The organism is Flavobacterium panici, from assembly GCF_903819335.1.
GTDB lineage: Bacteria > Bacteroidota > Bacteroidia > Flavobacteriales > Flavobacteriaceae > Flavobacterium > Flavobacterium panici.
This window is the reverse complement of the sequence record NZ_CAIJDE010000036.1, coordinates 115,343-169,644: the sequence shown is the minus strand read 5'-3', so window position 1 is coordinate 169,644 and position 54,302 is coordinate 115,343. Positions and strand designations below refer to the sequence as shown.

The 54,302-nt window shown below is 33.8% G+C and carries 49 protein-coding genes and 1 tRNA gene (1 of these 50 cut by a window edge); 23 read left to right on the top strand and 27 right to left on the bottom strand.

The annotated features are described in order from the left end of the window. Positions 1 to 474: 474 nt before the first annotated feature. Positions 475 to 1,134 carry an alpha/beta hydrolase family protein gene (locus FLAPXU55_RS09265; RefSeq protein WP_180857426.1) on the bottom strand — a complete coding sequence of 220 codons (660 nt, stop codon included), beginning with the start codon at positions 1,132 to 1,134 and terminating at the stop codon, positions 475 to 477. A 285-nt stretch (positions 1,135 to 1,419) separates the two neighbouring features. Between FLAPXU55_RS09265 and FLAPXU55_RS09260 the strand changes: the two genes are divergently transcribed. Then, positions 1,420 to 1,731 carry a GNAT family N-acetyltransferase gene (locus tag FLAPXU55_RS09260; protein WP_234984747.1) on the top strand — a complete coding sequence of 104 codons (312 nt, stop codon included), beginning with the start codon at positions 1,420 to 1,422 and terminating at the stop codon, positions 1,729 to 1,731. On the opposite strand, the gene FLAPXU55_RS09255 is transcribed toward FLAPXU55_RS09260, so the two are convergent. From FLAPXU55_RS09255 to FLAPXU55_RS09225, 7 genes are all read right to left on the bottom strand, one after another. Continuing rightward, positions 1,728 to 3,158: an anion permease gene (locus FLAPXU55_RS09255; RefSeq protein WP_180857425.1), complete on the bottom strand. Its 1,431-nt coding sequence runs from the start codon at positions 3,156 to 3,158 to the stop codon at positions 1,728 to 1,730. The two genes, FLAPXU55_RS09260 and FLAPXU55_RS09255, sit on opposite strands and share 4 nt — an antisense overlap. Positions 3,159 to 3,178: 20 nt before the next feature. Then, a complete protein-coding gene (locus FLAPXU55_RS09250) occupies positions 3,179 to 4,330 on the bottom strand; it encodes a porin (RefSeq protein WP_180857424.1) in 1,152 nt (383 codons plus the stop codon). Between the two features lie 203 nt (positions 4,331 to 4,533). Then, on the bottom strand, positions 4,534 to 5,967 hold the full coding sequence (locus FLAPXU55_RS09245) for an anion permease (protein ID WP_180857423.1): 1,434 nt from the start codon (positions 5,965 to 5,967) through the stop codon (positions 4,534 to 4,536). Between the two features lie 26 nt (positions 5,968 to 5,993). Further along, positions 5,994 to 7,148, bottom strand: coding sequence for a porin (locus FLAPXU55_RS09240; protein ID WP_180857422.1), 1,155 nt, complete (start codon positions 7,146 to 7,148; stop codon positions 5,994 to 5,996). A gap of 197 nt (positions 7,149 to 7,345) precedes the next feature. Then, a complete protein-coding gene (locus FLAPXU55_RS09235; protein WP_053472781.1) occupies positions 7,346 to 8,980 on the bottom strand; it encodes an ABC-F family ATP-binding cassette domain-containing protein in 1,635 nt (544 codons plus the stop codon). A 609-nt stretch (positions 8,981 to 9,589) separates the two neighbouring features. Then, positions 9,590 to 10,765 carry a GlmU family protein gene (locus tag FLAPXU55_RS09230; protein ID WP_180857421.1) on the bottom strand — a complete coding sequence of 392 codons (1,176 nt, stop codon included), beginning with the start codon at positions 10,763 to 10,765 and terminating at the stop codon, positions 9,590 to 9,592. A 568-nt stretch (positions 10,766 to 11,333) separates the two neighbouring features. Next, positions 11,334 to 11,588: a type B 50S ribosomal protein L31 gene (locus FLAPXU55_RS09225; RefSeq protein ID WP_008464817.1), complete on the bottom strand. Its 255-nt coding sequence runs from the start codon at positions 11,586 to 11,588 to the stop codon at positions 11,334 to 11,336. Between the two features lie 250 nt (positions 11,589 to 11,838). Between FLAPXU55_RS09225 and FLAPXU55_RS09220 the strand changes: the two genes are divergently transcribed. From FLAPXU55_RS09220 to FLAPXU55_RS09200, 5 genes are all read left to right on the top strand, one after another. Beyond that, entirely contained in the window at positions 11,839 to 12,366 is a 528-nt protein-coding gene (locus FLAPXU55_RS09220) for a DUF4199 domain-containing protein (RefSeq protein WP_053472783.1), read from the top strand. 9 nt (positions 12,367 to 12,375) lie between these two features. Next, positions 12,376 to 13,332 carry a glycosyltransferase family 2 protein gene (locus tag FLAPXU55_RS09215; protein ID WP_053472784.1) on the top strand — a complete coding sequence of 319 codons (957 nt, stop codon included), beginning with the start codon at positions 12,376 to 12,378 and terminating at the stop codon, positions 13,330 to 13,332. 86 nt (positions 13,333 to 13,418) lie between these two features. Beyond that, a complete protein-coding gene (locus tag FLAPXU55_RS09210) occupies positions 13,419 to 15,146 on the top strand; it encodes a phospho-sugar mutase (RefSeq protein WP_180857420.1) in 1,728 nt (575 codons plus the stop codon). A gap of 277 nt (positions 15,147 to 15,423) precedes the next feature. Continuing rightward, positions 15,424 to 17,253, top strand: a complete 1,830-nt coding sequence (locus FLAPXU55_RS09205; RefSeq protein ID WP_053472786.1) for an ABC transporter ATP-binding protein — start codon at positions 15,424 to 15,426, stop codon at positions 17,251 to 17,253. Between the two features lie 332 nt (positions 17,254 to 17,585). Further along, positions 17,586 to 18,287: a DUF2971 domain-containing protein gene (locus tag FLAPXU55_RS09200; RefSeq protein WP_180857419.1), complete on the top strand. Its 702-nt coding sequence runs from the start codon at positions 17,586 to 17,588 to the stop codon at positions 18,285 to 18,287. Between the two features lie 192 nt (positions 18,288 to 18,479). Here the strand turns inward: FLAPXU55_RS09200 and FLAPXU55_RS09195 are convergent, their stop codons facing one another. Genes FLAPXU55_RS09195 through FLAPXU55_RS09180 form a run of 4 tightly spaced genes read right to left on the bottom strand, consistent with a single transcriptional unit; the run spans position 18,480 to position 24,035 of the window. Next, complete coding sequence (locus FLAPXU55_RS09195) at positions 18,480 to 19,199, bottom strand: CREC-EF hand family protein (RefSeq protein ID WP_180857418.1); 720 nt, start codon at positions 19,197 to 19,199, stop codon at positions 18,480 to 18,482. A gap of 29 nt (positions 19,200 to 19,228) precedes the next feature. Beyond that, the gene (locus tag FLAPXU55_RS09190) at positions 19,229 to 19,831 is read right to left on the bottom strand and encodes a hypothetical protein (RefSeq protein WP_235992015.1); all 603 of its coding nucleotides are present in this window, start codon (positions 19,829 to 19,831) and stop codon (positions 19,229 to 19,231) included. Positions 19,832 to 19,875: 44 nt separating this feature from the next. Continuing rightward, positions 19,876 to 22,341 (bottom strand): TonB-dependent receptor, encoded by a 2,466-nt coding sequence (locus FLAPXU55_RS09185; RefSeq protein WP_180857416.1) that lies wholly within the window; start codon positions 22,339 to 22,341, stop codon positions 19,876 to 19,878. Between the two features lie 11 nt (positions 22,342 to 22,352). Beyond that, complete coding sequence (locus tag FLAPXU55_RS09180; protein ID WP_053472791.1) at positions 22,353 to 24,035, bottom strand: M23 family metallopeptidase; 1,683 nt, start codon at positions 24,033 to 24,035, stop codon at positions 22,353 to 22,355. A 179-nt stretch (positions 24,036 to 24,214) separates the two neighbouring features. On the opposite strand from FLAPXU55_RS09180, the gene FLAPXU55_RS09175 reads away from it, so the two are divergent. The 3 genes from FLAPXU55_RS09175 (at position 24,215) to rny (ending at position 26,574) form a co-directional block, all read left to right on the top strand. Further along, positions 24,215 to 24,505 carry a hypothetical protein gene (locus FLAPXU55_RS09175; protein ID WP_053472792.1) on the top strand — a complete coding sequence of 97 codons (291 nt, stop codon included), beginning with the start codon at positions 24,215 to 24,217 and terminating at the stop codon, positions 24,503 to 24,505. A 4-nt stretch (positions 24,506 to 24,509) separates the two neighbouring features. Further along, positions 24,510 to 24,803: a cell division protein ZapA gene (locus FLAPXU55_RS09170; RefSeq protein ID WP_012022231.1), complete on the top strand. Its 294-nt coding sequence runs from the start codon at positions 24,510 to 24,512 to the stop codon at positions 24,801 to 24,803. Positions 24,804 to 25,011: 208 nt separating this feature from the next. Then, a complete protein-coding gene (gene rny, locus FLAPXU55_RS09165) occupies positions 25,012 to 26,574 on the top strand; it encodes a ribonuclease Y (protein ID WP_053472793.1) in 1,563 nt (520 codons plus the stop codon). Positions 26,575 to 26,632: 58 nt separating this feature from the next. Here the strand turns inward: rny and FLAPXU55_RS09160 are convergent, their stop codons facing one another. From FLAPXU55_RS09160 to FLAPXU55_RS09135, 6 genes are all read right to left on the bottom strand, one after another. After that, complete coding sequence (locus FLAPXU55_RS09160; RefSeq protein WP_180857415.1) at positions 26,633 to 28,153, bottom strand: PAS domain-containing sensor histidine kinase; 1,521 nt, start codon at positions 28,151 to 28,153, stop codon at positions 26,633 to 26,635. Between the two features lie 144 nt (positions 28,154 to 28,297). Then, positions 28,298 to 29,194, bottom strand: coding sequence for a site-specific tyrosine recombinase XerD (xerD, locus tag FLAPXU55_RS09155; protein ID WP_053472795.1), 897 nt, complete (start codon positions 29,192 to 29,194; stop codon positions 28,298 to 28,300). A 77-nt stretch (positions 29,195 to 29,271) separates the two neighbouring features. Then, positions 29,272 to 29,895 carry a porin family protein gene (locus tag FLAPXU55_RS09150; RefSeq protein WP_180857414.1) on the bottom strand — a complete coding sequence of 208 codons (624 nt, stop codon included), beginning with the start codon at positions 29,893 to 29,895 and terminating at the stop codon, positions 29,272 to 29,274. Positions 29,896 to 30,043: 148 nt separating this feature from the next. Continuing rightward, positions 30,044 to 30,622: a porin family protein gene (locus tag FLAPXU55_RS09145; RefSeq protein WP_180857413.1), complete on the bottom strand. Its 579-nt coding sequence runs from the start codon at positions 30,620 to 30,622 to the stop codon at positions 30,044 to 30,046. Between the two features lie 189 nt (positions 30,623 to 30,811). Continuing rightward, positions 30,812 to 31,414: a porin family protein gene (locus FLAPXU55_RS09140; RefSeq protein ID WP_053472838.1), complete on the bottom strand. Its 603-nt coding sequence runs from the start codon at positions 31,412 to 31,414 to the stop codon at positions 30,812 to 30,814. A 195-nt stretch (positions 31,415 to 31,609) separates the two neighbouring features. Then, positions 31,610 to 32,170 carry an outer membrane beta-barrel protein gene (locus FLAPXU55_RS09135; RefSeq protein ID WP_180857412.1) on the bottom strand — a complete coding sequence of 187 codons (561 nt, stop codon included), beginning with the start codon at positions 32,168 to 32,170 and terminating at the stop codon, positions 31,610 to 31,612. 280 nt (positions 32,171 to 32,450) lie between these two features. On the opposite strand from FLAPXU55_RS09135, the gene FLAPXU55_RS09130 reads away from it, so the two are divergent. The 3 genes from FLAPXU55_RS09130 to FLAPXU55_RS09120 all read left to right on the top strand — a co-directional run bounded on the left by FLAPXU55_RS09130 (position 32,451) and on the right by FLAPXU55_RS09120 (position 36,207). After that, positions 32,451 to 33,008, top strand: a complete 558-nt coding sequence (locus tag FLAPXU55_RS09130) for a porin family protein (protein WP_180857411.1) — start codon at positions 32,451 to 32,453, stop codon at positions 33,006 to 33,008. 112 nt (positions 33,009 to 33,120) lie between these two features. Then, positions 33,121 to 33,534 carry a type II 3-dehydroquinate dehydratase gene (gene aroQ / locus FLAPXU55_RS09125; protein WP_180857410.1) on the top strand — a complete coding sequence of 138 codons (414 nt, stop codon included), beginning with the start codon at positions 33,121 to 33,123 and terminating at the stop codon, positions 33,532 to 33,534. Between the two features lie 183 nt (positions 33,535 to 33,717). Further along, complete coding sequence (locus FLAPXU55_RS09120; protein ID WP_180857409.1) at positions 33,718 to 36,207, top strand: DUF5686 and carboxypeptidase regulatory-like domain-containing protein; 2,490 nt, start codon at positions 33,718 to 33,720, stop codon at positions 36,205 to 36,207. Between the two features lie 380 nt (positions 36,208 to 36,587). Here the strand turns inward: FLAPXU55_RS09120 and FLAPXU55_RS09115 are convergent, their stop codons facing one another. From FLAPXU55_RS09115 to FLAPXU55_RS09100, 4 genes are all read right to left on the bottom strand, one after another. After that, the gene (locus FLAPXU55_RS09115; protein ID WP_180857408.1) at positions 36,588 to 37,463 is read right to left on the bottom strand and encodes a cation diffusion facilitator family transporter; all 876 of its coding nucleotides are present in this window, start codon (positions 37,461 to 37,463) and stop codon (positions 36,588 to 36,590) included. Between the two features lie 73 nt (positions 37,464 to 37,536). Next, positions 37,537 to 38,850: a UDP-N-acetylglucosamine 1-carboxyvinyltransferase gene (gene murA, locus FLAPXU55_RS09110; RefSeq protein WP_180857407.1), complete on the bottom strand. Its 1,314-nt coding sequence runs from the start codon at positions 38,848 to 38,850 to the stop codon at positions 37,537 to 37,539. A 100-nt stretch (positions 38,851 to 38,950) separates the two neighbouring features. Continuing rightward, positions 38,951 to 39,673, bottom strand: coding sequence for a DUF4290 domain-containing protein (locus tag FLAPXU55_RS09105; protein WP_053472804.1), 723 nt, complete (start codon positions 39,671 to 39,673; stop codon positions 38,951 to 38,953). A gap of 4 nt (positions 39,674 to 39,677) precedes the next feature. Beyond that, entirely contained in the window at positions 39,678 to 39,974 is a 297-nt protein-coding gene (locus FLAPXU55_RS09100; RefSeq protein ID WP_053472805.1) for a DUF493 family protein, read from the bottom strand. Positions 39,975 to 40,245: 271 nt separating this feature from the next. On the opposite strand from FLAPXU55_RS09100, the gene FLAPXU55_RS09095 reads away from it, so the two are divergent. The 6 genes from FLAPXU55_RS09095 to FLAPXU55_RS09070 all read left to right on the top strand — a co-directional run bounded on the left by FLAPXU55_RS09095 (position 40,246) and on the right by FLAPXU55_RS09070 (position 46,179). Further along, entirely contained in the window at positions 40,246 to 41,157 is a 912-nt protein-coding gene (locus FLAPXU55_RS09095) for an alpha/beta hydrolase family protein (RefSeq protein WP_180857406.1), read from the top strand. Between the two features lie 437 nt (positions 41,158 to 41,594). Further along, entirely contained in the window at positions 41,595 to 42,128 is a 534-nt protein-coding gene (locus tag FLAPXU55_RS09090) for an AAA family ATPase (RefSeq protein ID WP_180857405.1), read from the top strand. A 65-nt stretch (positions 42,129 to 42,193) separates the two neighbouring features. Next, a complete protein-coding gene (locus FLAPXU55_RS09085; protein WP_180857404.1) occupies positions 42,194 to 44,089 on the top strand; it encodes a RecQ family ATP-dependent DNA helicase in 1,896 nt (631 codons plus the stop codon). Then, the gene (gene fmt, locus FLAPXU55_RS09080; protein ID WP_180857403.1) at positions 44,089 to 45,036 is read left to right on the top strand and encodes a methionyl-tRNA formyltransferase; all 948 of its coding nucleotides are present in this window, start codon (positions 44,089 to 44,091) and stop codon (positions 45,034 to 45,036) included. Before FLAPXU55_RS09085 ends, fmt begins: the two co-directional genes overlap by 1 nt. A gap of 180 nt (positions 45,037 to 45,216) precedes the next feature. After that, positions 45,217 to 45,489, top strand: coding sequence for an HU family DNA-binding protein (locus FLAPXU55_RS09075; protein WP_012022249.1), 273 nt, complete (start codon positions 45,217 to 45,219; stop codon positions 45,487 to 45,489). Positions 45,490 to 45,618: 129 nt separating this feature from the next. After that, a complete protein-coding gene (locus FLAPXU55_RS09070) occupies positions 45,619 to 46,179 on the top strand; it encodes a YqgE/AlgH family protein (protein WP_053472839.1) in 561 nt (186 codons plus the stop codon). Here FLAPXU55_RS09070 and FLAPXU55_RS09065 read toward each other — a convergent pair. Together FLAPXU55_RS09065 and FLAPXU55_RS09060 are read right to left on the bottom strand one after the other, a co-directional pair. Continuing rightward, positions 46,176 to 47,012 carry an aminotransferase class IV gene (locus FLAPXU55_RS09065; RefSeq protein WP_180857402.1) on the bottom strand — a complete coding sequence of 279 codons (837 nt, stop codon included), beginning with the start codon at positions 47,010 to 47,012 and terminating at the stop codon, positions 46,176 to 46,178. The two genes, FLAPXU55_RS09070 and FLAPXU55_RS09065, sit on opposite strands and share 4 nt — an antisense overlap. A gap of 54 nt (positions 47,013 to 47,066) precedes the next feature. Beyond that, positions 47,067 to 47,459 (bottom strand): START-like domain-containing protein, encoded by a 393-nt coding sequence (locus FLAPXU55_RS09060; RefSeq protein ID WP_026727620.1) that lies wholly within the window; start codon positions 47,457 to 47,459, stop codon positions 47,067 to 47,069. Between the two features lie 151 nt (positions 47,460 to 47,610). Between FLAPXU55_RS09060 and FLAPXU55_RS09055 the strand changes: the two genes are divergently transcribed. After that, a tRNA-Met gene (locus FLAPXU55_RS09055) sits at positions 47,611 to 47,684 on the top strand. Positions 47,685 to 47,835: 151 nt separating this feature from the next. Here FLAPXU55_RS09055 and FLAPXU55_RS09050 read toward each other — a convergent pair. Both FLAPXU55_RS09050 and FLAPXU55_RS09045 read right to left on the bottom strand, forming a co-directional pair. Then, a complete protein-coding gene (locus FLAPXU55_RS09050) occupies positions 47,836 to 48,657 on the bottom strand; it encodes an alpha/beta fold hydrolase (protein ID WP_180857401.1) in 822 nt (273 codons plus the stop codon). A gap of 38 nt (positions 48,658 to 48,695) precedes the next feature. Further along, positions 48,696 to 49,466, bottom strand: coding sequence for an alpha/beta hydrolase (locus tag FLAPXU55_RS09045; RefSeq protein ID WP_180857400.1), 771 nt, complete (start codon positions 49,464 to 49,466; stop codon positions 48,696 to 48,698). 424 nt (positions 49,467 to 49,890) lie between these two features. On the opposite strand from FLAPXU55_RS09045, the gene FLAPXU55_RS09040 reads away from it, so the two are divergent. From FLAPXU55_RS09040 to FLAPXU55_RS09025, 4 genes are all read left to right on the top strand, one after another. Continuing rightward, entirely contained in the window at positions 49,891 to 50,181 is a 291-nt protein-coding gene (locus FLAPXU55_RS09040) for a GNAT family N-acetyltransferase (protein ID WP_053472813.1), read from the top strand. Positions 50,182 to 50,306: 125 nt separating this feature from the next. Next, positions 50,307 to 50,927, top strand: a complete 621-nt coding sequence (locus FLAPXU55_RS09035) for an alpha/beta hydrolase (RefSeq protein ID WP_180857399.1) — start codon at positions 50,307 to 50,309, stop codon at positions 50,925 to 50,927. After that, a complete protein-coding gene (locus FLAPXU55_RS24085; protein WP_235992014.1) occupies positions 50,927 to 51,118 on the top strand; it encodes a hypothetical protein in 192 nt (63 codons plus the stop codon). Before FLAPXU55_RS09035 ends, FLAPXU55_RS24085 begins: the two co-directional genes overlap by 1 nt. A 460-nt stretch (positions 51,119 to 51,578) precedes the next feature. Next, on the top strand, positions 51,579 to 52,517 hold the full coding sequence (locus FLAPXU55_RS09025) for a ring-cleaving dioxygenase (protein ID WP_180857398.1): 939 nt from the start codon (positions 51,579 to 51,581) through the stop codon (positions 52,515 to 52,517). Positions 52,518 to 52,629: 112 nt separating this feature from the next. Here the strand turns inward: FLAPXU55_RS09025 and FLAPXU55_RS09020 are convergent, their stop codons facing one another. Then, on the bottom strand, positions 52,630 to 54,302 hold the 3' portion of the coding sequence (locus FLAPXU55_RS09020; protein WP_180857397.1) for a protein-disulfide reductase DsbD family protein. Its footprint extends 238 nt past the window's final position; only the last 1,673 of its 1,911 coding nucleotides appear in the window; the start codon falls outside the window, past its right edge; its stop codon occupies positions 52,630 to 52,632.

Sequence of the window (54,302 nt, the reverse complement as noted above, 5' to 3'; positions counted from 1 at the left end):
GCGGAGTTACTTTGTGCCCTTCGACTTCGCTCAGGGTGACAAGAGCACCGTTTGTCATCCTGAGGAACGAAGGATCGCACTCGCTGATCGACAAAGATTGGCGATTTTCTTTGTGGAATTACTTTGCGGAGCTACTTGTGTGATCCTTCCTTCGTCAGGATGACAAGATTGAGGGAATTTTATTGTCGAATTTCTTTGCGGAGTTACTTTGTGCCCTTCGACTTCGCTCAGGGTGACAAGAGCACCGTTTGTCATCCTGAGGAACGAAGGATCGCACTCGCTGATCGACAAAGATTGGTGATTTTCTTTGTCGAATTGCTTTGCGGAGTTACTTGTGTGATCCTTCCTTCGTCAGGATGACAAAGAATGCGTGGAATTACTTTGTGGAGTTTCTTGTGTGATCTTTCGACTTCGCTCAGGGTGACAAAGATTGCTATTATAAAGAATTGGAATTTGGATTTTTTATATTGGAATTTAAGATTCTAATATAATAGAAGGCAAATTTTCATTGAGCCATTTGTATTTATTGAGAATCATAATATGGGTTCCGCCTTTTACTACTATACAGCTGTTGATATATTTTATAGGAAAAACTTCGTCCTGATCGCCGTGAATATGAATTACATTGTCGTCGACCTGGTTTCTGTTCCATAAAATGACTGATTCTACAGCCCATTGTAAATAATTAAGATCGCGAACGGCTAAAAACTTCTCGTATAATTTAATTCGCTTGTTGATTTTTTCTCCAAAAGAGTATTTCGCCAGACTTTCGATATTCAAAATCAGCTTCATAGGAATCAATTTATAGGCTTTTGTAGTCTTGCCTATTTTCATTCTCCTTGGGAATTCGATATTACTTCTTACACTCGAAATAATGATTACTTTTCTTGCCTGAACATGTTTTGCAATTTCCTGCACTAAAATTCCTCCAAAAGAAACGCCAATTAACACAGGGTTTTCATGCTTGATATTTTTTGAAATTCGGAGTGCGTAATCAGATAAGGCTTCTTTTGGATGCGGTATTTCCCATTCTAATAAACAGGTTTCAAAAACAGTTTCGTCTAATTTGATTCTTTCAAATATAGCAGGGCTAGCCGCCAGACCGGGCATAAAATATACAGGAATTTTGCTCATTTGTTTAAAATGGAATTACAACTACAGCTCTTAATTTCAAGCTAAATTTACTTTTTTTAATAATAACTACAGCAAATCGTACACCATAATTGCATATTAAAACAATTTGAGTTGTAAAAATAAACGATTTTGCAATGCACCTGATCCTCAAAAAATAATTTCATATTGAAAATCAAATGATTACCTTTGCATTCCAAATCATTCACTGCTAAACATCTTTTAAAAAGATTTTAGCTTACTATATTTTTCGTTCTTTTTCTAATATTTTTTAACCTACCCCAAAACATGACAAATATGGAACCTACCGAAACTATGGAAATCAAAGACAACACTTTTGCAAGACAATTTGAAACCGTGGTCCCTGAAGGATTACTAAGCGTTGAGTATTCTTTTCAGGAAAAAAAGATTTTTTTAACCAAAATCAATACGCCGGAAAATTTTGAAAACCAGCCTGTACTCGACAATTTACTTAAAAGCATTTTAGAATTAAGTACAGAGAAAAAATTTAGAGTTGTGCCCATTCACCCAAAAATTGCGGCCTTTTTCAAAAAAAATCCAAAATATAAAGATTTACTGCCTCCGGGAATCAGGATTTAAAAATCGCCAATTACCCAAAGCCATAATCCGCCAATTGCCATATAAATAAAAAGCATTATAAGTCCGGTTATTAAACCTTTGACCCACCAGCTTTTTAAATCGACATATCCGCTCCCAAAGAAAACGGGAGCCGGACCATGTCCGTAATGTGTTAACGTTCCGTAAATTGATCCCACAAAACCAAGCATAAAAGCAAGAAGCAACCCCGGAATTCCCAGTGAAACCCCAACTCCTAAAAGCGCTGCATACATTGCCGCCACATGCGCCGTTGCACTTGCAAAGAGATAATGGCTGAAAAAGTATACTAATATAATGATAGGAAAAGCCATCTGCCAGCTTAATCCGCCAATTTCGGCTTTTATCAAATTACTAAACCAGCTAATAAATCCTAATTCGTTTAGCGAACTTGCCATCATTACTAATACCGAAAACCATACAATGGTATCCCACGCCCCTTTTTCGGCTTTTACATCATCCCATGTTAAAACAGATGTAAGCAGTAAAATTACCAACCCAATAAAAGCTGTTGTGGTAGCATCAATAGAAAACAAATCGCCTGTCATCCAAAGAAATAATAAAATAAAGAAAGTCAGCAGCATCATCCATTCGTTTCTGGTGATTGGGCCCATTTCTTTTAATTTTTGAGAAGCTATTTGCGGTGCATCTCCGGTTTTTTTAAGTTCCGGCGGATATATTTTATACAACACAAACGGAATCACAAAAAAGGCACACAATCCCGGTACGATTGCCGCTGCTGCCCATGACATCCAGGTTATTTTTATGCCGAGATTAAGTGCAAACTTCTGGCACATTGGGTTACTCGCCGTTCCGGTAAGAAACATTGAGGATGCTATTAAATTCATATTATAACAGTTCAATGTTAAATAGGAACCTAGTTTTCGATGTGTTTCCGGTTCTTCGGGCATTGAACCAAAACTCATTGCCATTGATTTCATTATGGGATAAATAATTCCTCCGCCGCGAGCGGTATTACTGGGTACGGCTGGCGCCAAAACTAAATCAGCAAGACCTAAACCGTACGCTAATCCAAGCGAGCTTTTTCCGAATAATCGAATAAACAGAAAAGCAATTCGGTTTCCTAAACCTGTTTTTATAAATCCGCGGGCTATAAAAAATGAAATTCCAATAAGCCAGATTACTTTGTCTCCAAATCCTTTTAAGGCCAGCGTAATAGATTTTCCCGGATCGCCCGGTGCTAAAACCTGTGTAAAAGCGGTTAATGCAATAGCTATCATACACATAGTTCCCATGGGAGCGGCCTTTAGAATAATTCCTAAAATGGTCGCTACAAATATGGCAAACAAATGCCAGGCTTCGGGTACAACTCCGTTTGGCGCAGGAATAAACCAAATTGCTGCTCCAACTGCAAGTGTAATCAGGGTTTGAGGAATTTGTACTTCTTTCATGGTTTTGAAATTAAATTAAACTACAGCCTGCACTGAAACTGAATCAAAAATAAATTATCATTATAGGTTGATGTATCCGGGATATTTCGGTCAAAACGGTCTATTTCAAATCCCATTTCTATACGACCTGTATAGTTTTTTCCAAATTCAAGACTTATCATAGGGGTATAAGTCTGCCTTACATTTGAATCTATTTTAAAACTTGGATCAAATCTTTCATAGCGACAGGATACTTCTAAAGAGGTTAATTTTTTATAATCGATTTGATATCGCACATTGGGCAGGAAATAAATGCCTCGCATTTGATAATCGGCAACATCAGCTGTTCTGGTATCAACTGGTAACGAAAAATATAAGTTGTGATTTGTTCCTCGTTTGTATTCTATCTGCAAATCAAAAGTAAAACGGTCTGTAAGTCTGAAATCGCTGGTCACATCTGCACCAAAGGCAAATACTTTTTCTTTAGAATATTTACCGATACCGCCGTTTAAACCGAGATTAATTTTATGTTTTTTTGATAATTCGAAAACTAATCTTGAAGAATATTGTTTTCCGTTATCGTTGTCTTTTTCCTGATTTTTGCCGTTTCCGTTTAAAACCGAAACAGAATAGTTTACAGGGATTTTGCCAAGATCAAAATTTCCGGTTGCAGAAGCTCCAATTTGAAAGCTTGTCCATCCATTTTTTCCAAACTCATAATATTGATTGGAGAAATCAAATGATTTTATAATATCAACCGGAACTAATTCTTCAATACCAAAAGCGGGACGAAACTGCCCTCCTAAAACAGCAATGTATTTATTGAAGGTATATTTTGCATAGGCGTTTTCAAGAACTTTACCTTTTGTATCTGATTTAAAATCGGCTAAATTAACTAAGATTACGACTTCTGTGGCTTCACTTAATTTTGTGTTTAAGCCAACACGCATTCTTTTAATATCAAAGGAACTCTGGGTAACGTCACCTGTAGAATGGTGAACGCCCATAACGTCTACATTATCTCCAAAACTTTCGAGATATCGTGCCTGAAAAAGCCCTTTAAATTGAAATTGGGGGTACTTAACACCATCTTCAGAATCAACTGCCTTTTGGGTTTCGGCAGTTTGTGCGTTCGTGAAAAGCGGTATTAAAAAAAAGACAAAAGCAATTCTTATTAGTAAAGGTTTGTTCATACGCTCCTAAAAATAAAAAATTAGACTTCGCTTACTGTTTTTAAAAACAGCCAAAAATAATATGTAACTGGAAATATCTTACGAAAGTAGGAAAAATATTAATCCCTTGTGAAAATTATTGCATTAAAATACTGATAATAAATTTTAACAAATAAAAAAAGCGTAAGAAAATCTTACGCCTTGTAAACTATTTTTAGTATTATTTAATTAATATATCCTAATACATTCAACCATAATCCGCCTATAACCAAATAAATTATAAGCATAGCGAGTCCTGTAATAAGGCCTTTTATCCACCAGTTTTTTAAATCGACATAACCGCTTCCAAAATAAACCGGTGCCGGCCCGTGACCATAATGTGTTAGTGTTCCATATAATGAACCTACAAATCCTAACATAAAAGCCAGGAACAATCCCGGAACTCCTAATGAAATCCCAACAGCCAGTAATGCTGCATACATAGCCGCTACGTGAGCCGTTGCGCTGGCAAAAATATAGTGACTAAAGAAATATACGGCAATAATAATTACAAATGCTATCTGCCAGCTCATACCAAGCATATGGCTTTTTACTATCTCACTAAACCAGCCAATAAAGCCTAGTTTGTCCAGCGAACTTGCCATCATTACTAAAACTGCAAACCAAACAATTGTATCCCATGCTCCTTTTTCTCCTTTTACGTCTTCCCAGGTTAAAACAGAAGTCAGCAGTAAAACTACCAATCCTATAAAAGCTGTTGTGGTTGCATCTATTGAAAAAAGGTCACCTGTCATCCAGAGAAATAATAAAATAACAAATGTTAGAAGCATTAACCATTCGTTTTTTGAAATAGCGCCCATTTCTTTAAGTTTTTGGGTTGCTACTTTTGGGGCATCGCCTGTTTTCTTTAGTTCTGGCGGATAAATTTTGTAAAGCAAAAATGGAATTACAAAAAATGCTGTCAAACCCGGAACTAAACCTGCAATCGCCCACGATGTCCACGAAATATGGATTCCCAAATTTTCGGCAAATTTCTGGCACATTGGATTACTGGCCGTTCCTGTTAAAAACATTGACGAAGCAATTAAATTAACATTGTAACTGCTTAAGGTTAAGAAAGCTCCTAATTTCCTGCGGGTTTCCGGTTTGTCAGGGTCTGAATCAAAGTTCATAGACATTGCTTTCATGATTGGATAAATTATTCCACCGCCTCTGGCTGTATTACTTGGTACAACGGGTGCCAAAACTAAATCTGCCAACCCTAAACCGTACGCTAATCCAAGGGAACTTTTTCCAAATATTTTAATGAATAAAAAAGCAATTCTGTTTCCTAAACCCGTTTTTATAAAACCGCGGGCAATAAAAAATGAGATTCCGATAAGCCAAATCACTTTATTTCCAAAACCTCCCAAGGCAAGTGTAATAGAATCTCCGGCACTTTCTGGTGCTAAAACCCGGGTAAAAGCGGTAACTGCTACTGCAATCATGCACATTGTACCCATTGGCGCTGCTTTTAAAATAATTCCAATAATCGTTGAGATAAAAATCGCAAACAAGTGCCAGGCTTCTGGCGAAAGTCCTTTTGGAGCAGGAACAAACCAAATGATCAAACCTATGACAAGTGTAATAAGTGAGTTTTTTATATTTATTTCTTTCATAATGCTGTTATTTAATTTTTAGGCTTTTAAAAAAATCTGCCTTGAAACTGTATGATAAACAAGTTGTTATCATATGCTGTAGTATTAGCGATATTGTGTTTGTAAGTATCCAGCTGCATTCCCATTTCAATACGTCCTGTGTAGCCTTTTCCAAATTCCAAACCTGCCATTGGCGTATAAGTCTGCCTTGCGTTTGAATCTAATTTGAAATTCCTGTCAAAATATTCGTATCGGCATGAAAATTCTATTGCAGTCAATTTTTGATATTTAATTTCATATCTCAAGTTTGGCAAAAAGTAAGCACCCCGCATTTGATATTCATTGAGATTGGCCGTTCTTGAATCAGCAGCTAAAGAATAATATAAGTAGTGATTAATTCCTTGTTTTGCCTCTAATTGTGTTTGAAGTATTAATTTATCTGCTAATTTAAAGTCGGCAGTAAGATCTAATCCAACTGCAAAAACTTTATTATTATATACTTCACCAATTCCGCCGTTGAGCCCTAAATTTACATTGTGTTTTTTGTCTAATTCAAAACCCAGGCGCGAAGAGTATTGTTTACCATTATCTTTATCAGAAACCTGATCTTTTCCGTTTCCATTAACTGCAGAAACTGCATAAGTAACAGGAAGTTTTCCTAAATCAAAACTCCCAAACATAGACGCCCCTATTTGAAAACTTGTCCAGCCGTTATTTCCAAATTCAGTGTATTGATTAGAGTAATCAAATGATTTAAGGATATCAGCAGGATTTAATTCCTCAATTCCAAATGCCGGCCTAAACTGACCAACTAAAAAACCAATGTTTTTATTAAAAGTGTATCTGGCAAATGCATTTTCCAAAACTTTTCCTTTCGGATCTGATTTAAAGTCTGCTAAATTAGCCAGAACCACAACATCAAAGCGTTCACCAAGTTTGGTTGTAACTCCCAAACGCATTCTTTTTATGTCAAATGTATTTTCAACCGCTTTTCCATCTGAATAATGAAGTCCTGTTGTCGCGTCAATTCCGTCAGTAAATCCGCTTAAATAGCGTGCCTGAAAAAGTCCCTGAAATTTAAATTGCGGATATTTAATTTCTCCCTGCGAATTTGATTCTGAAGTCTGCCCATTTGATAAAAACGGAAATAATAGTAGTAAAATAAAGGCCTTAAAGCCTAAATATTGATTGAATTGATTCATAATAAAAAAATTAAAATTTTGTAACGAAACAAACTTTATAAGTTTATTCATACAATAAATTTAATTTTATAGATCAACTTAAAACTTGATTAAAATCAGGTTTCAAATTATTATAAACCTTTAGGATTTTTAACTATTTACTGCATAAAAAAAGCACAAGGGTTAGCTTGTGCTCTTTGTATATCGTAAATTTTAACTTATTTCTCGATCTCTCTCATTGAGTCCATTTTTTTGTGGGCAAGGAATCCTGCAACATCTTCAAAGTGTTCTTTTACTCGTTTGTTTCCAAATTCGAATACTTTAGTTGCTAGTCCGTCAAGGAAATCACGGTCGTGTGAAACTAAAATTAATGTTCCGTCAAAATCACGTAAGGCATCTTTAATAATGTCTTTTGTTTTCATGTCCAGGTGATTTGAAGGCTCATCCAGAATTAATAAGTTAACGGGTTCTAACAATAATTTGATCATTGCCAAACGTGTTTTTTCTCCTCCTGAAAGTACTTTTACTTTTTTGGTAATATCATCACCCTGAAACATAAATGCTCCTAAAATATTTTTGATCTGTGTACGGATATCTCCTACTGCAATGGCATCGATTGTTTCAAAAATGGTTGCATTTTCATCTAATAATGAAGCCTGGTTTTGAGCAAAATATCCAATTTGTGCATTATGTCCAATTTCAACGCTTCCTGAGTCAACGCCAATTTCTTTCATAATCGCTTTGATCATGGTCGATTTTCCTTCTCCGTTTTTTCCAACAAAAGCTACTTTCTGACCACGCTCGATTACAATGTTAGCATCTTTAAAAACGACATGATCTCCATATGATTTTGCCATTTCTTTTACAATAACCGGATATTGTCCAGAACGTGCTGCCGGCGGGAATTTTAAACGTAATGCTGATGTATCAACTTCGTCAACCTGAACAATTTCAAGCTTCTCCAGCATTTTTACACGGGATTGTACGGCATCTGTTTTTGAGAATGTTCCTTTAAAACGGTCGATAAAGGCTCTGTTATCAGCAATCATTTTTTGCTGTTCGTCGTAGGCTTTCTGCTGGTGAATACGACGGTCTTTTCTTAATTCTAGGTAATGAGAATATTTTGCTTTGTAATCGTAAATTCTTCCCATTGTTACTTCGATTGTACGGTTTGTAATGTTATCTACAAACGCTCTATCGTGTGAAATTACTACAACTGCTTTTGCTGAATTCACTAAAAACTCTTCTAACCATTGAATACTTTCAATATCCATGTGGTTGGTTGGCTCATCCAGTAAAATCAAGTCCGGTTTTTGCAATAGGATTTTTGCCAGTTCGATACGCATTCTCCATCCTCCTGAAAATTCAGATGTTTGTCTTGTAAAATCTTCACGTTCAAAACCTAAACCAACTAAAATTTTCTCTACTTCGGCTTCGTAATTTACTTCTTCAATTGCATAATATTTCTCGCTTAAGTCCGAAACTCTTTCGATCAATTTCATGTATTCGTCACTTTCGTAATCGGTACGAACGGTTAACTGCTCGTTGATTTCGTCAATTTCGGCTTTCATTTTAAAAATCTCTCCAAAAGCTTTTGATGCTTCTTCCATTACAGTCGAACCGTCTTTTGTCAATAAATGCTGAGGCAGGTATGCTACAACGGCATCTTTTGGCGTAGAAATACTTCCGGTAGAAGGCTTGCTCTGCCCTGCTATAATTTTTAAAAGTGTCGATTTTCCCGCACCATTTTTACCCATAAGGGCAATTTTATCATTTTCATTGATAGCAAAAGAGACATCGCTAAAAAGTGTAGTTCCACCAAACTGAACCGAAATATCGTTAACTGTAATCATTATCTTCTGTGAATTTGTTTTATCGGTTAATCGTTTATCTGACTACCCCATTTTTTTCGTGCTGCAAAGATAGATTAATTAGATAATTAGGCAATTAGAAAATGTGCAATTTGATAATTAGATAATTTTGAGAATGTGGTGATTAGAAAATTTTCTTTTTTTTGCCACGACCCGAGCGACAGCGAACAGGCGAAGCAATTACACGAATTTTCACGAATTATTTTTTCAACTGGACTAAAGTCCAGCTCTACAATATAGATCGAGCCGAAGGCTCTTTAAGTTCCGAAGGAACGAATTATATTGTAGGGCTGGACTTTAGTCCAGTTTAATATGTAAAGAAAAAAAAATAAAACCCCCAGATTTTTTTTAAAATCCCTATCGGGCTGCAAAAATTTTCTCTGTTTCGTCAAATTTCTGCTCTAAACTGGACTGAAGTCCAGCCCTACAATATAATTCGTTCCTTCGGAACTTATACGAGAGCCTTTGGCTCTTATTGTTTGGCTGGGCTTTTGTTTGGTTAATATGTGAAAAATATAACCCGACAGGTTTTAAAACCTATCGGGTTACAAAAATTATCTCATTATCAAATTGACTAATTATCTAATTAAATTAATCTTTTCTCCATTTTTTGGTTTCTTCAAAAATGTGTTCTAGGATCGAAGCTTCGGTTTCGTCAAATTCAATATTACGTCTTCCCATTACCAATTTTGCAGTTTCGAAAGCTTTTTTAGTAATATACGTAGTGAAGCCTGCAGCTCCGCCCCAAGAAAAACTCGGAACAAAGTTTCTGGGAAAACCAGATCCAAAAATATTGGCACTTACTCCAACAACAGTTCCGGTATTAAACATCGTATTGATTCCGCATTTACTGTGATCTCCCATCATTAAACCGCAAAACTGAAGTCCTGTTTTAGCAAAACCTTCAGTTTCGTAACTCCACAATTTTACTTCCTCGTAGTTATTTTTTAGGTTTGAATTATTACTATCAGCACCTATATTACACCATTCCCCTAAAACAGAATCTCCAAGAAATCCATCATGCCCTTTATTTGAATTAGCAAACAAGACAGAATTTTTAACCTCTCCTCCTATTCTCGATCCGGGACCAACGGTTGTTGCTCCGTAAACTTTTGCATTTAGTTTTACCTGTGCATTTTCGCACAAAGCAAAAGGGCCGCGAATAACAGTTCCTTCCATGATCTCGGTGTTCTTACCTATATATATAGGTCCGTTTGATGCATTTAGGGTTACAAACTCTAATTTGGCTCCTTCTTCAATAAAAATATTTTCGGGTGCAATTGTGTTTACACTTTTAGGAATTGGCTGTGATTTTCTGTCTTCAGTCAAGTAAGCAAAGTCGGCACGAATGGCGGCGTCATTTTTTGAGAAAATATCCCAAGTGTGTTCTACTGTCAAACATTCATCATTATATTGAATGATTTCATACGAATCGAAATCAACTTCTTCCTGATTTTCTGTTGTAAAAAAAGCAATTACATCTTCTCCTTTAAAAATCGCCTGATTAGGTTTTAAGTCCGAAACTAATTCTGCAAGCGTATCATTTGGCAAATACGCAGCATTTATCATTACGTTTTCTTCCATTTCTACCATTGGGAATTTAGTAGAAAGGTAATCTTCAGTAATTGTTGTTATAGTCGATCCTAAACGAGTTTCCCACTTTTGGCGAATCGTCATAATTCCGATTAAAATATCAGCCACGGGTCTGGTAAAAGTAAAAGGTAATAGAGCATTCCGGACGGGACCGTCAAAAAGAATGTAATTCATAAAATTAATTTAATGTGTTAAAATTTGTTTGGTTACCGAGGCCAAAGTTACAAATATTTATGTGTTTCATTAATATATGTTTTTTCTGATAGCCACGAATTCACGAATTTTTATATTCTCTTAATTTTAATTGATTTAGATTACAGTTATTTGGCTAAAGCCTGACACATTTTGATTTTATAACCTTCACATAAATCTGAAGGCAATTGAAAAAATGTTTCCTTAATAATCAATTGCCAACATCTAAAGATGTTGGTGACTTAATCAACATTGCTAAGGCTTTAGCCAAATCTTCTCCATTTGGAATAAACAATCTCAACAACAAGAGAAACATAGCCAGCGGTTTCAACCGCTGGAACGCAATACATTTACAATCCGCATCCCTCCGCACCCCGTGGTTAAAACCACAGGCAATATTTTAAATTCGAATTTTTTATCTTCAATAATTTGCAAAAAGAAAATTCGTGAATTTCTTCGTCTGTCCCTTTGGTCGAATCGTGGCTAACAAAAAATACCCATAAAAAAAGCCTTCCAAATTGGAAGGCTTCTTATATAATTTAAACAGCTATTATTTTTTAGCGTGTTTTGCATATTTAGTTTTGAATTTATCAATACGTCCTGCAGTATCGATAAGTTTAGATTTACCAGTATAAAAAGGGTGAGATGTTCTAGAAATCTCCATTTTTACAACTGGATACTCAACTCCGTCAACTTCAATTGTTTCTTTTGTATCTGCAGTAGATTTAGTGATAAAAACTTCGTCATTTGACATGTCTTTAAATGCAACTAATCTGTAATTTTCTGGGTGAATTCCTTTTTTCATCTTTACTTTTTATTTATTGTTTAGAACATTTTCATTTTGAAGCTTTTTCATGGTTAGAAAAAGGTGTAAACAAACAATGCTCTTTTTTGTTTAAAATTTTAATTAATTTTGAGTTTGCAAATTTACAATTCTTTTTTAATAAACAAATAGTTAGCGTACTTTTTTTTAGTTAAATTCAAAAAGCTTTTTTTCTCCTTGATTATATTGGGAATTGCTATATTTGTGGATTAATTTTAAAACATATAGAAATATGATTAATGAAGTTATAAAAAAGAATGGAGTTACATACGGAATTGCCTTAGGTGTTATTCTGGCGTTAATTACGGCAAGTATATATGCTATTGATCTAAAATTATTTGTTTCTGGCTGGATTGGCGGTCTGTCATTTGTTATTTATTTAGTAGTTGGCATTTTATTACTTACAAAAACAAAAAAAGAGATTGGTTTTTTCTCTTTTAAAGATGCTTTTACCACATTTTTTATAGCTACAATAACTGCTCTTGCAATTTCTACTCTTTTTAGCGTCATATTATTTAATGTAATTGATCCGGAAGCAAAAGAAACAGTAAACCAATTACTTATTAAATATATGGCGGAGACGTTACAAAAATTTGGAACTCCGGCTTCTGCCATAAACGAAGCTTTGGCTAAAATGAAAGAAAACAGTCCTTTCTCAACAACGGAACAATTAAAAGCATTGGTTTTTAGTATTGTTGGCTACTCAATTTTAGGATTAATTTTAGCAGCATTTTTTAAAAGCAAATCTACACAAGAATAAAAATTATAAATGAATCTATCTATACTTATACCACTTCTAAACGAGGAGGAATCGCTTCAAGAACTCTACTCATGGATTATTAAAGTGATGCAGTCTAATAATTACTCTTATGAAATCATTTTTGTAGATGATGGAAGTACGGATGATTCTTGGAATATTATTGAAAGTTTTTCTAACGAAAATCCAAATGTAAAAGGAATTCGTTTCATGAAGAATTTTGGAAAATCGCAGGCTTTGCATGCTGGTTTTGCAAAAGCAAAAGGTGATGTTATCATTACTATGGATGCCGATTTACAGGACAGTCCGGATGAGATTCCAGAATTATATGAAATGATTACCAAAGAGCGATTCGATTTGGTTTCGGGATGGAAAAAGAAACGCTACGACTCTGTTGTGGCTAAAAATTTACCTTCAAAATTATTTAACTGGGCTGCCAGAAAAACTTCTGGAGTGGAGTTAAACGATTTTAACTGTGGGTTAAAAGCTTATAAAAATGCCGTTGTAAAAAACATCGAAGTTTCAGGAGAAATGCACCGATACATTCCTGTTTTGGCAAAAAATGCCGGTTTTGGTAAAATTGGAGAAAAAGTAGTGATTCACCAGGCTCGTAAATACGGCGAAACCAAATTTGGAATGGAACGCTTTATTAACGGGTTCCTTGATTTAATTACGATTTGGTTTTTATCAAGATTCGGAAAAAGACCTATGCACTTATTTGGGGCAATGGGTTCAATTATGTTTATTATCGGATTTTTATCTGCCGGATATATTGGAGTTTCAAAACTATACCATATGTATAGCGGAGTAAAATACAGCCTGGTAACTAATAATCCGTGGTTTTATATAGCATTAACAACAATGATTCTGGGAACTCAGCTTTTCTTAGCTGGATTTTTAGGTGAAATCATTTTGAGAACTAAAAGCAACGAAGCAAGATATAAAGTAGCACGAGAAGTGAATTTTTGACACAAATCAGGAAAAAAAAATCTTTTTGAGTCAAATTAACTTTTCAAGAAAAACTATCTTTATTTAAAACATAAAAGAAAATTTACATGAACATAGCACCTAATATTTTAAACGCTGTAAATGAATGGCTGACACCAACTTTTGATCAGGAAACGCAAGCCGCTGTAAAAGAATTAATGACAACTTCGCCAAAGGAACTTGAGGAAAGTTTTTATAAAAACCTTGAATTTGGAACCGGCGGTATGCGCGGCGTTATGGGCGTAGGAAACAATAGAATTAATAAATATACACTTGGAAAAAATACTCAGGGTTTATCTGATTATTTACATAAGGTTTTTCCAAATCAGCCTTTAAAGGTTGTAATTGCTTACGACTGTCGCCATAATAGTAATACTTTAGCAAAAGTGGTTGCTGATGTTTTCTCAGCAAACGGAATTCAGGTTTATTTATTCTCAGATTTAAGACCTACTCCAGAATTGTCTTTTGCACTTAAATATCTGGGATGTCAATGCGGAATTGTTCTTACGGCTTCGCATAACCCGCCGGAATATAATGGTTATAAAGTATACTGGGAAGATGGCGGACAAATTGTTCCTCCGCAAGATGGCGAAATTATTAACGTAATCGAAAATTTAGACTACGATAAAATTAAATTCAACGCAAACGAAAGCCTGATTCAATATATTGATACTGACATCGATAAAGCGTTTATAAAATCATCTATAGAGAACGCAAGTTTTAATACTGCGGCTGAGGCCAAAGACAATCTGCATATTGTTTTTACTTCATTGCACGGAACTTCTATAAAATCTATTCCAGATGTTTTATCGCAGGCTGGTTATAAAAATGTTCACATTGTGCCAGAACAGGCAGTTCCGGACGGGGATTTTCCAACAGTAAAATCTCCGAACCCAGAAGAACCTGAAGCTTTAACAATGGCTTTGGCCCTGGCAGATAAAACAAATTCTGATATCGTTGTGGGTACAGATCCTGATTGCGACCGTTTAGGTGTTGCGGTTAGAAACAACGACGGTAAAATGATTTTGCTTAACGGAAATCAAACGATGATTTTAATGACTTCTTTCCTTTTAAAACAATGGAAAAAGGCTGGAAAAATTAACGGTAAACAATTTGTAGGATCAACTATCGTGTCAACTCCAATGATGATGGAACTTGCTACAAGTTACGGTGTTGAATGCAAAGTTGGTTTAACAGGATTTAAATGGATCGCTAAAATGATCAAAGATTTCCCTGAACTTCAGTTTATTGGCGGAGGTGAAGAAAGCTTTGGTTTTATGGTTGGTGATGCTGTTAGAGATAAAGATGCAGTTGCTGCTACTTTATTAATTTGCGAAGTTGCCGCTCAGGCAAAAGCCGCAGGAAGCTCTGTTTATAAAGAACTTTTACAACTTTATGTTGAGAATGGTTTCTATAAAGAGTTTTTAGTTTCACTGACTAAAAAAGGAATGGAAGGTTTACAGGAAATTAACCAGATGATGATTGATTTACGTGAAAATCCTTTGAAAGAAATCAACGGTCAGCGTGTAATTATGGTGGAAGATTACCAATCATCAACAGCATTGAATTTATTGACAAATGAAGTATCTGAAATGGATATTCCGAAATCGAATGTATTGATTTATTATACAGAAGATGGTTCTAAAATTTGTGCAAGACCAAGTGGGACTGAACCTAAAATTAAATTCTACATCAGTGTTAATGCTGAATTAGAATCAGTTTTGGATTTTGATGCTGCAGAAAGTTTCTTAGACGGAAAAATACAGAATATCATTGCAGACATGCAATTGAAATAAAAAAACGAGTGATAAGCTCTTTAAATACCTATTATAGCTGCGCAGGAAATCTCTGCGCAGCTAATTAAATTTTGATATTTAGAACTCTGATTTACATTTAGAACAAATGTAAATCAGAGTTTTTTAATAAAAAAAACTAAAAAAAAATTGAAAACAAATCAATTGGATTAATTTTGTGCAGTAAAAATTCCCCCAACAAATTAATTATAACCAAAAAAAATATTGCTAAAACTCGAAAGAGCAATACCACAGCAGAAAAAATAATATTCAAAAATAAATGAGTAATTTCAAAAAAATAGTTCCTTTTATATATCCGTATAAAAAATATGCGTTCTTAAACATCTTTTTCAATGTTTTATATGCCCTTTTCAGCACACTTTCATTTATGGCGTTGATTCCAATGCTGCAGGTTTTATTTGGTAAAAGCAAGAAACTTACAACCATGCCTGTTTATGAAGGAATCACACATATAAAAGAATATGGAGAAAGTTATCTAAACTATTATATCACAAAAAATAACGATCCAAACAATCCGGGTTTTATACTTTCGGTAATGGTTGGAATAATTATCTCGATCTTCTTATTAAAAAATTTAGCCGATTATCTGGCTATGTTTTTTATTAACTTTTTAAGAAATGGGGTTTTAAGAGATATGCGAAATGCATTATACAAAAAAACACTGGAGCTCCCTTTGGCATTTTATTCTGAAAAAAGAAAAGGAGATGTTATTTCCAGAATCGCCGGCGATGTAAATGAAGTACAAACCTCTTTTTTAGCAATTTTAGAGCTTATTGTTAAGGAGCCTTTGACAATTATATTTACGATAATAGCAATGCTGATTATAAGCGCTAAGCTAACGTTGTTTGTTTTTATATTTATTCCGGTTTCAGGTTACATTATTTCTTTAATTGGGAAACAACTTAAAAAACAATCTACAAAAGCTCAGGAAGAACAAGGTACTTTCTTATCTACTATTGAGGAAACTATTGGCGGATTAAAAGTGGTAAAAGGATATAATGCCGAAAATTATTTTAATAATGTTTTCAAAAATTCTACAGAGCGTTTTTTCAATTTATCAAACAGCATTGGAAACCGTCAGAATTTAGCATCACCTGCCAGTGAATTTATGGGAATAACTGTTATTGCTATATTACTTTGGTACGGAGGACAAATGGTTTTAATTGATAAAACTTTAGAAGGTGCTTCATTTATTGCTTACATGGGATTAGCTTATAACATCCTGACTCCGGCAAAAGCCATTTCTAAAGCTTCATATGGTGTAAAAAGAGGAAATGCTGCCGCAGAACGTGTATTGGAAATTTTAGATCAGGAAAACACAATTGTTTCAAAAGAAAACGCAATCGAAAAAACAACTTTTGAAAGTAATATCAGTGTTCAAAATATCAACTTTAAATATGAAGATGAAAATGTCTTAAAAGATTTTTCTCTTAATATTAATAAAGGGCAAACCGTTGCTCTTGTTGGACAATCCGGAAGTGGAAAAAGTACTATTGCGAATTTATTGACCCGTTTTTATGATGTTAATGAAGGCTCAATTTCTATTGATGGAATTAATATAAAAGATATGAACCTGCATTCGCTTCGCAGTTTAATGGGATTGGTTACACAGGACAGTATTTTATTTAATGATACAATCAAAGCCAATATTGCATTAGGAAAATTAGACGCTACAGATGATGAAATTATTGATGCGCTTAAAATTGCCAATGCATATGAATTTGTAAAAGAACTGCCTTTAGGAATTTATACCAACATTGGTGACAGTGGAAATAAACTTTCAGGCGGGCAAAAACAACGTTTATCTATTGCGAGAGCGGTATTGAAAAATCCGCCGATTATGATTCTGGATGAAGCAACATCAGCATTAGACACCGAAAGCGAGAAATTTGTTCAGGTAGCACTTGAAAACATGATGCAAAACAGAACTTCGATTGTGATCGCACACCGACTTTCGACTATTCAAAAAGCAGATGTTATTGTGGTAATGCAAAAAGGAAAAATCGTTGAACAGGGAACTCATGACCAATTAATTGCACTTAACGGAACTTACAATAAACTGGTTACCATGCAGTCTTTCGAATCTTAAGACATACAATCATAACCAAACAATCTACACAGATTAAGGAAATATTAAAACTCAGTTTAATTTCTTTAATCTGTGTTTTATTTTATAACTTTAGGTAGTAAAGATTAAAATCAAACCGTTGGGCGTAATCCATAAAAAATAATAATTAAACACATAGAGACATAGACCTTATGTTTTTAAACAAAGTAAATCGAAAAGAAACTTGTTTCTCACACATAGCTATGTGTTGTTAATGCAAGTGAAACGCCTTTCTTATGTTCAATAATTCTATGTTTCTATGTGTTAAAAATAATTACACCCAACGGGTTAAAATCATTTAATTCTTATGGACAATGTATCTTAACAACCCCAACATCAAACTACCAGACGATCCTGATACTATTGTTTGGAAATATCTTGACCTATCTAAATTTCTTGATTTACTGCTTTCTAAAAAACTGTTCATGTCGCGGTCTGATAAATTTGAAGATCAATATGAGGGTACTTTTAGCGAGCCTACTTATGAGGAGATTAAAAAGCTCGCCGTTGACAATCCTGACTTTTTAAATTATTATAAAACACACCGCGAGCAGGTTGCCGTAAGCAGCTGGCATATTAACGAATATGAATCGTTTGCCATGTGGCAGATTTTTACCCAAAACAGTGAAGGTTTAGCGATTCAGTCTACAATTGGGAGGTTGCAAAAAGCATTAAAACCAGAGAATAATTTTGACCAGTATATTGGTGAAGTAAATTACATCGATTATAAAAAAGAATATATTCCGTTTGAGGATTTGTTCTTTCCGTTTTTATTCAAAAGAAAAAGTTTTCAATACGAGCGTGAAGTGCGTATTCTTACCGATACTTCAAAAAGCGGCATCAAACTAAATGACGGAATAAAAATCAATGTTGACATCAATCAATTGATTGAAAAAATATACATTCACCCGAAATCTGAGAACTGGTATAAAAAACTGGTAATCGAATTGGTTGAACGTCTCGAATTTGGTTTTGAAATCGAAAAATCTGACTTAGAAAGCGATATATTGATATAAAGGCTCTAAGGTTCTGAGATGCTAAGATTCTAAGTTTTTTTGCCACAGATTACACAGATGAAAAGAATTAAAAAAGTCCGCCACTAATTACACAAATTTCCACGAATTTTAATTCAATTTAATTTGTGGAAATTTGTGTAATTAGTGGCGAAAAAAAATCACTTTAATCTGTGTAATCTGTGGCTAAACCCTTTAGATGGGCTTGTAGCTCTTCACTTCCCATTTTTTAGAAGCTAAGTCGATATAATTATAGTGTAAAACATCGTTTTTATCAAATTGACCGTTTTGGTTGGTATCTTCAATAGTTCTAAAATACAAACGGTTTTTAGATTCAATTAAATTCCAGTCAACTAATTCCTGAAGATCTGCTGAGACTTTTGTAAAGTTTTCTCCGCTGATATCACTTAAATATAAAGTTTTAATATCACTGGTATCAATTTTTCCGTCTTTGTTGGTATCAGAATCTGTTAGTGTATACACCATAACTTTATTTTTAGTTTTATCTGCAACGGTTTTTAAATACGTTGCTGTTAAAATTAAAACAGGTTTATCTGATAAAGCATGAATCGAATCTGAATCTGTTTTTTGAAATTTCAGGTTTTGTAAATATCCTGTAATCTCATATTCGCCTAAGTTAGAGATTGTAAAACTTACATCGTTTACGCTTGAAGATCCATAACGTGCTTTTGAGCCTCTTTCAAAAACCCTTAAATCCCCAACCGGATGAATCAGATAATCTGTTCCTTCCATTTGAATAGGCAGATCAGCAACTTCAATCTGAGTTGAATCTGTTTTTGCAACACTTACTTTATTTGACACATCGTAACTTACTTTTGGCTTTTTAACTTCTTCACGACAGCTAATTAATGTTCCAACAATTGCTAAGGCTATATATTTAAAGTACTTTTTCATCGACAAATTATATTCAATTATCAAATATACTATTTTTGATTGTAATTTTTGTTTTTATTGAATTTTACTAAAACAAAGATGTTGATTAGAACAATTCCAAAATAACCAAGAAATATTACCCACTGCTGTTTTAAAAAAGAAATCTGAAAAATGCGAAGTTCTTCTTTTCGATTTTCTTCCTGCATTTGAAGTGTTCTTTCTATCGAATAAGCATTCGTCCCACAAACAAAACTATGTTTTTTTGTCGGCTTTGGCTTAGGATTTGCCAATGCATACAAATTATCTGAAAATAATGCCCATGTAGGCATCTTTTCTTCACTCATAATATTAATTACACTAATAAAAGTATCATAGTCCGTTTTAGATCCAAAGCGAATTTTAGCTCCATTTATAGTATCATACTTTTTTATCATGTCTTTAGCAAAAACTCTCAATTCTTTTAATTGTCGTAGTTCTTGCGATTTTTCACCATTAAAATAAAATATCTTATATTTTCTTAAATCTTCAACCTTATATTTTTCAAAATCTCCCTTATTAGAAACTGAAAAATTCAAAGAACCATAAACCTTAAAAGCATCGACTTTATAAAAATGGTAAAAACAAAACAAAGGAATCAAAACCAAAGAAATCATTCCCGGAACGTAAAAAATCTTCTTTCTCTTTTCACGTTTTGCGATCATAATCTCGCATTCAGTTTTATATTAAAAACTCTTGAAGTCATATAATTTGGAATCGCGTACTGGTTTTTAGAATACACATCGCGAACCCAGGTATTTGTAATTGCATTTTGATTATTGAAAAGATTGAAAATTTCCAGTCCAACAGCTAATTCTTTGAAGTTTTTTAACCAGCTTGTTTTTGAACCCTGCGTACTGCTGTCTACAAAAACTTTGGCAAAACCAATATCAGCCCTTCTATAATCATTTAATCTGTTTTGATATAAATAAGGGTCTGAATATGCTGGCGCGCCGCCTGGCAAACCAGTATTATAAACTACATTAAGATAAACTTTTACACTTGGAATATTCGGCATATAATCCTGAAACAACATCGCAAATTTTAAACGCTGATCTGTCGGACGAGCGATATAACCTTTGTTTTCGTAGTTTTCTTCTGTTTTTAAATATCCAAAACTCACCCAAGATTCTGTTCCCGGCACAAATTCTCCGTTCAATCTAAAATCTAAACCTTGCGCATAAGCTTTAGCATTATTATTGGCCACATATCGAATGCGGACGTTATCAATTGAATACACATTTACATCCGAAAGGGATTTATAATAAAGTTCCGTTACCCATTTAAAAGGGCGATTCCACATTTTAAAATTATAATCATTTCCTAACACAACATGAACTGCTTCCTGCGCTTTTACATTTGGATTTACAACACCGTCCAAATCACGAAGTTCTCTATAAAATGGCGGCTGATGGTATAATCCTCCCGAAATCCTGAAAACCATATCACGATCCCAATCCGGTTTTATGGCAAACTGCGCACGCGGACTTACTGCAAACTGATTTTTTCCTTCTTCTATGGCTCCAGTAACATTCCAGCTTTGAAAACGAGCTCCAACATGATACCAAATCTGGCTTGAACCCAATTCAGATTGTTTGTTCCATTGTGCATAACCGGAAAATCTATTGATCGTATTAAAATTTGTTGCTCGAATATCCTGATAAGGTAAAAGCGGGCCTGTATAAGGCGAATACGGCTGATTGTTTTCTGGCAGAATAACCAGCGGCGGATTTATAGAAAATCCCGCTGAATCGATCATCTCCCACTCTACAACTCTGTCACGAATAGATTCTCGTGTATATTTCAATCCAAATTCAAGCTGACTTTCCTGCCATTCTTTAGAACCTTTAATTTCCATATTGGCAATTAACGCATCTAAATCATTTCGGGCGTGATTCAACTGAGAACCAATTCCGCGTGTAAAATCAATTGAGGATGCATCTGTTGGATTTTCTGCATTCACATTTCCTAAACGATATTGCGCTAAAATATCAAAATGTTCTTTTTCTGTAGTATGAAACAACGAACCGATAAATTTTAAAGTCAGCGAAGGCGAAACTTTATACGTTGTTTTAAAAGCTCCAAAATAAGTATCATACTGATCTTTTTCCTGACCTTCATAATAAACCGCCAAAGCCATTGGCTGATCAATGGTTCCAAATTTGGTTTCACGGGTTAAAGGCTGATACAAATATTTATTCTGCGAAATATTTCCTAAAAAGCTAACCTGCCATTTTTCAGAAATATCATAATTTATATTGGTTTGAATATCAGCAAAAGTTGGCGTATAGTTCGTCTGCGTATCCTGACTGTTGACCAATAAACTATTATTTCGGTAGCGAACTCCGGTAACGGCCGACCATTTTTTATTTTTCGAAACTAAATCTACAGAAGCGCTTCCGCCTAAAAAACTTGCTTCAAACGAAGCTCCAAACTGAGTTGGTTTTCTATACGTAATATCTAAAACGGATGATAATTTATCTCCAAATTTTGCCTGAAATCCTCCGGCCGAGAAATCCACATTCTGAACCAAATCTGTATTGGTAAAACTCAATCCTTCCTGCTGACCTGAACGAATTAAAAACGGACGGTAAACTTCGACTTCGTTTACGTAGACTAAATTTTCGTCATAATTTCCACCTCTTACGGCATATTGTGTACTTAGTTCATTATTTGAATTTACGCCGGGAAGTGTTTTTAGAATATTTTCGATACCAGCATTTGCTCCCGGAATCTTTTTTATAGTGGCAGTTTCTATAGTTGTAATTCCCTGAACTCGTTTTTTATTTCGGGAAGAAACAAAAACTTCTCCCATTTGTTCTTGAGAATTATTCATTACAGGATTAAAAACAAAAACTTCATTTGGTTTTAAAGTAACCGTAAGGCTGATCATTTTTAACGAGATGTGTGTAAAAACAATGGAGGCCTTTTTATTCGAAATTACATCAATTTCAAAAAAACCATTTGCATCAGATTGTGTATTGTTTTTACCCGAAGTTATATTGACATTCGAAACAGGATGATTTTCATTATCTAAAATAATACCTTTTACATGAGCATTTTGAGCAAATGAGATACAAGTAATGCACAAGAAAAGCAAAGCGAATATTAACCTGTTTTTATTCAAAGATTTGGGTTTTATTTTTGTTGACTTCTAAAAAAATGAGTTTCAAAGATAGTAGAATTTCCTACATTATCAACTACTTCCATTTTTAAAAAGTTTTCTCCTTCTGTCAAATATTGATCATCAAAAGTATGTGTAATTTTTCTGTTTTTATTTTCATATTCAAATAAAACCCAGCTTCCGTTTAAATATCCATTGTACGACTTTATTCCAGATAGAGAATCACCAATTGTAAACTCAATTTTTTTCTGATCGCTGATCCATTTTCCTTCAACAGGTTTTGTGATTTTTATAACCGGAGCAATGGTATCGAGAACCAAACCATATGTTCCTAATATTTTTGCTTTGGCCGTGAAAATGTCGCCTTTTCTAAGAGTTCCGTTATAGCTTGTACCTTTTCCTATATAAAGTTTATCCTTTAAAGATTCCGGATAAACGGTATCTTTTATCGTAATTGTAAAATTAGAATGCACCGGAACGGTATCATCATGAATATAAATTTTGTTGTTTTTTACATCAAAATTTAAATTAAAATCTTCGTAAAAAGTTCCGGCAGGAAAGAAAACAGACATATTATCTTTCTCAAAATTGGAATCTTTGTTGTAACGAACAAAATATTTTGAAGTTACTGGTTCTGCTGGAACAAGCGGTGTTTCCAAATCATATTCAATTGGAACTGTTATTGAATTTTGATTTCCGAAATAATCTGAAACTTCAATTCTATAATTAGAAGTCAGATTTGGCACTGCCGAAATTATTCCTCTCAGTGAATCTGTTTTGATAATACTTAATGCAAACGGCGTTTTCATGAAAAGTTTCTGCACGCGCTGGCTCGTCTTTTTATATCGCGGATAATCGATAAAAGCGTTGATATAACGCATTTCATCAAAAGAATAGGTATTGAATTGATAATTATAATTCTGGTTTCCGTTTAAGAATGTTGAAACATTAAAAACCCCATTTTTATTAAAAGAAACATCATCAGTATCTGAGGCATTAATTCCAAAACCAATTTTTCCGTTTGTTTTTACTTTCGAAGCAAGATAAGTTCCGTCTTTTTGAAGCGTCATGTTTACAAGTAACGGCTGTTTTGACTGGTTAACTGTTGCATTATCTAACGGATAAACGTATAAACTCGACAATGTTGGCTTCTTGGTATCTTTAATATTTTGGTCAAAGCCAAAGAAAATTGGGTTGATGACAAACTCAGTTTTGGTATCACGAATTTCAAAATGAAGATGCGGCCCTTCTGAAGATCCGGTATTTCCCGAAAGCGCGATTAATTGTCCTTTTGTAACCGGAAGTTCATCTGGTTTTAGTAACATTTCAATTTCATAAGCCTTTTCTTTATAGTGCGTTTTTTTCACATAGTCCTGAATTGGCCCAAGGGTTGTCTGCAAATGTCCGTATACAGAAGTATATCCATTTGGATGCGTAATGTAAATACATTTTCCGTTTCCAAAAGTCGAAATTTTAATCCTTGACACATAACCGTCAGCAATCGCATACACGTTTAATCCTTCTCTTTGATTCGTTTTTAAGTCAAAACCAGCATGAAAATGATTGGGTCTTAACTCACCAAAATTCCCCGAAAGCTGCATAGGGATATCCAGCGGCGGACGAAAATAATCTTTAGGATATTGTGTCTGAGCGAATAGAAAAGGGCAAAAGAAAAGAGCTAATATTGAAAATTTCATGGGTAACATTTTTGCTAAGATAAAAAATTAACAGGTAAAAACCGAAGAAAATCTCACAAAAACACAATTGATTGAAATTCATTTATTTGTCTATTTTTAATGCAAAAAAATCGAGAAAAAATTGCATTAATAAAAAGGAATACTAACTTTGTATGATTAAGTAATGAATAGGATTTATAATGAGTGTAATTGCCGAAATAATTGATACTCTTGAATATAAAGTCGAGAAGCTTTTTGAAAAATCAAAAGGCCTGGAAAAAAATAATCAGGAATTACGATTAGAATTAGACAAAGCGGTGCAAATTATCCAGAAACAATCTGAAGAAATGGAAGCTTTGAAAAAGCAATATGAAACACTTAAGATAGCCAATTCGTTGCTTGGCAGCGACAATAACAAGAGAGAGACAAAGCTTAAAATAAATTCATTAATTCGCGAAATTGATTACTGTATAGCGCAATTATCAGATTAGAAACATGGACGGAAAGCTTAGAATTAAAATATCAATTGCCGACCGCGTTTACCCATTAACGGTTGAACCCGCTCAGGAAGAAGGCCTTAGAAGCGCCTCAAAAAAAATTGATGCTATGATCAAGCAATTCGAAGAAAGTTACGCAGTTCGCGATAAACAAGATGTATTAGCCATGTGCGCATTGCAATTTGCATCGCAGGTGGAACAAAAACAAATTGATAACGCAATCGATGGCGAAGAAACCATTGAACGAATTAAAAGATTAAATTCGCTTTTAGATCAATATCTCGAAAATTAAACGTTCTTTACATAAACTAAGATACTGCCTACATTAGTTCACAATTGGTAAACTCAACACTAACAATTTAGAATGAGCAAATCGTCGCTACTATAGTATGCCCAGCTTTGACCGGGAAACTTGAACAGTGAGTTAGCTCAAAACTTGTCTTTACGAGTTTATACAAGCAATTAATGTAGGCTTTTTTTATATATAAACCCTAACAAACATGGACATCATAACGATCATTATTTCAGGTATTGTAGGTATTGCGGCAGGTTTTGCAATAGCTAAAATCATCGAGAAAAGCAATATTTCAAACCTAATCAAAAATGCTAAAAAAGAAGCAGCTTCCATTTTAAAAGATGCTAATTTAGAAGCTGAAAACATAAAAAAAGATAAAATCCTTCAGGCAAAAGAACGTTTTATCGAATTAAAATCGGAACACGAACAAGTTATTCTGGCACGCGATAAAAAAGTAGCCGAAGTAGAAAAACGCGTACGTGATAAAGAATCTCAGATTTCTAACGAGCTTTCTAAAGCTAAAAAAGTAAACGACGATTTTGAAGCTAAAACAGAAGAATACAATAACAAAATTGAAGTTTTAGATAAAAAACAAGCTGAAGTTGACAAATTACACAAAAGTCAATTGCAGCAGCTTGAAGTTATTTCAGGACTTTCTGCAGAAGAAGCAAAAGAGCAATTAGTGGAAGGTTTAAAAGCCGAAGCTAAAAGCAAAGCTATGTCTCACATTCAGGAAACCATTGAAGAAGCTAAACTTACAGCTCAGCAAGAAGCTAAAAAAATCATCATCAACACTATTCAAAGAGTTGGAACGGAAGAAGCTGTTGAGAACTGTGTTTCTGTATTCAACATTGAATCTGATGATGTAAAAGGTAGAATTATTGGCCGTGAAGGTCGTAACATTAGAGCTCTTGAAGCTGCAACTGGAGTTGAAATCATTGTTGATGATACACCGGAAGCTATTATCCTTTCTTGTTTTGATCCGGTTCGTAGAGAAATTGCTCGTTTGTCTTTACACAAATTAGTTACTGACGGACGTATTCACCCTGCAAGAATTGAAGAGGTTGTTGCTAAAACGGCTAAACAAATTGATGATGAAATTATCGAAGTTGGAAAACGTACTGTGATCGATTTAGGAATTCACGGTTTACATCCTGAATTGATTAAAGTTGTGGGTAGAATGAAATACCGTTCTTCTTACGGACAAAACTTATTACAACACTCAAGAGAAGTTTCTAAACTTTGCGGTATCATGGCAGCTGAATTAGGCTTGAATGTAAAACTGGCAAAAAGAGCAGGTTTACTTCACGATATTGGTAAAGTTCCAGATACAGAAAGTGATTTACCACACGCATTATTAGGTATGCAGTGGGCTGAGAAATACGGCGAAAAAGAAGAGGTTTGCAACGCTATTGGTGCGCACCACGACGAGATTGAAATGAAATCATTATTATCACCAATCGTTCAGGTTTGTGATGCTATTTCTGGTGCAAGACCAGGTGCAAGACGTCAGGTTTTAGATTCATACATTCAACGTTTGAAAGATCTTGAAGATGTTGCTTACGGATTTAGCGGTGTGAAAAATGCTTATGCAATTCAGGCTGGTAGAGAATTACGTGTTATTGTAGAAAGCGAAAAAGTTTCTGATGACAATGCTGCAAATTTATCATTTGAAATTTCACAAAAAATCCAAACAGAAATGACTTATCCGGGTCAGGTAAAAGTTACTGTAATCAGAGAAACAAGAGCAGTGAACATTGCTAAATAATTCTCTTTCTATTATATAAAATTAAAAAGGCTGTCATTTGACAGCCTTTATTAATTATTTAGAGATCGTTAAAAACGATTTTAAAGCTCGTCCCTACTCCAACTTCACTTTCTACAGAAACGGTTCCTTTCATCGCTTCTATTTGGTTTCTGGTAATATACAAGCCTATTCCGCGTGCTTCTTCATGTTTATGAAACGTTTTATACATCCCGAATAATAATTCGCCATAGACTTTTAAATCGATTCCTAAACCGTTATCTGTAATTTTTAAAGATTTATATCCTTCTGGCTCGATTCCAAAATCAAATACAATAAGCGGATCCCGATCCGGATGTCCATATTTTATAGCATTTGTGGTAAAATTGAGCAAAACACTTTCAAGATAAGCCGGATTAAAATTAATGGTCAAATATTGCGGAACATTATTTACAATCGTAACTTTTTTCTGCTTATCGTATCCTTTTATAGTCGCAACTGTTTTCTCGATATATTCGCAAAGCATCAAAGGCTCAACGGCAATATTAATATTACTCTGTGTTTTTACAATTTGCGTTAAGTTAGAAATTGTTTCATTTAAATCATTTGAAACCGTACGAAGATGTTCGAGCATTTCGCCAACAGTTCCTTTTCCTCCATCTTCATCAATAAAATCTAAAATCGATTTTATATTTCCTGCCTGCGTATTTAAGTTGTGCGAAACAATATGCGAAAAGTTCAACAATCGACTATTTTGGTCGCTGTACAATTTCATTGTTTTTAAAAGCTCCAATTCTTTTTCTTTTTGCAGAGAAATGTCAGTGTGAGTCCCAATAACACGTAATGGCTTACCGTTTTCATCACGTTTTATTACTTTTCCCCTATCCAGAATCCATTTATAATTACCGCTTGAGGTCATTACACGATGGTAATTTTCATAATACGGAATCTTATTATCAAAATGTTCTTTAATGTCTGAGTAATATTTTGGAAGATCGTCAGGATGCACAATTTTATCCCAGCGTTCCGGGTCGTCAAAAATATCTGCCGATTCTAATTCTAAGATTTTTAAGGAGAGTGAAGAATAAAAAACATTATTCGTAGCCATATCCCAATCCCAGATTCCCACTGTTGATGCATCAAGTGCAAACTGGAAACGTTCTTCAGAAATACGGAGTTTTTCTTCTTTGTCTTTTAAATCGGTAATATCAGAGATATGTCCAAAAAAACTAACTTTTCCATCGGAAGATAGTTCTGTTTTCGCAGAAACCCTAAACCAGCGCAGTCCTTTTTTGGGTAAAACAGACCTGAACTCTAATTCCCAAGGCACAATTTCTTTACGTGCTTTTACAAGGGACTGAAAAAATTTTTCCCTGTCCTGTTCAAAAACGCGTTCGTAAATAATGTGTTTAATATCGTCTGTAAATTCTTTGAAGGAAAGTTCAAAAATTTCATCAACTGATTTACTCACTAGAGGAAAAGTATAATGATTATGAGTATCTATAACAAATTGAAAAAGCAAATCTGGCATTTCGGCAAATAATTTTCTGTAAAAATTATTTACTTCCATGCAGTCTTCATTACTGTACAAATCAAAAATCATATGTCGCTATTTAAGTAAATAATATCTTACTGGATCTGAGTTAAAAAAAATCCTCAAAATCCTTTTAATTTACTTCCCTTTGAATACAAATGTGATACCAAGTTATAACTTTTGGCGTAAAAAAACCAGACACTTCCCAAAAAATTACTTCCGCGGATGATACGAATGCATTACTTCTGTCAGGAAACTTCTGTCCAGGTGTACATAAATTTCTGTTGTTGTAATAGATTCATGTCCCAGCATTAATTGAATAGATCTTAAGTCGGCACCATTTTCCAGTAAATGCGTTGCAAAGGAATGGCGTAAAGTATGCGGGCTTATATTTTTATTTAAACCAATTTTTACCGCCAAATCTTTTATAATCGTAAAAATCATGGCGCGCGTTAACTGGTTTCCTCTGCGGTTTAGAAACAAAGTATCTTCACAGCCTTTTTTAATATTGAGATGTACCCTAATCTCGTCCTGATAGATTTCAATGTATTTTTTAGTTAATTTTCCAATGGGCACAAAACGTTCTTTATTTCCTTTTCCAGTAATTTTTATAAAACCTTCATCAAAAAATAAATCTGATATTTTAAGTGAAACCAATTCAGAAACCCGAAGTCCGCAGCCATATAATGTTTCTAAAATAGCTCGATTTCTTTCTCCTTCATTACTGCTTAAATCAATGGCTGCGATAAGTGCATCAATATCTTTTATGGATAATGTATCGGGAAGTTTTCGTCCGGTTTTTGGGCTTTCAATTAATTCTAGCGGACTATCATTTCTATAATCTTCAAAAACCAAATAATTAAAAAAACTTTTCAAACCAGAAATAATCCTCGCCTGCGAACGCGGATTTACTTCTTTTGAAACCGAATATATAAACTGCTGAATGGTTTCATCTGTAATTTTTATAGGCGAAACATCAATTTGATTGGTTTCTAAAAAAAGACATAATCGCTCAATATCAAAGCTGTAGTTTTCAATTGTATTTTTAGACAAACCTCTTTCTATTCGCAGATACGATTGATAGTCTTTTATATAATTGTTCCATTTCATATTTACAAAGTAAAACATTTTTGGGCATAAAAAAACCTTCCATTTCTGGAAGGCTTTTGAATATTTTAGAATTCTAATTAGAATTTATATCCAACAGATAATGAAAAAACTCCGTTATGAACTTTCGAGTCATCTCCTTCTTCAGTTTTAGCAATATTAGCTAATCCTAAATTATATCTTACACCAGCAGAGAAGTTTTCTGTAAAATCATATCCAGCTCCTAAATTCAATCCAAAATCAATTGATTCAAAGTTATCTTTAATGTCAACTTTACTACTTCCGTAACCGTCTACTTTTGTCTTAGTTTCTGCAGAAACTAAAAACCCAATTTGCGGACCAGCCTCTAGTGAGAACTTTTCTGCAGCAAAATATTTAAACATTACAGGAACATTTATATAAGTAAGGTTAAAGGCAACATCTGCATTAACAGTACCTATTCCGTCAACATCCAGATTAAAATTGTCAACTTTTGCACCTTGTGTAGAATATAAAACTTCAGGCTGTAAGGCAAATTTTTCAGAGAATTTAATTTCTACAAATCCCCCAACGTTAAACCCGAATCGAGATTTAAAATCAATTCCTTCTGTATCTCCAGAAAAATTAGAAACATTTAAACCTCCTTTAAGACCAAATTTTACGTCTTGTGCATTTGCCATACCAAATGCCATAACTGCAATTGCAGATAACATAACTTTTTTCATTTTTTTGTTTTTGGTTAAAAATAATTTAGCCAAATATAGATATTTACTTATCAAAATATAAGTGTTGTTAAAACATTTTAATATTAAATTTCATGCATAAAAAAACCTTCCATTTCTGGAAGGTTTTTAAGTATTTTAAAAATTCTGATTAGAATTTATATGCAGCAGTTATCGCTAAAACGCTATTTTTAGCACTATCATAATAATCATCAAGATCATCATAATCCCCTCTATCAACAACTCCTGACAAACCAACTGTGTAGCGTAAACCTACAGAAAAGTTATCTGTAAAATTATATCCCGCTCCAAAATTGAAACCGAAGTCTGCCGATTTGTAAAAATCCTTCACATCTTCTCCTTCGTCTTTAGCAGAAACTAAGAAACCTATTTGAGGACCACCTTCAACGGTAAATTGTTTAGTAATATAAAATTTTGCTAAAACTGGTATATTGATGTAGTTTAATTTAAGATCTCCGTCATCATTATTACCAATAAAATCATATTTAGCTCCTTGTGCAGAAAACAAAAGTTCTGGCTGAATAGACAATCTCTCTATAACTTTAATTTCTGCGAAACCACCAACTACAAAACCTACTTTTGTATTAGTATCTACATCTCCAGAAAAATTTGTAAGGCTTAGACCTCCTTTTACTCCAAATCTTGTTTGCTGTGCATTAGCGAAGCCAAATGCTAAAATAGCAATTGCTGTTAAAATAACTTTCTTCATCTTAATTTGTTTTGGTTAAATTTAATAATCAAATATAAAAATATTCTTCATAAAAACTAATTTGGAATTTAACAAAAAAAATAGTAATAAGCATACAAATTGTTAACACAAGGTGAATTTGCCTTTAAATGAAAAGAAAAAGCTCCCTCAAAAAATGAGAAAGCTTTTTAAACTAAAAAGAATATTTTATTAGAATTTGTATCCAACAGATAATGAGAATACACTATTGTTAATTTTATAATCTTCAGCATCTTTAGCTAAATTTGCCAAACCAAGATTGTAACGAAGTCCTACAGAAAGATTTTCAGTAAAATCGTAACCAGCACCAAAATCAACTCCAAAATCAATTGATTCAAAACCATCTTTAATATCATCTTCTTCAGAGTTACCAAGAACAGTTGCTTTACCTTTTGCACTTACAAGAAAACCAATTTGTGGTCCAGCTTCAAGGCTAAATTTTTCAGCAACATAATATTTTGCTAATACTGGAACATTAATGTAAGCCAATTTATAGTTCATTTCAACGTCATAAACATCTCCATTAAACTCAAATTCACCTTTCTCTTTAGCTCCTTGAGTTGAATAAAGAACTTCTGGCTGAATAGAAAATTTATCAGAAAGTTTAATTTCTGCAAATCCACCAACATGGAATCCAACTTTTGAAGACGCCTCTTCAATATCTCCTGTTAATGTAGTTAAGTTAACACCTGCTTTTACTCCAAATTTAACTTCTTGAGCATTTGAAAATGCAAAGGCCATTACTGCGGTAACAGTAAACATAATTTTTTTCATTTTTATTTGTTTTTGAAATTTATCTGCCAAATATAAAATTATACTTCATAAAAATTAATTAGGAATTTAACAAATAAAAGACTAATAAGTAGATAAACTATTTATAGTTTATATCAATTTATTTTTAAATGAAAAGAAAAAAGCTCCCTCAAAAATGAGGAAGCTTTTTAAAAAACTAACTAAAAATATTTTCTTTTAGAATTTGTAAACAACTCCAAAACTTACATCTCTTAAATCTGTTCCAAAACCAAAAGTATTAGTTTTCTCTGCTCCATGACCACCGTTGTTGTCAACATAATAACCTAAACCAATCCAAGTAGCTTCGATAGCAAAATGATTAGACAAGAAATAGCTCATACCTAAACCAATGTTCCCACCAATTGTGTTTGATTTAAAATCACTAGGTTTTTCTTTTGAGTTCATGTAATCAAATCCAGCCTGACCATAAACTGAGAATTGAGAAGCTGGAGTAAAATAGTATCTACCAAAAGCTCCTACTGTAAAGTTATTAGTTTTGTCATCTCCTTCTTTCGATGTACTAAAACCTAATTTTGCTCCAATTGCAATATTTTCAGTCACAAAATAACCAGCACTTGGGACAAGAGTAAAATCACTTGATTTAAAATCCCCAGTTTTTTGAGAACCTACATTGAAAGCTCCTGAAACAAATACATCTCCTTTAGAGAAACCCGTTGTTTGCGCATTTGCAAATACAAATCCTAAGACTGCAATAGCAGTTAAAATTACTTTTTTCATGTTTTTATTTTTTTAATTACAATCCAAAACTAAGATTATACTTACCAAAAAATAACCCCAAAAAGTAATTAAAGTATTAAAATAAGACAAAATGGATTTTCAAATAACCTATTAATTTTCAGTTCATTTGTACAAAAAACAATCATTTCAACAAGGTGAATTTGAAAAAATGTGAGAATTTTAATAAATTTATCATGCAGTATATAAAACAATAAAATCAAAATAATGTAGTTTTGAATTAAAAGAATAACATTTAAATACCAAACTAAAAACATTTTTTATGAAGAAAATACTTTTAGCAGCTGTATTGTTCATTGCAACAACAGCTACGATTCAGGCACAATTATTAAAAATTGGAGTTAAAGCAGGGGTTAACTTTGCAAATCAAACCGGAGATTTTCCAGATCAAATTGACAAAGAAGGGATCACTAGCTATCATGCTGGTTTAGTTGCTGAAGTAAAATTATTAGACAAATTTTCTATCCAACCAGAACTTTTATATTCTACTACAGGTGCATCATATAAATTTAGCGACGTGAGTGAAGATATTAAAAACGAACTAGGATATATATCTATCCCAGTAATGGCTAAATTTTATTTGAATAATACATTTAGCTTAGAAGTTGGTCCGCAAGCTTCTTTTTTAGTAAGTGAAAAAAATGATTTTGATGTTAAAAATGGAGAAACTTTTGAATTTGGAGTAAATGCCGGATTAGGAGTTAAACTTACTGAAAACTTCTTTTTACAAGGACGTTACGGTTTAGGATTAACAGAAGCTTCTAAAGATGCTGATGTTAAAAACTCTGTATTCCAGATTTCAGCTGGATTCATGTTCTAAAAATATATCACATACTTTAATAAAAACCGGTCTATTAATTAGATCGGTTTTTTTATTTTTACACAATTCAATTGCAATTGCAATATCAATATTTCAATAAACAATTTTAAATATGAAAATCTGCATTATCAACGGACCAAATTTGAATCTTTTAGGAAAACGTGAGCCAGAAGTTTACGGAAGTCAGACTTTTGAAGATTACTTTGAAACGTTGAAACAAAAATTTCCAAACATTGAACTTTCTTATTATCAAAGTAATATTGAAGGAGAATTGATTGGGAAAATTCAGGATGTTGGTTTTTCATTTGACGGAATTATTCTAAACGCCGGAGCTTATACTCATACTTCTATAGGTTTAGGCGACGCTATGAAAGCAGTTACAACTCCTGTTATCGAAGTACATATTTCTAATACTTATGCCCGCGAAAGTTTCAGACATCAGTCGTATTTGTCCGGAAATGCAAAAGGTGTTATTTTAGGGTTTGGATTAAAAAGTTACGAATTGGCGATTCAGTCCTTTTTATAAGATATTATTATCTTGAGCGAAGTCGAAGCGCTTATAGCGTGCGAGGGGCTTCGACTTCGCTCAGCCTGACAGTTGGAAATTGCTCAGCCTGACAAACGACTTTGATTTTCCCTATTACAATTTAACAAATTATTAATAAGCTCATTTTCAACTTATTTTATTTTTGTGAAAGAAACTACTTTCATGAAAAACTATATTTTATTCGCCTTTTTATTTTTTTCGATTTCCAATTTTGCCCAGATCAAAGGAACTATAACCGATGAAAAAGGGAATCCGCTGCCGTTTGTTTCTATTTTTGAAGAGAATACCTATCGTGGAACTACTTCAAATGAACAAGGACAATATCAATTGCAGGTAAAAGAAATTGGTAAAAACAGAATCGTTTTTCAATATCTGGGATTTAAGACTCAAAAAATAACCCTTTCGGGAGATTCAAAAACAGTAACTTTAGATATTAAAATGCAGGAAGAAAGTTTTGCATTAAACGAAGTAGTTATTGATCCTAAAAACAATCCGGCAAATACCATCATTAAAAACGCAATTGCAAACAGAAAAGAAAACTCTGAAAAAACGGCTCGCTTTACTGCCGATTTTTATTCTAAAGGAATTTTAAAAGTAAAAGATTTACCTAAAAAAATATTAGGCCAAAAAGTAGATCTTGGCCCGGATTTATCTTCTAATTTAGATTCGACCGGAACCGGAATTTTATATTTATCCGAGACTATTTCAAAAGTTTCTTATCAAAAACCAGATAAATTAAAGGAAACTATAATTGCCTCCAAAATTTCCGGAAACAATAAAGGTTTCAGCTATAATACTGCCGCTTTATCAACTTACGATTTTTACGACAACACATTAGAATTTGATGTAAATCTTATCTCTCCTATTGCTAATAACGCTTTCAGCTATTATAAATACAAACTGGAAGGAAGTTTTTATGATGATAATAAACAGCAGATTTACAAAATTAAAGTAATTCCAAAACGCGATAAAGAACCTGTTTTTGAAGGTTACATTTACATTGTCGATGATAGTTTTGCAATTTATGCCGTTGATTTCGACATTAAAGGCTACCGAATGAAAAATGAATTTACTGAAGTCATGAATTTAAAACAAAGCTTTAGTTACAATGCAAAAAACAAAATCTGGTCTAAAAATGCACAGACGCTTTCGTTTAATGCGGGTGGTTTTGGTATAAAATTTTCGGGTCAGTTTAATTATATTTATTCCAATTATGAATTTCCGGAATCGTTTGCCAAGAAAACTTTTGGAAATGAAATTGTAGCTTTTGATTTGAATGCCAATAAAAAAGATGATTCATTTTGGAATGAAATTCGTCCGATTCCGTTAACGCTCGAAGAAAGTGCAGATTACACCAAAAAAGACAGCTTACAAGTTATCAGAAAATCTAAAAAATATACCGATTCTATTGATGCAAAAGATAATAAGTTTAAGATTTTAGATATCCTTGGCGGTTACGATTATAAAAATACGTTTAAGAAATACTCTTTTAAATTTGACGGTTTGCTAAGTCCAACTTCTTTAAGTTTTAATACGGTTCAGGGATTTAATCTGGGAACTGGATTTTCATTTAAAAAATGGAATGAAGAAAAAGGAAAAAGCACTTCCATAAGTACAGATTTCAATTATGGTTTTTCTGATGAACGTCTGCGTGTTATTGGCGAATTCAGCCACCGATTTAATACGATTAATTACGCGACAATTTCAGCTTCGGGAGGAACAAAAACAGAACAATTTAATAGCGCTGAGCCTATTAGCAAATTGATCAATTCTGTAAGTTCGTTGTTTTTTAAAGACAATTACATGAAATTGTACAATTTGGAATTTGCCCAAATTAACTATGCACAAGATATTGCGAACGGATTAAATTTAAATGCAAGAGTAGCTTACGAACAAAGAAAACCTCTTTTTAATACAACTGACTATTCTTTCTTCAAAAGAGATGATATTTATTCGTCTAATAATCCGCTTGCACCGAATGACTTCAACACACCTGCTTTTGATCAGCATCATTTAATTAAAGCTAATTTGACGGCCAGAATTAATTTTGGAAACAAATATATTTCAAGACCTGACGGAAGATATAATTTTAAGGATGAAAAATATCCAACTGTATTTTTAGCTTTTGAAAAGGCATTTGCCGCAAGTGAAAAAAAATATGAGTTTGAAAGAATTGGCGCAGCTGTTCAATATGATTTAAAATTAAATAATAAAGGTGTTTTAGGAATGAATTTTAGAGCAGGTAAATTCTTTAATGCTGAAAATATTTCTTTTATTGATTACAGACATTTCAACGGAAACCAAACCCACATTGGCACCAGCGATCGTTATTTGAATGTTTTCAATTTAATGCCGTATTATGACAATAGTACAAACGACAGTTATTTTGAAATGCATTTAGAACACAATGATATGGGATTTGTAACGAATAAAATTCCACTTTTGAATCTTTTAAAATCAACAATGAATCTTGGTTTTCATTCGCTGGCAATTCCGGATCGTAAACCTTATACCGAATTTACGGTTGGTTTAGATAATTTAGGTTTCGGGAAATTTAAATTATTTCGGGTGGATTATGTACATTCTTACCAAGGCGGAATTCAGCAAAATGGTGTAGTGTTTGGGTTGAAGATTTTGAATATTTTGAATTAAGGGATAAAGGTACAGAGGTTCAAAGGAACAAAGGTTTTGTTACAGCGTAAATACCTTACGAAGTTCTCGACTTCGCTCGAACTGACAAGCTGTGTCTATAATTTAAACCATAAAAATTCTAATTACCTGAGTTTGCGTTAGGGATGGAAGCGGCATCCTTTTTATTTTTTCTTTAAAAATAAAAAGATACAGCGGACAGCCCGGCCGAAGGTAACGCCCATAAAAAAATCCGTTTCTCTCTTAAAGAATAAACGGATTTTTTCAAAGTTTTGAAGATCTTTGCGCGGGCTTCGACTTCGCTCAGCCTGACAAAAATAAGATTAGATCCCTAAAAGAAAACTTAGAATCTTAGCATCTCAGAACCTTAGTAACTTAGAATCTCAATGATAATCATCTGGTTCAATATGAATCAAAACATTTCCTAACTGTGGAATTTTTTCTTTTAGAGTATCTTGCAATTTATGCGATAAATCATGTCCTTTTTTTACTGAAATTTCAGCTGATACAATGGCATGAAGATCTACATGATAGCGCATTCCGGCTTTTCTGATGAAACATTTTTCTGTTCCGAGAATTCCGGGTACTGTCAGCGATTTTACACGAATTTCTTCTACTAAATCATCGTTCATGTTTTCATCCATGATTTCGCCAAGCGCAGGTCTGAAAATTTTATAACAGTTATATAAGATAAAAAAAGCGGCAAAAAGAGCTGCCCAATCATCTGCAGATTCATAACCTTTTCCCATAATCAGTGCGATCGAAATCCCGATAAATGCCGCAACAGAAGTTACAGCATCACTGCGATGGTGCCAGGCATCTGCTGCAAGAGACGAACTATTGGTTTCTTTACTTCGTTTCATAACTAAACGATACGAGTATTCTTTCCAAATAATTATGGTTCCTAAAACATATAATGTCCAGGATTTTGGTAAATCATGCGACGATTGAATATTGGCAATACTTTCGTACCCAATAATGGTAGCCGAAGTAATTAAAAACCCAACAACCAAAAAGGTAATTAAAGGTTCTGCACGGCCGTGACCGTAAGGATGATTTTCATCTGCCGGTTTATTAGAATATTTGATTCCGAATAAGACCAAACAGGACGAAAATATGTCTGCTGTTGACTCAATTGCATCTGCAATCAAGGCGTATGAATTGCCAAAAAAACCTGCCAAACCTTTTATCAAGGCCAAGCAGGTGTTTCCGACTATACTAAAAATAGTAGCTTTTATAGCTTTTTTTTCATCTGTCATTATAGAAAATTATTTTTTCGCCACGAATTATTTTTGATATTCTTTGAAGAATCAAATTCGTGGCAAATAATTTTTATGCTCTTACAATTTTTGCTCCAATAGCTCTTAAACGCTCGTCGATACGCTCGTATCCACGGTCAATTTGTTCGATATTTTGAATTGTACTTGTTCCTTTAGCAGAAAGCGCCGCAATCAATAATGAAATTCCCGCACGAATATCAGGAGAAGACATTGTAGTTGCTTTTAATTGAGATTCAAAATTATGTCCCATAACCACAGCTCTATGCGGGTCACATAACATGATTTTTGCTCCCATGTCAATTAATTTATCCACGAAAAACAAACGGCTTTCGAACATTTTTTGGTGAATTAAAACATCGCCTTTTGCCTGTGTTGCCACAACCAAAACGATACTCAACAAGTCAGGAGTAAATCCTGGCCAAGGTGCATCGGCAATAGTTAAGATAGATCCGTCGATGTCTGTTTTTACTTCATATCCGTCTTTGTGAGCCGGAATGTAAATATCGTCGTTGCGTTTTTCGATTGTAATTCCTAATTTTCTAAATGTATTTGGGATCAAACCTAAATTTTCCCAGCTTACATTTTTAATCGTGATTTCGCTTTTTGTCATAGCCGCAAGACCAATCCAAGAACCAATTTCGATCATATCAGGAAGGATTCTGTGCTCACATCCACCAAGGCTTTCAACACCCTCGATAGTTAATAAATTAGAACCAACTCCAGTGATTTTAGCTCCCATAGAGTTCAGCATTTTGCATAATTGCTGTAAGTAAGGCTCACATGCAGCGTTATAAACTGTTGTTTGTCCTTTTGCCAAAACCGCAGCCATTACAATGTTTGCAGTTCCGGTTACAGAAGCTTCGTCAAGAAGCATGTCTGTTCCTTGTAATCCTTCTTCTGGAGATTCTACTCCGTAAAAGTGATCTTCTCTGTTATATCTAAATTTTGCTCCAAGATTAATAAAACCTTCAAAGTGAGTATCTAATCTACGACGACCAATTTTGTCTCCTCCAGGTTTTGGAATATATCCTTTTCCGAAACGAGCCAAAAGCGGTCCAACAATCATAATAGAACCACGAAGCGCTCCACCTTCTTTTTTGAAAGCTTCTGTTTCTAAATATCCAACATTAACCTCATCGGCTTGAAACGTAATCGAACCCGGTTCATTGCGTTGGATTTTAACACCTAAATTACCCAGCAAAGTGATTAATTTATTGATGTCTATAATATCAGGAATGTTATTAATTCTTACTTTCTCTCCTGTTAGAAGCACGGCACATAAAATTTGTAATGCCTCATTTTTTGCTCCTTGCGGAGTGATTTCTCCTTTTAAAGGAGTTCCTCCTTCGATTTTAAAAATTCCCATAGATCTTGTTTAGGTTCTTCTTTTTAAGATTCTAAGATTCTGAGATTCTAAGACTCTAAGAAAAAACTTAGCAGCTTAGTATCTTAGCAACTTAGAGACTTTACTTCTGATTATTGTTTTTTTGAAAAGTTTTAGGTTTACCGCCTTTATTATTGTTTTTGTTGTTTTGAATTTTAGGCTGTCCTGCAGGTGCAATTTTGTTTGACACACGTTTGTTTGTACGCATTAAATCTGTTGTGTTCAACAGTTCTTCTGTACTGTGCAACAAGTTTATTTTTCCTCCGGACAATTCATATAAGTGTTCAAAAATAACATCGTCTTTTACTGTGTCTTTGTTCCAGCTCAAAAATGATTTTTTCATGTGGTTGGCAATTACCATAACCAATGCATTTTTCATTTCGCCATCTTCCCATTTATTGGCAACATCAATCATGTATTTGATATTGTTTCCGTAAAATCTGTATTTTGGAAAATTCTGTGGGTATTGTAAAACATCTGGTTTTAACTGCAGTACATCTCTTGAAGGAATTGGGTACGGAGACTCAACATTCAATTTAAAATCAGACATAATAAAAAGCTGATCCCATAATTTATGCTGAAAATCCGGCACATCACGCAAATGCGGATTTAAGCTTCCCATAACCTGAATGATATATTTCGCAGCTTTGTTGCGTGTTTCATCATCTTCGATTGCAGTAGCCTGATCGATCAGTTTTTGTAAATGACGACCGTACTCCGGAATAATCAAACGCTGTCTTTCAGAATTGTATTCTAAATTATACACAACGTCATTTGCGACTTCTTTTTTATATTTTTCGACCATAAGTTTATAATGAAACTATCCCTTCTATTGTAGATACTTCTTTGTATTTACCAATCACCTCATCAGAGCTGTTCATGGTAACATCTACAGAAACACTGGTAAATTTACCGGTTTTTGATTTTGTTGTTTTAATAACCGCGCCCATTCTGTCAAAAGCTTTTTCAACACGTTCAACATTATCGCCTACAGAAGGCACAATGAATTTGTACAAATATTCTGCTGGCCAAGTATTTGCGTTGTCTAATTCAACTTTTAATCTTTCGAAAAATTCGGCGGTATTTTTTTCTTTATCGTTCTCCATTCGTAATTAAAAATAAACGCAAATATACGGTTTTGATTTCAGATTTCAGATTTTAGATTTTAGATTTTTTTCATTGGAGAAGCTGTAGATTTTTTGCCACGAATTTCACTAATTTACACTAATTATATTGGCGTGAATATCTTCCTAAATTTTGCTGGCTTTTGATTAATTTTAAAATTAAAATTCGTGTAAATTCGTGTAATTCGTGGCAAACCTTTATATTTGAAATACTTTGCAACTCTGCGGCTTTACGAGATTAAAACACTTTAAAATGAAAAAAATCCTTTTATTTTTTATAGCACTTATATTCAACAATATTCAGGCACAAGAAGTCAAAACTTTAACTTATTTCCAAAACGACACTTTAAAACTGGATTTAGATTTATATCTGCCAAAGAAAAAGTCTAACGAAAAAATTCCGCTAATTATGTTTGCCTTTGGCGGCGGATTTTCTGGCGGAGAACGTACGAGCGAAAAAAACTTCGGAATGTTTATGGCCGAAAACGGTTATGCGGTTGCCAGTATTTCGTACAGTTTATATATGAAAGGAAAAGATTTTGGCTGCAAGGGAACTTTAACGGAAAAGATAAAAGCGATTCAAATTGGTGTGAGCGATATGTGGCAGGCTACTTCTTTTTTAATCGAAAATGCTGATAAATATAATCTTGATTCTTCTAAAATCTTTATTTCGGGAATTAGTGCCGGAGCAGAAATTGGTTTTCATGCTTCGTTTTGGGATTATAAATTAATGAATTTGTACAAAAGCAATTTACCGGAAAACTTTAAATATACCGGATTTATTGGAGGTTCGGGTGCTATTCAGGATATCAATTTGATTACAAAAGAAAAAGCAATTCCGATGTTATTGGCACATGGCAGTAATGACGAGACGGTTCCGTACAGTGCTGGCTCACATCGTTCTTGCCCGACAAATGCTTCGGGCTGGTTAATTTTATTTGGTTCATATGCGGTTTACAATCACATGCAGGATTTACATAAAGATGTTGAACTGATTACCTTCTGCGGCGGCGGACATGAATTCTCCGGTTATCTTTTTCATGACGGCCAACAATATGTTCTGGATTTTGTAAATGATGTTTTAAAAGGAAAGAAATTTGAATCGCATTTGATTGTTCCTTCTAAAAAAGGAAAAGGTTCTGGGAAATATTTGTTTTGTGATTAAAAAAATTAATCACACATAATGATCATCATTATAAACTGGACTGAAGTCCAGCCCTACAATATTTGGCGAGCCTATGGCTCTCTTACGAATTAGTTCTTAAGGAATGACCCACATTGTAGAGCTGGACTTTAGTTACCACAATATTTAACAAACCCAAAACTCTTTTCACAATTTAGTTCCGAAGGAACGCTCCATATTGTAGAGCTGGACTTCAGTCCAGTTACCACAATATTTAACAAACCCACAAATCTTTTCACAATTTAGTTCCGAAGGAACGATCCATATTGTAGAGCTGGACTTCAGTCCAGTTTACAGCGATATTTCCCTCTTGCAAAAGGAGTTCGTTTTTTATAAAAATGCTAAATTATTCGCTCTTGATAAATATTCTTTTTAAATACGAATAAGTTTAGGTAAATTTGCGCTTTATTTTTAGAATAGTGCAAAAACAAATCATAGTTCTCATTGGCGGTCCTGGTACAGGAAAATCTACGCTTATAAACGAATTAGTCGCTCGTGGCTATTGTTGTTACCCTGAAATTTCCAGAGAAGTTACACTCGAAGCCCAAAAAAGAGGCGTTGAACAATTGTTTCTGGAGCAGCCTTTATTATTTAGCGAAATGCTTTTAGAAGGGCGTATCCAACAATTTGAAAACGCTAAAAAAGAACCCGATACTATCGTCTTTATTGATCGCGGTATTCCTGATGTTGTGGCTTATATGGATTATATTGGCGATGAATACCCGGAAGATTTTGTAAAAGCGTGCGAGGATTATAAATATTCTAAAACTTTTATTTTACCGCCTTGGGAGGAAATTTATCAGAGCGACACAGAGCGTTATGAAAATTTTGAACAGGCACTTACGATTCAGAAACACTTAATTGAAACGTACAAAAAATACGGTTACGATTTAATTGAGGTTCCGAAAGATACGGTTGAAAACAGAATTCTTTATATCTTAGACAAAATTTAGCAGCCGGTTTTAAAGTTGTAAAACTAGAAACTGATTTCTACATTTTTAACTTTAAAACAGAGGCCATGCAGGACGCACAGGAAATTCTTTTAAAATACTGGAAACACCAAAGTTTCCGACCGTTGCAAAAAGAAATTATTGATTCGGTTTTAGAAGGGCAAGACACTTTTGCACTGCTGCCAACCGGAGGCGGAAAATCGATTTGTTTTCAGGTTCCTGCCATGATGCGCGAAGGAATTTGTCTGGTTGTTTCTCCTTTAATTGCACTGATGAAAGATCAGGTAGCGAATTTACAGAAAAGAGAAATTAAAGCAATTGCGCTAACTGGCGGAATTCATACAGAAGAAATTATTGATTTACTGGATAACTGCCAATTCGGAAATTATAAATTCCTTTATCTTTCCCCAGAGCGATTACAGTCTGACTGGATTTTAGAACGCATCAAAAATCTTCCTATAAATTTAATTGCTATTGACGAAGCGCATTGTGTTTCGCAATGGGGCCACGATTTTAGACCGGCCTATTTAAAAATTTCAGAACTTAAAAAATACTTTCCTAAAATTCCGTTTTTGGCTTTAACTGCAACTGCAACACCGCGAGTTGTTGAAGATATTAAAACCGAATTGGGATTAAAAGATACCAAACTTTTTCAGCAGTCTTTTGAAAGAAAAAATATTGCGTACATGGTTTTTGAAGTGGAAGACAAATTGTATCGCGTTGAACAGATTTTGAAGAAAAATCCTCAACCGTGTATTATATATGTCCGAAACAGAAAATCTTGTTTAAATATGTCAACGCAATTGCAATCGTTGGGATTTAGAGCAACGTATTATCATGGCGGACTTTCGGCTCAGGAAAAAGATAGAAATATGCAATTGTGGATGTCCGAACAGGCGCAGGTTATTGTAGCCACCAATGCGTTTGGAATGGGAATCGACAAGGATAATGTTAAAACAGTTATTCATACCCAATTGCCCGAAAACATAGAGAATTATTATCAGGAATCCGGAAGAGCAGGACGAAATGGCGAAAAATCATTTTCGGTTTTATTATTTAATAATTCAGATGCAAATCAAACAGAACAGCAGTTTATAAGTGTTCTTCCTGACAAAACGTTCCTGAAAACGATGTACATTAAATTGTGTAATTATTTTCAAATTGCTTATGGCGAAGGTTTAGACGATTCGTATTCTTTTAAAATGAATCATTTTTGTCATAAATACGACTTCCCTACTTTAAAAACATATAATGCTTTGCAGTTTTTGAATCAACAGGGGATTATTACGATGTCTCAGGAATTTTCAGAAAAAGTTTCCATGCAGTTTTTAATCGAATCAAAAGAAGTACTTCGATACATGAGTCTGAATCCAAATGACGAAGAAATTATTCTGGCGATTTTAAGAACGTATCCGGGAATTCATGAAATGAAAACTCCGCTTAATCTTTCGCTTATTGCAAAAAAATCAAATCATACCGAAGAACAGGTTACTGATCTTTTAGAAAAATTGAAAGAGAAAGATATCATTGAATACAAATCGAAAAACAACGACGCTACGATTTTATTTAATGAAGTCCGCGAAGATGATTTAACTATAAACAGAGTTGCTAAATATCTGGAAAAACAGAACAAACTAAAACGAGATCAACTTTCAAGTGTTCTCTATTATATAAAGGAAGACAAAACGTGCAAAAACAGATTAGTTTTGGATTATTTTGGAGAAGAAACTAAATCGAATTGCGGCGTTTGTTCTTTCTGTATTACTCAAAAAGGAAAAATCACCGAAGCGGATTCAATTGCTGATAAAATTCTTCACTTATTAAAAGCAACTGCACTAACTTCGCGCGAAATTCAGAATCAAATAAAATTAGATGCTAAAGATGTTATTGTGGTTCTTCAGGAATTACTGGAAAACAATCATATCATTATTTTAGCCAATAATAAATACGCTTTAAAATCATAATGGAAAAATTACGAATTATATTTATGGGAACTCCGGAGTTTGCAGTTGGCATTCTGGATACCATTATTAAAAACAATTACGAAGTTGTTGGCGTTATTACAGCTGCAGACAAACCAGCCGGACGCGGACAAAAAATAAAATATTCGGCTGTTAAGGAATATGCTCTTGCAAACAATCTTACTTTATTACAGCCAACAAATTTAAAAGACGAAAGTTTTTTAGCTGAGTTAAAAGCTTTGAATGCCAATTTACAAATTGTTGTTGCCTTTAGAATGTTACCAAAAGTAGTTTGGGAAATGCCAGGTTTAGGAACATTTAATCTTCATGCTTCTTTATTACCAAATTATCGTGGCGCGGCTCCTATAAACTGGGCAATTATTAATGGGGAAACCAAAACCGGAGTTACAACATTTTTTATCGATGATAAAATTGATACCGGAGCGATGATTTTAAATTCGGAAATTGCAATTGAACCAACAGAAAATGCCGGACAACTTCACGACAGATTAATGCATTTAGGAAGCGCAACTGTTATTGACACTTTAAAGGTGATTGAAAACGGAAATGTTACTACAACAATTCAGGAAGATAATAACGATATCAAAACGGCTTATAAACTAAATAAGGAAAATTGTAAAATTGACTGGACAAAACCAGGAGATGAAATTAATAACTTAATTCGCGGCTTAAGTCCTTATCCTGCAGCATGGTGTTTTTTGAAAGATAAAAATGAGGAATTAAATATAAAGATATATGAAGCCAAACTGGTTTTAGAGGATCATTCTTATGAAGCTGGAACTTTAATTACTAATAAAAAAGAAATCAAAATTGCAATAAAAGAGGGCTTTATTCAGTTATTAAGTCTGCAATTACCTGGTAAGAAACGAATGCAAGTAGCAGAATTGTTAAATGGGATAACTTTTTCTGATAGCGCAAAGGTCTATTAAGGTCAGTAAAACAGGGGTTTCTACCTGTTTTTGATCGATGAACAACACGCTTTATGAACAAAAAAAACAAGTTATCAACAATTATTGCTAAAATTAAAGAAAACACTTGCACGCAACGGATTTCCTACTAAATTTGTGTATTAACAATTTTTTTTAACCAACAATTAATAACTAATTATTATGAACAAATCAGAATTAATCGATGCTATCGCTGCTGATGCAGGAATTACAAAAGCTGCGGCTAAATTAGCTTTAGAGTCATTTTTAGGAAACGTAGGAACTACTTTGAAAAAAGGCGGAAGAATTTCATTAGTAGGTTTCGGATCTTGGTCAGTATCTGCGAGAGCTGCTAGAGACGGTAGAAATCCTCAAACAGGAAAAACTATCAAAATTGCTGCAAAAAATGTAGTAAAATTCAAAGCTGGAGCTGAATTAGAAGGTGCAGTGAACTAAGTAAGAAAGTTCTCTAAACTAAATAATATAATTAAAACCCTCCTTATGGAGGGTTTTTTTGTGCGGTTTAACGATTTTTTTTGTGAATTTAAAAAATTTATGATTAAATTTAATAAAAATTGTAGCCGTATGATTTCAGAAAAATTAAAAAAAGGACACCTGCTTATTGCCGAGCCTTCAATAATTGGAGATTTATCTTTTAACAGATCGGTAATTTTATTAGCAGACCATAACAAAGAAGGATCAATAGGTTTTATCATTAATAAACCATTAAAATACACTATTAATGATTTAATACCTGAAATTGAAGCCAGCTTTAAAATATATAACGGAGGCCCAGTTGAACAAGACAATCTGTACTTCATTCATAATATTCCTGACTTGATCCCGAATAGTGTCGAGATTTCTAACGGAATTTATTGGGGTGGAGATTTTGAATCAACCAAAGACTTAATTAACGACGGATCGATCAATAAGAACAATATTCGTTTTTTCTTAGGTTATACCGGTTGGGACGAAAATCAGCTTGAAAACGAAATGCAGGGAAACTCCTGGATCATTGCTGACAATAATTACAAAAACAAAATTATTGGAAAATCTACTACCCATTTCTGGAAAGAGCAGATTATTGAACTTGGCGGTGATTACGTTATTTGGTCAAATGCACCTGAAAACCCATATCTGAATTAATTTTCGGATATGGATTCATTTAGTTTCTGTACTAATAAATGAGCCAGATTACTTGTAAACTCTTTTTTTCGGTATTTGCTTATCGGTTGTATTCCTGTGATTACATTTGTTAGAAATAATTCGTCTGCTTTTTGAAGATCAAACGGCGAAATTATTTCTTCTAATACTTCTATGCCTTCTACTTTCTTCGCTAAAGCTAAAATCTGCTTACGCATAATTCCGTTTAAACATCCTTCAGAAATTGGAGGTGTAATTAGTTTTTTGCCAGAAACCATAAATAAATTTCCCTGCAAAGCTTCAACAACATTTTTAGTGTCGTTTAGTAAAATACAATTTGCCAATCCGTTTTCATGGGCAAAAATACTTCCGGTAACATTAATCATTTTATTAGTCGTTTTAATCGACGATAATAATTGTTTTGTTATATAGAAGTCTTTATACAAATCAACTTCGTATTCGGCCGTATTTAAAGCGTATAAAGTATTGTCAAGCGGTGCTGCATGAATTAAAAAAGAAACTTCGTTAGTTTTTGGCAGATATAAACCTCCATCGTTTCTAAAAAGAGTTATCCTCGCCCTTGACAATGATTCAATATTTTTTTGCTGCACAAGATTTAAAATCTGCTCTTCAAAATATTCCATTGTAAAATTCATCGGGATTTCCATTCTAACAACACGCATCGAAGCCATTAACCTGAAATAATGATCTTCGAGAAACAAGATTTTATTGTTGATTATTTTTACTGTTTCAAAAACGCCGTCTCCGTATAAAAAGGCACGATTTTGAGTTAGAATATTTTCTTCTTGTGCAATGTTTCCGTTAAAATTGATCATAAAAAAACCCTGAATTTTGTTCAGGGCAAATATAAGGCATAAAATAGACTTTTACTAAACAGATCCTATAAGATGTTTTAGGTCTGAGATTTGATTCTCCCACAATTGTTTAGCTTCGCCTACTTCTTCTTTTTCTGCAAAATCGACTACCATTAATGATACATCCTTAGTTAATTCATCAACTAAAATATGGAGTTCAAAAAAGTATTCAGTATCCTTACTGCTTTCATCAACCCATTTAAACTTTACTTTTTCACCTGTTTTTTTAGATGCAAGACGTGCTTTTTCCTGCGAATCGTTCCAGATGAAAGTAAAAAATTCACCTCTTGAATTAACATTGTCAGCAAACCATTCTGATAATCCTGACGGAGTTGATATATATTGATACAATAATTGTGGCGAAGAATTGATCGGAAACTCGATTTCGTAACGTATTTTTGAATCCATGTGCTACTTTTAATTTTTTCGAAATATAAGAATATATGTCCAAAAACAATGCGTTTTTAAAAATATTTTTTTTTCTTCATTTTATTCTTGTAAGCTTTAATATTATTTCTATCTTTGCACCCGCAATCAGGAATTCAATGATAGCAGTCCAGGCGAGGTAGCTCAGTTGGTTAGAGCGCAGGATTCATAACCCTGAGGTCACGGGTTCAACTCCCGTCCTCGCTACAAAAAGGCAAAACCCTTAAACAGAAATGTTTAAGGGTTTTTTATTTGAATTACATTCTTATTCCTCTCCTATTACTGACACTGCTTTATTTGTATTTGTAAATCTGTAGATCTTTCCTTCTTTTAGATAGAAATTTTTTAAATAAAATACTTAAGCTTTAATAAAATCAAGAATATCTGCATTCACTCTGTCAGCATCTGTTGTTGGTATTCCGTGGCAAAGTCCCGGATAAGTAATTATTTTTCCGTTTTTCACCAGTTTAATCGCTCTTAGTGCAGTGACTTGATAAGGCACAATCTGATCGTCTTCGCCATGTAATATAAGTACAGGGAAATCTACACTTTTTAGATCTTCGGTAAAATCTGTTTCAGAAAATGCTTTTATACAGTCATAATGTGCTTTAATTCCGCCGTTCATTCCCTGACGCCACCAATTATCCTGAATTCCTTTTTTAATATCTGCTCCTTCTCTATTATATCCATAAAAAGGAAAAGTAATATCATGATAAAACTGCTGTCTGTTATTGGCTGTGTTAAAACGAATATCATCAAAAACTTCTATTGGCACTCCGTCTGGATTACCTTCATTTTTGATCATATACGGTGTCACCGCACTAATAAGTATTACTTTAGACACACGGTTTTTACCATATTTTGCGGCATAATGAATCGCTTCACCTCCACCTGTAGAGTGTCCGATATGTATAGCATCTTTTAAATCTAAAAACTCCGTAAGCTCTGCAACATCTGCAGCATAAGTATCCATTTCATTACCGGAATACGTTTGTGTAGATCTTCCATGTCCTCTTCTGTCATGTGCAATTACCCTAAATCCCTTATCTAAGAAAAATAGCATTTGTGCATCCCAGTCATCTGCTGATAAAGGCCAGCCATGATGAAAAAAAATAGGCGTACCAGTACCCCAATCTTTATAATAAATCTCTGTTCCGTCTTTTACTGTAATCTTGCTCATTGTATTATGTTTTAATTGTTAGTATGCATTTTCGAAGTTTATAATTGTTCGTACCAGTCTAAAATATAATCTGCTACAGCTTCCCAGCCTGGTTCTCCACATATAAAATGGCTTTTGCCCTGAAAAATCTTCAGATCAACCTTGCTGTTACTGTCTTTATATTTTCTGGCCAGAGTGGTTGTAAGTGATGAAGGGAAAATTGCATCACTGCCGCCTCCAATAAATAAAATAGGATTGTGAGGCTTGCTGAAATCAATATTAGAAAAAGAATTCAACACCAGTTCACGGCTTACTTTATAACTTTCCGGAACGGCAAAACTCTCAAAAGCATTTGCTCTGTCTCTTTCCGGAAGTGTGTTGAAAAAACATTTGTCATACCATTCGCGGCTGCCCATGAAATATTTTTGGGAAGAAAAGAAACCAAATGCCGGTATAACTGACTTTAATGTTGCAAAAGGAGGAAATACATTTTTTGGAGGAGCACCATCAATACTTACTGCCGCAGCTGCTTTACCTAATTCTAATAATTTCATCGCCGCCATTCCGGCCATTGAATGTCCAATTATTAATGGTTTTTCGGGAAGGGTATCAATTAGTTTAATAATATTATCAACCACATCTATAAAACCCGTTTTGGTAAGATCAGGATGAACTTGTTTTCTTAAGTCAGAAGGAATTCCGTCATGTCCGGGATTAGCCGGCGTGTAAACGGTATAGCCTTTTTGTTCGTATCGGTCCTTCCACTTTTCCCAGCTGATTTGGTTTACAAAGTTTCCATGTATCAGAATAATAGATTTTGATTTTGTCATAAGATTAATATTTAATGAGTAATTGAGGTTTATAAAATATGACGTACCTTACTTCTAAATTAGCTGTATAATCCGGGCAAAGCACTTATTAAAGATCAGATTTTAATCATTTTATTAAGATTTCAAATACTTTACAAGTATTCTGATTTCTTTCCTATATCTAATCATGGAAACAAATAAAGCAAGCACTATGCTAATTTACTAATTTATTGATAATCAAATAAATATACTTTGAAAAAATTATTCTAATAACTATATTTCGCTAAAAGAATTCACCGATAGTGAAATATAAATAGTACACAAATAGAATCTATTTTAAATCTGAGAAGTGAAATTTTTCTTAATCTAGGTTAATCAGCAGATTTGTGTGTATTGCCTAAGTTTGTAAAAGAAATTAACAACATCAAATTATAACTAGAACAATATGGAAACGATAAAACTAGAATTAGACGAGAAAAAACATGGAGCTTTTAATCTTTATGTTGATGGTAAAAAACAAGGTGAAATGACGGTAAGTATTAAACCGGATTTATTGACTGTTTATCATACAGGAGTTGAACCGGAAGCTGAAGGAAAAGGCTATGCAAAAAAACTTTTGGAAGAAATGGTCTCTTATGTTCGTACCAATAATTTAATGGTTTTACCGCTTTGTCCTTATGTTCATGCGCAATTCACAAGACATCCGGATGAATATCAGGATATCTGGAAAAAATAATTTTTTTTTTACAGGCCACAGATTAAAAGGATTCACACAGATTTAAAAAAAATCCTTTTAATCCTTTTAATCTGTGGCCAAAAAATCCACTTTAATCAGTCTCATAATTTTAAAAATATAACATTATGAATACAGAAATTTTAACCGATGGTATTCCTTTAAACGAAGCTAAAAAAGCTTTGATCATGATTCACGGCCGTGGTGCGGGCGCTCATGATATACTTTCAATTGCAAAACATCTTAAGGTTGATGATTTTGCATTAGTAGCGCCACAGGCCGAAAACAGAACATGGTATCCGTATTCTTTTTTGGCTCCACTTAATGAAAATGAACCTTCTTTTTCAAAATCATTAGAAGCTATTCATCAGGTTGTGGTGGCAATTCAGCAAAACGGAATCGAAAAAGAGAACATTTATTTCCTTGGGTTTTCGCAGGGCGCTTGTCTGGCTTTAGAATTTACAGCTCGAAATGCTGCAAAATACGGCGGCGTTGTCGCTTTTACAGGCGGACTTATTGGCGATAAAGTATATGAAAATCATTATACCGGAAACTTCGAAAACACACCCATTTTCATTGGAACAAGCGATCCTGATTTTCATGTTCCTGTTGAAAGAGTAAATGAATCTGAAGCGCTTCTTCAAAAATTAGGAGCAGACGTTACTAAAAAAATCTACCCAAATATGGGACACACCATAAGTCAGGACGAAGTAGATTGTGCAAATGCATTGATTTTCAACAAAAAATAATGATTACGATAACACGAGTTTACAGCCATACCAACGGAGAAAGTCATTTTGAAGATTTTGAAGTTCCGTTGAAAAACAATGGCGATATCGGATTTTTATCTAATGATGAGCCTGTAAAATCTATCGTTTTAGAGAAGTCAAACCTTCTTATGACTATGATTTTCACAATGCGCCAGACCGTCAATACATAGTTTTATTAGAAGGCGGTGTAGAAATTGAAACTTCTTTAGGAGAAAAAAGAAAATTTGAAACCGGATCTATTTTATTAGTTGAAGATACAACAGGAAAAGGACACAAAACAAAAAATATGGAGCCCAAACTTCGAAAATCAATATTTATAAAATTATAAACTGCCGGCATTCTGTCGGCTTTTTTATTTATGAAATTTAAGCAATAACCTTCTTTATATTTTATCGATTTTCTAAATAAAACAGCTTCATTTATAAAATTACGATATATCGTAAAAACAAAAAACACAACACAAGTAAAATACTAACAAACAAACAGATAACACGCTTGGAATACTATTTGGTTATTAGTTTTCGAATAATAAAAAGAGGCTTTTATTTCTTAATCTAGGTTAATCGATCCAGAGCGATAACAGATGTAAATTTGTATAAGAAATCAATAACAATTTAATAGTATAATACCATGGAAAATAAAATTTTAGGCTTACACCATATAACTGCAATTGCAGGTGACGCAAAAAGAAACTTCAACTTTTACTCTAATATTTTAGGATTACGTTTCATTAAAAAAACAGTAAATTTTGACGATCCGGGAACGTATCACTTTTACTTTGGTGACGAAATGGGAAGTGCAGGAACAATTTTAACTTTTTTCCCTTGGGGAGAAGGAATTCAGCAAGGAAGAAAAGGTTCTGGAATGGCAACAGAAATTGGATATTCTGTTCCAAAAGGAAGTTTGGATTTTTGGCAGAAACGTTTTGAGCAATACAATGTAATTTATAATAAACCAGCTGAGAAATTTGGAGAAAAATATCTTACTTTCTTAGATCCGGATGGTTTAAAATTAGAATTAATCGAATCTAAAACAGACGATAACAGAAAAGCGTGGGAAACAGATGAAGTAAAAGCGGATGTGGCTACAAAAGGTTTTCATAACATTACTTTGACTTTAAACGACATTAAACCAACTGCTGCAATTTTAACAGAAATATTTGGTTACAAATTAATCGATCAGGATGTAAACCGTTACCGTTATGCAACAGATGCTGTAGAAAATGCTGCAATTGTTGACTTGGTAGAATTAGCTGATGAAAAACGCGGTTTAAACGCAAATGGAACTGTTCATCACGTTGCTTTCCGAGTAAAAAATGATGAAATTTTAATGCACTTCCGCGAAAAAATCGAAGCTTACGGATTGTCAATTACACCGCAGATCGACAGACAATATTTCCATTCTTTATATTTTAGAGAACCGGGAGGCGTTTTATTTGAAATTGCTACTGATAATCCCGGATTTACTGTAGATGAAAGCTTAGAAGAATTAGGTAAAAACTTAAAACTTCCTGCTCAATACGAGTCTCAAAGAGCTGCTATCGAAAATCATTTGATTAAAATTAATTAATGATATTTTTAGAACAAACTAAAAAGCAAAACCCTTAAACATTTCTGTTTAAGGGTTTTTTATTGGTCTAAATTGAAATATTAATTTCTCAATTAAGTATCATCAAAACAACTTAAAAATTCTCAATTCCTTTTTGCAAAAACGCTGCATATTTTTTCACATCGGGTTCGTATGCTGCTGGTTTAGAAAGCATATTTCCGTTTGTATCCATCAAAGCATAATACGGCTGCGAATTGGTTTGGAACTTTTCAGTTTGAAAATTACTCCATTTATTCCCAATTGTTTTGATCTTTTTCCCGGTAGTTTTCGAAATAAACTGTTCCTTTTCCGGAAGTACTGTTGTATCATCTACATAAAGTGAAATCAATACATAATTGTTGTTTAGCTTTTCCCATACTTCTTTATCACTCCAAACATTGTCTTCCATCTTGCGACAATTCACACAACTCCAGCCCGTAAAATCGAGTATGATAGGTTTATTTACTTTTTTTGCATAAGCCAGTCCTTCTTCATAATCATGATAACAGTTTAGATTTTGCGGACATGGCTGCGAATGTTTTTCTGTCACATTTTCTGTATTGGACGAAACAGAAGTAGTATTATTTTGATTCCATTCTTTGTAAAAAGACGGCGGTAAAAATCCGCTGGCTAATTTCAAAGGGGCGCCCCACAGCCCCGGAATCAAATAAACCACAAAACTGAATATCAAAATAGAAGATACAAAACCACTAATTGAAACTTTTGAATTGTTTTCGTATTCATCAAACTTTAGCTTGCCCAACATGTAAAATCCAAATAAGGTAAAAATAACAATCCAAATGGCTATAAAAAGTTCACGCTTTAATATTCCCAATCCGTAAACAAGATCAAATGTTGACAAAAACTTTAAAGCAAGAGCCAATTCTAAAAAACCTAAAATCACTTTTACTTTCCCCAGCCAGCTTCCTGATTTTGGCAGTTTTTTAAGCATACTCGGAAAAGCAGCAAAAAGCAGAAACGGAATGGACAGCGCAAATGAAAACCCAAACATTCCTATTGCTGGTCCAACAATACTTCCGCTAATTGCAGCTTCTACCAAAAGATTTCCTATAATTGGCCCTGTGCAGGAAAACGAAACCAATGCCAGTGTAAAAGCCATAAAAAATATTCCGATCAATCCGCCTTTATCTGCCATTTCATCAGATTTGTTAAGCCAGCTGCTTGGAAGTGTTATTTCAAAAGCGCCTAAAAATGAGATGGCAAAGACAACAAAAATCAAAAAGAAAATAAAATTCACGATACCGTTACTTGCCAAGGCATTCAGCGCATCTGGTCCTAAAGTCAGCGTAACGGTTAAACCAAGTGTGACATATATGGCAACAATGGATGCTGCATAAATGATTGCTCGCTTTATTCCTCCATTTTTTGTAAAATAACTAACCGTAAGCGGAATCATCGAAAACACACATGGCGTTAGTATAGCCAAAAAACCGCCTAGAAATCCTCCCAGAAATATCCACCATAAATTAGCTTGTTTTTCTGGTTGCACATAATGCGCATTTTCTGCATTTTTTTTAGGCAAGTATTTTAAATTAATTTCTTCGGTTTCTGGCGGAAGACACATCGTACTTCCACACGACATATAAGTGACAGTCGCTTTAATCTTTATACTGTCTTTTACTTTTGGAATTATCTTTTGTATAAAAGTGACTTCATTTTCAAAATAGTGTAAAGTCTGATTCTCAAACTCCTTTTCTATTCGGTTAAGAGGTTTGGGTTCCATCACTCGGCCTGCAAGAATATATT

Excerpts from the sequence above, each read along its gene's own strand:
- FLAPXU55_RS09265 (WP_180857426.1), bottom strand. The coding sequence starts at position 1,134 with ATGAGCAAAATTCCTGTATATTTTATGCCCGGTCTGGCGGCTAGCCCT.
- FLAPXU55_RS09260 (WP_234984747.1), top strand. The coding sequence starts at position 1,420 with ATGACAAATATGGAACCTACCGAAACTATGGAAATCAAAGACAACACT.
- FLAPXU55_RS09255 (WP_180857425.1), bottom strand. The coding sequence starts at position 3,158 with ATGAAAGAAGTACAAATTCCTCAAACCCTGATTACACTTGCAGTTGGA.
- FLAPXU55_RS09250 (WP_180857424.1), bottom strand. The coding sequence starts at position 4,330 with ATGAACAAACCTTTACTAATAAGAATTGCTTTTGTCTTTTTTTTAATA.
- FLAPXU55_RS09245 (WP_180857423.1), bottom strand. The coding sequence starts at position 5,967 with ATGAAAGAAATAAATATAAAAAACTCACTTATTACACTTGTCATAGGT.
- FLAPXU55_RS09240 (WP_180857422.1), bottom strand. The coding sequence starts at position 7,148 with ATGAATCAATTCAATCAATATTTAGGCTTTAAGGCCTTTATTTTACTA.
- FLAPXU55_RS09235 (WP_053472781.1), bottom strand. The coding sequence starts at position 8,980 with ATGATTACAGTTAACGATATTTCGGTTCAGTTTGGTGGAACTACACTT.
- FLAPXU55_RS09230 (WP_180857421.1), bottom strand. The coding sequence starts at position 10,765 with ATGAATTACATTCTTTTTGACGGTCCCGTCCGGAATGCTCTATTACCT.
- FLAPXU55_RS09225 (WP_008464817.1), bottom strand. The coding sequence starts at position 11,588 with ATGAAAAAAGGAATTCACCCAGAAAATTACAGATTAGTTGCATTTAAA.
- FLAPXU55_RS09220 (WP_053472783.1), top strand. The coding sequence starts at position 11,839 with ATGATTAATGAAGTTATAAAAAAGAATGGAGTTACATACGGAATTGCC.
- FLAPXU55_RS09215 (WP_053472784.1), top strand. The coding sequence starts at position 12,376 with ATGAATCTATCTATACTTATACCACTTCTAAACGAGGAGGAATCGCTT.
- FLAPXU55_RS09210 (WP_180857420.1), top strand. The coding sequence starts at position 13,419 with ATGAACATAGCACCTAATATTTTAAACGCTGTAAATGAATGGCTGACA.
- FLAPXU55_RS09205 (WP_053472786.1), top strand. The coding sequence starts at position 15,424 with ATGAGTAATTTCAAAAAAATAGTTCCTTTTATATATCCGTATAAAAAA.
- FLAPXU55_RS09200 (WP_180857419.1), top strand. The coding sequence starts at position 17,586 with ATGTATCTTAACAACCCCAACATCAAACTACCAGACGATCCTGATACT.
- FLAPXU55_RS09195 (WP_180857418.1), bottom strand. The coding sequence starts at position 19,199 with ATGAAAAAGTACTTTAAATATATAGCCTTAGCAATTGTTGGAACATTA.
- FLAPXU55_RS09190 (WP_235992015.1), bottom strand. The coding sequence starts at position 19,831 with ATGATTTCTTTGGTTTTGATTCCTTTGTTTTGTTTTTACCATTTTTAT.
- FLAPXU55_RS09180 (WP_053472791.1), bottom strand. The coding sequence starts at position 24,035 with ATGAAATTTTCAATATTAGCTCTTTTCTTTTGCCCTTTTCTATTCGCT.
- FLAPXU55_RS09175 (WP_053472792.1), top strand. The coding sequence starts at position 24,215 with ATGAGTGTAATTGCCGAAATAATTGATACTCTTGAATATAAAGTCGAG.
- FLAPXU55_RS09170 (WP_012022231.1), top strand. The coding sequence starts at position 24,510 with ATGGACGGAAAGCTTAGAATTAAAATATCAATTGCCGACCGCGTTTAC.
- rny (WP_053472793.1), top strand. The coding sequence starts at position 25,012 with ATGGACATCATAACGATCATTATTTCAGGTATTGTAGGTATTGCGGCA.
- FLAPXU55_RS09160 (WP_180857415.1), bottom strand. The coding sequence starts at position 28,153 with ATGATTTTTGATTTGTACAGTAATGAAGACTGCATGGAAGTAAATAAT.
- xerD (WP_053472795.1), bottom strand. The coding sequence starts at position 29,194 with ATGAAATGGAACAATTATATAAAAGACTATCAATCGTATCTGCGAATA.
- FLAPXU55_RS09150 (WP_180857414.1), bottom strand. The coding sequence starts at position 29,895 with ATGAAAAAAGTTATGTTATCTGCAATTGCAGTTATGGCATTTGGTATG.
- FLAPXU55_RS09145 (WP_180857413.1), bottom strand. The coding sequence starts at position 30,622 with ATGAAGAAAGTTATTTTAACAGCAATTGCTATTTTAGCATTTGGCTTC.
- FLAPXU55_RS09140 (WP_053472838.1), bottom strand. The coding sequence starts at position 31,414 with ATGAAAAAAATTATGTTTACTGTTACCGCAGTAATGGCCTTTGCATTT.
- FLAPXU55_RS09135 (WP_180857412.1), bottom strand. The coding sequence starts at position 32,170 with ATGAAAAAAGTAATTTTAACTGCTATTGCAGTCTTAGGATTTGTATTT.
- FLAPXU55_RS09130 (WP_180857411.1), top strand. The coding sequence starts at position 32,451 with ATGAAGAAAATACTTTTAGCAGCTGTATTGTTCATTGCAACAACAGCT.
- aroQ (WP_180857410.1), top strand. The coding sequence starts at position 33,121 with ATGAAAATCTGCATTATCAACGGACCAAATTTGAATCTTTTAGGAAAA.
- FLAPXU55_RS09120 (WP_180857409.1), top strand. The coding sequence starts at position 33,718 with ATGAAAAACTATATTTTATTCGCCTTTTTATTTTTTTCGATTTCCAAT.
- FLAPXU55_RS09115 (WP_180857408.1), bottom strand. The coding sequence starts at position 37,463 with ATGACAGATGAAAAAAAAGCTATAAAAGCTACTATTTTTAGTATAGTC.
- murA (WP_180857407.1), bottom strand. The coding sequence starts at position 38,850 with ATGGGAATTTTTAAAATCGAAGGAGGAACTCCTTTAAAAGGAGAAATC.
- FLAPXU55_RS09105 (WP_053472804.1), bottom strand. The coding sequence starts at position 39,673 with ATGGTCGAAAAATATAAAAAAGAAGTCGCAAATGACGTTGTGTATAAT.
- FLAPXU55_RS09100 (WP_053472805.1), bottom strand. The coding sequence starts at position 39,974 with ATGGAGAACGATAAAGAAAAAAATACCGCCGAATTTTTCGAAAGATTA.
- FLAPXU55_RS09095 (WP_180857406.1), top strand. The coding sequence starts at position 40,246 with ATGAAAAAAATCCTTTTATTTTTTATAGCACTTATATTCAACAATATT.
- FLAPXU55_RS09085 (WP_180857404.1), top strand. The coding sequence starts at position 42,194 with ATGCAGGACGCACAGGAAATTCTTTTAAAATACTGGAAACACCAAAGT.
- fmt (WP_180857403.1), top strand. The coding sequence starts at position 44,089 with ATGGAAAAATTACGAATTATATTTATGGGAACTCCGGAGTTTGCAGTT.
- FLAPXU55_RS09075 (WP_012022249.1), top strand. The coding sequence starts at position 45,217 with ATGAACAAATCAGAATTAATCGATGCTATCGCTGCTGATGCAGGAATT.
- FLAPXU55_RS09070 (WP_053472839.1), top strand. The coding sequence starts at position 45,619 with ATGATTTCAGAAAAATTAAAAAAAGGACACCTGCTTATTGCCGAGCCT.
- FLAPXU55_RS09065 (WP_180857402.1), bottom strand. The coding sequence starts at position 47,012 with ATGATCAATTTTAACGGAAACATTGCACAAGAAGAAAATATTCTAACT.
- FLAPXU55_RS09060 (WP_026727620.1), bottom strand. The coding sequence starts at position 47,459 with ATGGATTCAAAAATACGTTACGAAATCGAGTTTCCGATCAATTCTTCG.
- FLAPXU55_RS09050 (WP_180857401.1), bottom strand. The coding sequence starts at position 48,657 with ATGAGCAAGATTACAGTAAAAGACGGAACAGAGATTTATTATAAAGAT.
- FLAPXU55_RS09045 (WP_180857400.1), bottom strand. The coding sequence starts at position 49,466 with ATGACAAAATCAAAATCTATTATTCTGATACATGGAAACTTTGTAAAC.
- FLAPXU55_RS09040 (WP_053472813.1), top strand. The coding sequence starts at position 49,891 with ATGGAAACGATAAAACTAGAATTAGACGAGAAAAAACATGGAGCTTTT.
- FLAPXU55_RS09035 (WP_180857399.1), top strand. The coding sequence starts at position 50,307 with ATGAATACAGAAATTTTAACCGATGGTATTCCTTTAAACGAAGCTAAA.
- FLAPXU55_RS24085 (WP_235992014.1), top strand. The coding sequence starts at position 50,927 with ATGATTACGATAACACGAGTTTACAGCCATACCAACGGAGAAAGTCAT.
- FLAPXU55_RS09025 (WP_180857398.1), top strand. The coding sequence starts at position 51,579 with ATGGAAAATAAAATTTTAGGCTTACACCATATAACTGCAATTGCAGGT.